The organism is Streptomyces albiaxialis, from assembly GCF_039530985.1.
In the GTDB taxonomy this organism is placed as follows: Bacteria; Actinomycetota; Actinomycetes; order Streptomycetales; family Streptomycetaceae; genus Streptomyces; species Streptomyces albiaxialis.
Genome location: NZ_BAAAPE010000019.1, coordinates 1 through 57671, shown reverse-complemented (window position 1 = coordinate 57671; position 57671 = coordinate 1). Strand labels below are relative to the sequence as shown.

43 protein-coding genes (1 of these 43 running past the window's edge) are annotated in these 57671 nt (G+C 73.9%); 18 read left to right on the top strand and 25 right to left on the bottom strand.

Going from position 1 to position 57671, the window contains the following annotated elements; all coding sequences use genetic code 11:
- Positions 1 to 3114, bottom strand: the 5' end (the start) of a protein-coding gene (locus ABD343_RS34750) for a type I polyketide synthase (RefSeq protein ID WP_425578349.1). Its footprint begins 8067 nt before the window's first position; 3114 of the gene's 11181 nt are visible here — the first part of the coding sequence; its start codon is at positions 3112 to 3114; the stop codon falls past the left edge of the window.
- A 385-nt stretch (positions 3115 to 3499) separates the two neighbouring features.
- Between ABD343_RS34750 and ABD343_RS34745 the strand changes: the two genes are divergently transcribed.
- Together ABD343_RS34745 and ABD343_RS34740 are read left to right on the top strand one after the other, a co-directional pair.
- Positions 3500 to 3874 carry a hypothetical protein gene (locus tag ABD343_RS34745; protein WP_344534129.1) on the top strand — a complete coding sequence of 125 codons (375 nt, stop codon included), beginning with the start codon at positions 3500 to 3502 and terminating at the stop codon, positions 3872 to 3874.
- Between the two features lie 2 nt (positions 3875 to 3876).
- Positions 3877 to 4833, top strand: coding sequence for an ACP S-malonyltransferase (locus ABD343_RS34740; RefSeq protein ID WP_344534128.1), 957 nt, complete (start codon positions 3877 to 3879; stop codon positions 4831 to 4833).
- 38 nt (positions 4834 to 4871) lie between these two features.
- Here ABD343_RS34740 and ABD343_RS34735 read toward each other — a convergent pair whose 3' ends face one another.
- The 4 genes from ABD343_RS34735 to ABD343_RS34720 all read right to left on the bottom strand — a co-directional run bounded on the left by ABD343_RS34735 (position 4872) and on the right by ABD343_RS34720 (position 9724).
- Positions 4872 to 5672 (bottom strand): carbon-nitrogen hydrolase family protein, encoded by an 801-nt coding sequence (locus tag ABD343_RS34735; RefSeq protein ID WP_344534127.1) that lies wholly within the window; start codon positions 5670 to 5672, stop codon positions 4872 to 4874.
- Positions 5669 to 7087, bottom strand: a complete 1419-nt coding sequence (locus ABD343_RS34730; protein WP_344534134.1) for a class I adenylate-forming enzyme family protein — start codon at positions 7085 to 7087, stop codon at positions 5669 to 5671. The genes ABD343_RS34735 and ABD343_RS34730 overlap by 4 nt, the downstream gene beginning before the upstream one ends.
- Before the next feature lie 106 nt (positions 7088 to 7193).
- Positions 7194 to 7850, bottom strand: coding sequence for a response regulator transcription factor (locus tag ABD343_RS34725; RefSeq protein WP_344534126.1), 657 nt, complete (start codon positions 7848 to 7850; stop codon positions 7194 to 7196).
- Positions 7832 to 9724 (bottom strand): sensor histidine kinase, encoded by a 1893-nt coding sequence (locus ABD343_RS34720; RefSeq protein WP_344534125.1) that lies wholly within the window; start codon positions 9722 to 9724, stop codon positions 7832 to 7834. The genes ABD343_RS34725 and ABD343_RS34720 overlap by 19 nt, the downstream gene beginning before the upstream one ends.
- A 297-nt stretch (positions 9725 to 10021) precedes the next feature.
- Between ABD343_RS34720 and ABD343_RS34715 the strand changes: the two genes are divergently transcribed.
- Complete coding sequence (locus tag ABD343_RS34715) at positions 10022 to 10918, top strand: hypothetical protein (RefSeq protein ID WP_344534124.1); 897 nt, start codon at positions 10022 to 10024, stop codon at positions 10916 to 10918.
- A gap of 119 nt (positions 10919 to 11037) precedes the next feature.
- Here the strand turns inward: ABD343_RS34715 and ABD343_RS34710 are convergent, their stop codons facing one another.
- The 3 genes from ABD343_RS34710 to ABD343_RS34700 form a co-directional block, all read right to left on the bottom strand.
- Positions 11038 to 13926, bottom strand: a complete 2889-nt coding sequence (locus tag ABD343_RS34710; RefSeq protein WP_344534123.1) for a helix-turn-helix transcriptional regulator — start codon at positions 13924 to 13926, stop codon at positions 11038 to 11040.
- 1232 nt (positions 13927 to 15158) lie between these two features.
- Positions 15159 to 16148: an aminoglycoside phosphotransferase family protein gene (locus ABD343_RS34705; RefSeq protein WP_344534122.1), complete on the bottom strand. Its 990-nt coding sequence runs from the start codon at positions 16146 to 16148 to the stop codon at positions 15159 to 15161.
- 183 nt (positions 16149 to 16331) lie between these two features.
- Positions 16332 to 17186, bottom strand: a complete 855-nt coding sequence (locus ABD343_RS34700; RefSeq protein ID WP_344534133.1) for an NmrA family NAD(P)-binding protein — start codon at positions 17184 to 17186, stop codon at positions 16332 to 16334.
- Between the two features lie 105 nt (positions 17187 to 17291).
- Here ABD343_RS34700 and ABD343_RS34695 point away from each other — a divergent pair, with 105 nt between their 5' ends.
- Positions 17292 to 17855 carry a TetR/AcrR family transcriptional regulator gene (locus tag ABD343_RS34695; protein WP_344534121.1) on the top strand — a complete coding sequence of 188 codons (564 nt, stop codon included), beginning with the start codon at positions 17292 to 17294 and terminating at the stop codon, positions 17853 to 17855.
- Between the two features lie 3 nt (positions 17856 to 17858).
- On the opposite strand, the gene ABD343_RS34690 is transcribed toward ABD343_RS34695, so the two are convergent.
- Both ABD343_RS34690 and ABD343_RS34685 read right to left on the bottom strand, forming a co-directional pair.
- Positions 17859 to 18413: a GNAT family N-acetyltransferase gene (locus ABD343_RS34690; protein ID WP_344534120.1), complete on the bottom strand. Its 555-nt coding sequence runs from the start codon at positions 18411 to 18413 to the stop codon at positions 17859 to 17861.
- A gap of 41 nt (positions 18414 to 18454) precedes the next feature.
- Positions 18455 to 19372, bottom strand: a complete 918-nt coding sequence (locus tag ABD343_RS34685) for a class I SAM-dependent methyltransferase (protein WP_344534119.1) — start codon at positions 19370 to 19372, stop codon at positions 18455 to 18457.
- Between the two features lie 147 nt (positions 19373 to 19519).
- On the opposite strand from ABD343_RS34685, the gene ABD343_RS34680 reads away from it, so the two are divergent.
- Together ABD343_RS34680 and ABD343_RS34675 are read left to right on the top strand one after the other, a co-directional pair.
- Positions 19520 to 20629 carry an ABC transporter substrate-binding protein gene (locus tag ABD343_RS34680; protein WP_344534118.1) on the top strand — a complete coding sequence of 370 codons (1110 nt, stop codon included), beginning with the start codon at positions 19520 to 19522 and terminating at the stop codon, positions 20627 to 20629.
- Positions 20630 to 20978: 349 nt separating this feature from the next.
- Positions 20979 to 21221 carry a holin gene (locus ABD343_RS34675; protein ID WP_344534117.1) on the top strand — a complete coding sequence of 81 codons (243 nt, stop codon included), beginning with the start codon at positions 20979 to 20981 and terminating at the stop codon, positions 21219 to 21221.
- Between the two features lie 14 nt (positions 21222 to 21235).
- On the opposite strand, the gene ABD343_RS34670 is transcribed toward ABD343_RS34675, so the two are convergent.
- On the bottom strand, positions 21236 to 23134 hold the full coding sequence (locus tag ABD343_RS34670) for a DUF7507 domain-containing protein (RefSeq protein ID WP_344534116.1): 1899 nt from the start codon (positions 23132 to 23134) through the stop codon (positions 21236 to 21238).
- A 171-nt stretch (positions 23135 to 23305) separates the two neighbouring features.
- Positions 23306 to 24202, bottom strand: a complete 897-nt coding sequence (locus ABD343_RS34665; protein ID WP_425578350.1) for a LysR family transcriptional regulator — start codon at positions 24200 to 24202, stop codon at positions 23306 to 23308.
- A gap of 89 nt (positions 24203 to 24291) precedes the next feature.
- On the opposite strand from ABD343_RS34665, the gene ABD343_RS34660 reads away from it, so the two are divergent.
- On the top strand, positions 24292 to 25488 hold the full coding sequence (locus ABD343_RS34660) for an aminotransferase class V-fold PLP-dependent enzyme (RefSeq protein WP_344534114.1): 1197 nt from the start codon (positions 24292 to 24294) through the stop codon (positions 25486 to 25488).
- Between the two features lie 73 nt (positions 25489 to 25561).
- Here ABD343_RS34660 and ABD343_RS34655 read toward each other — a convergent pair whose 3' ends face one another.
- A complete protein-coding gene (locus ABD343_RS34655) occupies positions 25562 to 26737 on the bottom strand; it encodes an epoxide hydrolase family protein (RefSeq protein WP_344534113.1) in 1176 nt (391 codons plus the stop codon).
- Positions 26738 to 26819: 82 nt separating this feature from the next.
- On the opposite strand from ABD343_RS34655, the gene ABD343_RS34650 reads away from it, so the two are divergent.
- Positions 26820 to 27395 carry a CGNR zinc finger domain-containing protein gene (locus tag ABD343_RS34650; RefSeq protein ID WP_344534112.1) on the top strand — a complete coding sequence of 192 codons (576 nt, stop codon included), beginning with the start codon at positions 26820 to 26822 and terminating at the stop codon, positions 27393 to 27395.
- A 35-nt stretch (positions 27396 to 27430) separates the two neighbouring features.
- On the opposite strand, the gene ABD343_RS34645 is transcribed toward ABD343_RS34650, so the two are convergent.
- Positions 27431 to 27928: an Lrp/AsnC family transcriptional regulator gene (locus ABD343_RS34645; RefSeq protein WP_344534111.1), complete on the bottom strand. Its 498-nt coding sequence runs from the start codon at positions 27926 to 27928 to the stop codon at positions 27431 to 27433.
- A 92-nt stretch (positions 27929 to 28020) separates the two neighbouring features.
- Here ABD343_RS34645 and ABD343_RS34640 point away from each other — a divergent pair, with 92 nt between their 5' ends.
- Both ABD343_RS34640 and ABD343_RS34635 read left to right on the top strand, forming a co-directional pair.
- Positions 28021 to 29010: an aldo/keto reductase gene (locus ABD343_RS34640; protein WP_344534110.1), complete on the top strand. Its 990-nt coding sequence runs from the start codon at positions 28021 to 28023 to the stop codon at positions 29008 to 29010.
- 119 nt (positions 29011 to 29129) lie between these two features.
- Positions 29130 to 29567, top strand: coding sequence for a DUF7144 family membrane protein (locus ABD343_RS34635; RefSeq protein WP_344534109.1), 438 nt, complete (start codon positions 29130 to 29132; stop codon positions 29565 to 29567).
- A 30-nt stretch (positions 29568 to 29597) separates the two neighbouring features.
- Here ABD343_RS34635 and ABD343_RS34630 read toward each other — a convergent pair whose 3' ends face one another.
- A complete protein-coding gene (locus tag ABD343_RS34630) occupies positions 29598 to 30179 on the bottom strand; it encodes a helix-turn-helix domain-containing protein (protein WP_344534108.1) in 582 nt (193 codons plus the stop codon).
- A gap of 84 nt (positions 30180 to 30263) precedes the next feature.
- On the opposite strand from ABD343_RS34630, the gene ABD343_RS34625 reads away from it, so the two are divergent.
- Positions 30264 to 31328: an alpha/beta fold hydrolase gene (locus ABD343_RS34625; protein WP_344534107.1), complete on the top strand. Its 1065-nt coding sequence runs from the start codon at positions 30264 to 30266 to the stop codon at positions 31326 to 31328.
- 85 nt (positions 31329 to 31413) lie between these two features.
- A complete protein-coding gene (locus ABD343_RS34620) occupies positions 31414 to 33651 on the top strand; it encodes an MMPL family transporter (protein ID WP_344534106.1) in 2238 nt (745 codons plus the stop codon).
- On the opposite strand, the gene ABD343_RS34615 is transcribed toward ABD343_RS34620, so the two are convergent.
- From ABD343_RS34615 to ABD343_RS34575, 9 genes are all read right to left on the bottom strand, one after another.
- Positions 33637 to 34635: a LysR substrate-binding domain-containing protein gene (locus ABD343_RS34615; RefSeq protein ID WP_344534105.1), complete on the bottom strand. Its 999-nt coding sequence runs from the start codon at positions 34633 to 34635 to the stop codon at positions 33637 to 33639. The two genes, ABD343_RS34620 and ABD343_RS34615, sit on opposite strands and share 15 nt — an antisense overlap.
- Before the next feature lie 27 nt (positions 34636 to 34662).
- Entirely contained in the window at positions 34663 to 35505 is an 843-nt protein-coding gene (locus tag ABD343_RS34610; RefSeq protein WP_344534104.1) for an HpcH/HpaI aldolase/citrate lyase family protein, read from the bottom strand.
- Positions 35502 to 36677, bottom strand: coding sequence for a CaiB/BaiF CoA transferase family protein (locus ABD343_RS34605; RefSeq protein WP_344534103.1), 1176 nt, complete (start codon positions 36675 to 36677; stop codon positions 35502 to 35504). The genes ABD343_RS34610 and ABD343_RS34605 overlap by 4 nt, the downstream gene beginning before the upstream one ends.
- A 71-nt stretch (positions 36678 to 36748) precedes the next feature.
- Entirely contained in the window at positions 36749 to 38131 is a 1383-nt protein-coding gene (locus ABD343_RS34600) for a GntP family permease (protein WP_344534102.1), read from the bottom strand.
- 138 nt (positions 38132 to 38269) lie between these two features.
- Positions 38270 to 41560 (bottom strand): thiopeptide-type bacteriocin biosynthesis protein, encoded by a 3291-nt coding sequence (locus ABD343_RS34595; RefSeq protein ID WP_344534101.1) that lies wholly within the window; start codon positions 41558 to 41560, stop codon positions 38270 to 38272.
- A complete protein-coding gene (locus ABD343_RS34590) occupies positions 41557 to 42969 on the bottom strand; it encodes a lanthionine synthetase C family protein (protein WP_344534100.1) in 1413 nt (470 codons plus the stop codon). The genes ABD343_RS34595 and ABD343_RS34590 overlap by 4 nt, the downstream gene beginning before the upstream one ends.
- 194 nt (positions 42970 to 43163) lie before the next feature.
- Positions 43164 to 43316 carry a hypothetical protein gene (locus ABD343_RS34585; protein WP_344534099.1) on the bottom strand — a complete coding sequence of 51 codons (153 nt, stop codon included), beginning with the start codon at positions 43314 to 43316 and terminating at the stop codon, positions 43164 to 43166.
- Between the two features lie 245 nt (positions 43317 to 43561).
- A complete protein-coding gene (locus ABD343_RS34580) occupies positions 43562 to 45409 on the bottom strand; it encodes an ATP-binding cassette domain-containing protein (RefSeq protein WP_344534132.1) in 1848 nt (615 codons plus the stop codon).
- A gap of 407 nt (positions 45410 to 45816) precedes the next feature.
- Positions 45817 to 46767 carry a DUF2867 domain-containing protein gene (locus tag ABD343_RS34575; RefSeq protein ID WP_344534098.1) on the bottom strand — a complete coding sequence of 317 codons (951 nt, stop codon included), beginning with the start codon at positions 46765 to 46767 and terminating at the stop codon, positions 45817 to 45819.
- 16 nt (positions 46768 to 46783) lie between these two features.
- Between ABD343_RS34575 and ABD343_RS34570 the strand changes: the two genes are divergently transcribed.
- The 6 genes from ABD343_RS34570 to ABD343_RS34545 all read left to right on the top strand — a co-directional run bounded on the left by ABD343_RS34570 (position 46784) and on the right by ABD343_RS34545 (position 56800).
- Positions 46784 to 47398 (top strand): TetR/AcrR family transcriptional regulator, encoded by a 615-nt coding sequence (locus ABD343_RS34570; protein WP_344534097.1) that lies wholly within the window; start codon positions 46784 to 46786, stop codon positions 47396 to 47398.
- A gap of 459 nt (positions 47399 to 47857) precedes the next feature.
- On the top strand, positions 47858 to 50179 hold the full coding sequence (locus ABD343_RS34565; protein WP_344534096.1) for a protein kinase domain-containing protein: 2322 nt from the start codon (positions 47858 to 47860) through the stop codon (positions 50177 to 50179).
- 71 nt (positions 50180 to 50250) lie between these two features.
- The gene (locus ABD343_RS34560) at positions 50251 to 52386 is read left to right on the top strand and encodes an outer membrane protein assembly factor BamB family protein (protein WP_344534095.1); all 2136 of its coding nucleotides are present in this window, start codon (positions 50251 to 50253) and stop codon (positions 52384 to 52386) included.
- Positions 52383 to 54677, top strand: a complete 2295-nt coding sequence (locus tag ABD343_RS34555; protein ID WP_344534094.1) for a protein kinase domain-containing protein — start codon at positions 52383 to 52385, stop codon at positions 54675 to 54677. Before ABD343_RS34560 ends, ABD343_RS34555 begins: the two co-directional genes overlap by 4 nt.
- A gap of 131 nt (positions 54678 to 54808) precedes the next feature.
- Positions 54809 to 56233, top strand: a complete 1425-nt coding sequence (locus ABD343_RS34550) for a purine-cytosine permease family protein (RefSeq protein WP_344534093.1) — start codon at positions 54809 to 54811, stop codon at positions 56231 to 56233.
- Positions 56234 to 56296: 63 nt separating this feature from the next.
- Positions 56297 to 56800, top strand: coding sequence for an SRPBCC family protein (locus ABD343_RS34545; RefSeq protein WP_344534091.1), 504 nt, complete (start codon positions 56297 to 56299; stop codon positions 56798 to 56800).
- Between the two features lie 10 nt (positions 56801 to 56810).
- Here ABD343_RS34545 and ABD343_RS34540 read toward each other — a convergent pair whose 3' ends face one another.
- Positions 56811 to 57545, bottom strand: coding sequence for an SDR family NAD(P)-dependent oxidoreductase (locus ABD343_RS34540; RefSeq protein WP_344534089.1), 735 nt, complete (start codon positions 57543 to 57545; stop codon positions 56811 to 56813).
- Between the last annotated feature and the right edge of the window lie 126 nt (positions 57546 to 57671).

Sequence of the window (57671 nt, the reverse complement as noted above, 5' to 3'; positions counted from 1 at the left end):
CGCGCAGCCCGTCAGGTCACCGGCCTGTACGGCCAGCTCGACGAGGGCGGAGCCGGGCAGTACGGCGGTGCCCAGGACGACGTGGTCGGCCAGCCAGGGGTGGGTGGCCAGGGAGAGGCGGCCGGTCAGCGCGAAGCCGTCGGTGCCGGGCAGCGGCAGCACCGCGCCGAGCAGCGGGTGGTCCCCCGCGCGGAGCCCGGCGGAGGTGACGTCCGCGTCCCCGGCGGCGCCCTCCAGCCAGTAGCGGCGGCGCTGGAAGGCGTAGGTCGGCAGCTCCACCCGGCGCCCGCCGGGCAGCAGCGCGGCGCAGTCCACGCGGACGCCCCGGGTCCACAGCCCGGTCAGCGCCCTGACCATCGCCTCAGGTTCGGCGAGCGGTGCCCGCAGGCCGGGCTGGAAGTCGACGGTGTCGTCGTCGGGCAGGCAGTCGCGTCCCATGGCGGAGAGCACGCCGCCGGGGCCGAGTTCGAGGAACGTGGTGACGCCGTCGGCGTGAGCGGCCCGTACGCCGTCGTGGAACCGTACGGCCTCGCGGACGTGCCGTACCCAGTAGGCGGGGTCGCACAGCTCCTCGGGCTCGGCGATGCGGCCCGTGACGTTCGAGACGAGAGGCAACCGCGGCTCGGCGTAGGTGAGTTGCTCGGCCACCTCGCGGAACTCGGCCAGCATCGGCTCCATCAGCGGCGAGTGGAAGGCGTGGCTGACGCGCAGCCCCTTCACCTTCCGGCCGCGGGCCTCCAGCTCGGCGGTGACCTCACGGACCGCCGCCGAGGCGCCGGAGATCACGACCGAGGCGGGCCCGTTCACGGCCGCGAGGCCGAGCTCCTCGCGGCCCTCCAGGAGCGCGCGCACCTCGTCCTCCGGGGCCGCGGCCGACACCATCACGCCGCCCCCGGGCAGGGCCTGCATCAGCCGCCCGCGCGCCGCGACAAGCTTCGCCGCGTCGGCGAGCGACCATACGCCCGCGAGGTGCGCGGCGGTGACCTCGCCGATGGAGTGGCCCAGCAGGACGTCCGGGGCCACGCCGTACGACTCGGCGAGCCGGAAGAGCGCGACCTCCAGCGCGAAGAGCGCGGCCTGCGCGTACTCGGTCCGGTGCAGCTCTTCGGGGTCGCCGCCCGGCGCGGGCCAGGCCACCTCGGTCAGCGGCCGGGGCAGCAGCCCGTCGAACTCGGCGCACACCTCGTCCCAGGCGCGCGCGAACACCGGGTACGCCGCGTGGAGTTCGCGGCCCATGCCGGGCCGCTGGGCGCCCTGTCCGGTGAAGAGGACCGCGAGACGTCCCTCGCTCACGGCACGCGCGCCGCCGGTGTCCTCGGCCAGCGCCCGGACGGCGGCGAGCAGTTCCGCGCGGCCGGTGCCGGTGACCGCCGCGCGGTAGTCCAGGGCGGCCCGGGTGGTGACGAGCGAGTGGCCGACGTCGACGGGGTCCAGGTCCGGGCGGGCCTCCACATGGGAGGCCAGCCGTCCGGCCTGCGCGGCGAGCGCCTCGCGGGAACGCGCGGACAGCACCCACGGGACGGGCCCGCCGGCCGGTGTGACGGCGCCGAGGGCCTCCCCGGTCTCCGCGCCCCGGACGCCGGCCGATTCCGCGTCCGGCCCCGCGCCCTGCTCCAGCTCCGTGGGCTCCTGACCCGGCTCCAGCTCCGTGGGCTCCTGCTCCGATTCCGTTGCCGTCGCGGGCGCCTGTTCCAGTACGACGTGCGCGTTGGTGCCGCTGATCCCGAAGGAGGACACGCCTGCCCGGCGGGGGCGGCCGGAGTCCGGCCACTCGCGGGCCTCGGTGAGCAGCTCCACCCGGCCCGCCGACCAGTCGACGTGCGGTGAGGGCTCGTCCACGTGCAGGGTCTGCGGCAGCACCCCGTGCCGCATGGCGAGGACCATCTTCATCACGCCCGCCACGCCCGCGGCGGCCTGCGTGTGCCCGAGGTTCGACTTGACCGAGCCCAGCAGGAGCGGCTGGTCCTCCTGCCGCTCCTGCCCGTACGTGGCCAGCAGCGCCTGTGCCTCGATCGGGTCGCCCAGGGTGGTGCCGGTGCCGTGGGCCTCGACGGCGTCCACGTCGCCGGTGGACAGCCCGGCGTTGTTCAGGGCCTGCCGGATGACCCGCTGCTGGGAGGGGCCGTTCGGCGCGGTGAGCCCGCTGCTCGCGCCGTCCTGGTTGACGGCGGAGCCCCGTACGACGGCGAGGACGGGGTGCCCGTTGCGCCGGGCGTCGGAGAGCCGTTCGACGAGCAGCACGCCCGCGCCCTCGCCCCAGCCGGTGCCGTCGGCCGCCGCCGCGAAGGACTTGCAGCGGCCGTCCGCCGCCAGACCGCGCTGCCGGGAGAAGTCGATGAAGGTGTCCGGGGTGAACATCACGGTCACGCCGCCGGCCAGCGCCATGCTGCACTCGCCCGCGCGCAGGGCCTGGATCGCCCAGTGCAGCGCCACCAGGGAGGAGGAGCAGGCGGTGTCGACCGTCACGGCCTGGCCCTCCAGGCCGAAGAGGTACGCCACGCGGCCGGAGACCACGCTGGAGTCGGTGCCGTTGCCCTGGAAGGCCGCGACGTCCTCGGTGACGCCCGCGACGCCGGTGCCGTAGTCGTGGTACATCACGCCGGTGAAGACGCCGGTCCTGCTGCCCCGCAGCGAGGTCGGGTCGATCCCGGCGCGTTCGCAGGCCTCCCAGGAGACCTCCAGCAGCAGCCGCTGCTGCGGGTCCATCGCCACGGCCTCGTGCGGGGAGATGCCGAAGAACCCGGGGTCGAACGCGGCGGCCTCGTGGAGGAAGCCGCCCTCCCGGGTGTACGAGGTGCCGGTGTGCTCGGGATCGGGGTGGTAGAGCGCGTCGAGGTCCCAGCCGCGGTCGACGGGGAATCCGGAGACGCAGTCGGTCCCGGTGGACACCGCGTCCCACAGCTCCTCGGGCGAGGACACGCCGCCGGGATAGCGGCACGCCATTCCCACGATGGCGATGGGCTCGGATTCTCTCCGCTCGGTCTCGGTGAGCCGGGCCCGTGTCTCCCGCAGCTCTGCCGTTGTCCGCTTGAGGTAGTCGAGCAGCTTTCCCTCGTTGTTCGCCACCGTATTCCACTCCACTGGATCGGTCGGAGGACCTTTACGCGCTGACACCGAAAAACACCGAACGCCAAGAGACCTCTACGGCGCGCACGGCGCCACGCTACGAAGTCGCCTGCGGGTACTCCAACCCCTAGCCCTCCCCTAATGGATCTCGCGAAACTCTGGGGTGAGCGCGGATGGGTGACGTGCGTCGGAGCGGGCCCCAGCGGCCGCATTCTCCTGCGGCGGGCAGAATAGGGGCGGGATCCGCGCGCCAGGTACCCCTATCCGGCTCCGTCGAACCCCCTAATTTTGCGCCATGCTCCGGCCGCCGACGGGGCCCCGCAGCCGGTCGTGTCGGTGACAGGCGAGGAACCGAGCGGATAGACTCGACGGCGCTCGGACCGTTCTCCGTAAGGGAGTTGGCGACAACAGCGCGAGACATGGGGGGATTCCTGTGCTCAGGAGGGCGGCTGTCGGCGGCCTGGCATTGACCCTGGTTCTGCTGACCGCGGGCTGCGAGGAAGAGAAGCAGAAGGATTCCGGGAAGGCGTCCGAAGTCACGGACAAGGCGGCGGCCTGTGTGAAGGCGCTCAGAATCATCGATCTGGTGCCGGACCCGAAGCGGCCGGAGGATTACGAGAAAAAGGGCAAGGAATTGCTCGATCTCGCGAAGAGCGTGCGCGACCGCGAGGTCGAGAAGGCCATCCGCCAGGTCGCCCATCAGTACGGAATGGCGCAGGTGGAGGCCGCGCAGGATTTCGGCCGCGTGGCGGTGTGGGTGAAGAGGACCGTCACCAACACCAAGGCGCTGAAAAAGGTGTGCACTTGATCATGACGCAGACTCAGGCACGGACCGCCGTGGTCTTTCCCGGAATGGGCCGGTTCGACTTCGCGGGCGCGGGCCGTTTTCTGGTCCTCGATCCGTATGCGCGCGCCCGGCTCGCGAGCGCCGACGAGGTGCTGGGCTTCTCCGTCCTGGAGCGGTTCCACGACGAGGGCGCCGACTACTCGGAATACGCCCAACTGGCCTTTCTGGTCTCCTCGCTCGCCGCGGCCGACCGGGCCGAGGACCGCTGGGGCATGCGGCCCGACGTGTGCGCCGGGGTCAGCTTCGGCCAGAAGGCGGCGGCGGCGTACACGGGCGCGCTCGACTTCCCCGACGTCGTGCGGATGACGGCGGAGCTGGCGCGCTGCGAGAAGGAGTTCTTCGCCACCGAGCACACGGACGTGGTGACCCATGCCGTCTACCGCGTCCCGGACGAGGAGTTCCGCGCCCTGCTGGAGACCATGCGGGCGCGGGGCGAGTGGTTCGAGGTCTCGGGCGAGCTGGACCGCGGCTTCTTCATGGTCTCGCTGCCCGAGCCCCGGCTCGACGCGTTCGTCCGGGCGGTGCGGGACCTGGGCGGGTACTCGATGTACACCATGCGGCCGCCGGTGCACGCCGCCGCGTTCGGCGCGCTGCGCCGCAGGGCGGAGGCCGAGGTGTTCGCGAGGTACCGGATCGGGGCGCCCCGGCTGCCGGTGGTCTCGGACGCCGACGGCTCGGTGGTGGAGACTGCCGAGGCCATGCGGACGATGCTGCTGGACACCTTCGACCGGGCGATCCGCTGGCCGGACATGGTCGCGTCGATGGTGGAGCTGGGCGTGGGCACGCTCTGCGTGACCGGCGCCGACGACATGTTCCACCGGCTCAACTGCACGGTCCGCAACTTCGACGTCCTGGCCGTCAATCCGAAGAACGCCCTGCGCCCGAAGCCCCCGGCGGTCCGCGTCCGCGCCGCCGCCTGACACCCGACGCGCGAGGTCCGACGCGCGACGTCCGACGCTCAGCCCCCGTACAGCTCCGGGCGGCGGTCCGCGAGGTACGTCGTGGTGCGGCGGGCGGAGGCCAGCGCGGCGGGGTCCACGTCGCCGAACAGCAGCTCGTCCCCGCCGTCGTCCGGCGCCGCGCCGCCGAGGCTCTCGGCGGTGCCGTCGGGGGCGGCGATCGTGGTCCGGCCGCAGAAGCGCAGGCCGCCGTGGTCACCGGTCCAGTTGGCGTACGCCACGTAGAGCTGGCTCTCGAAGGCCCGGGTGGGCACGAGCGTACGGGCGACGAAGTCCCAGGGCGTCATGAGCCCGGTGGGCACCAGCAGCAGGTCGGTGCCCGCGAGCGCGTGGGCGCGCACGGTCTCGGGGAACTCGACGTCGTAGCAGATCATCAGGCCCACCGTCAGGCCGCCCAGGGGCGCCTGCACCACTCCCGTGCCGCCGGGGGTGAACAGGGCGTGCTCGGCACGGCCGTAGAGGTGCGCCTTGCGGTAGACGGCGAGCTGCCGCCCGTCCCGGTCCACGAGCCGTACGGAGTTGTAGAGGTGGCGGCCGTCCCGTTCGGGCCAGCCGTGCGCCATCGCGATCCCGGTCTCCCGCGCGATCCGGGAGACGGCGGCGCACCACGGTCCGTCCGCTGTGCCGGCCGCCTGGGCGAGGGCGGGCACCTGCAGCGGATAGCCGCCGAGGGTCATCTCGGGGGCGAGGAGCAGCTCGGCGCCCTCGCCCGCCGCCTTCTCGGCGGCGCCCCGCAGCCTGTCGAGGGTGCGGGCGACGTCCGTCGAGCCGCAGCGGGTCTGCAGGCAGGCGATCCTCACCGCGTACGGCCGCGGTCCTGCGCGAGCTGCTCCAGCCGCCGCTTGTCGGGCTTGCCGTTGCGGTTGAGCGGGAACTGGTCGAGCACCACGACCCGGTCGGGGTGCTCGTAGGACGCCAGCAGGCCGCTGAGCCGCTCGCGCCAGTACGTCTCGTCGCGGCTCTGGTCGTCCTCCACGAAGAAGACGAGCTGGCTGCCGCGCCGTTCGTCGGGCAGGGCGACGATCCGCACGGAGCAGCCCTTGGCCGCCAGGCCGCGCTCGGTCAGTTCGGGGTAGAGGGTGTAACCCATGCGGTGCACCGCGTACTTGCGGCCGAGGACGAAGAGGTTGCCGTGGGCGTCGAGGCGGCCGAGGTCGCCGGTGCGCTGCCAGCCGCGGGGGGCGGGCTCCAGGGTGCCGTCCTCGGCCAGGTACCCCTCCAGCGCGTCGGGGGTGTCGACCTCCAGCTCGCCGTGCTCGCCCGCGGGGACCTCGCGGCCCGAGTCGTCGACGACGCGTATCCGTATCCCGTCCATGGCCTGTCCGCACGCCACCGGGTTGTCCGTGGTCGCGAAGGCGATGTTCCCCAGCTCCGTGCTGCCGTAGCTGTCGAGCAGCGGGCGTCCGAACTCGGCCCGGTACTGGTCGACCAGCGGGTCGTCGAGCGGCGCCGCGCCGACGCAGAACATCCGGGCCCGGTCCAGTCCGGGGCGCAGGCTCGGCTTGCGCGCGGCGAGGTTGAGCATGCTGCGGTAGCTGGAGGGCGCGGCGTCGATGACGGTGACGCCCGACTCCTGGGCCATCGTCAGCGCCCGGTCCAGGCGCCGGTACGGGGCGATCACCAGCGAGCAGCGCTTCAGCCAGGCGATCAGCACCATGGACAGGCCGTACTGGTGGGCGAAGGGCAGGAGGGGCAGGAGGACGTCGTCCTCGCGGTGGCCGACCTGCGCGGCGTTCCGTTCGAGGTTCTTGAGGAATTTGCGGCCCGACTTGACGACGCCCTTGGGCGTGCCGGTCGAGCCGGAGGTCCACATGATCAGGCCGTCGGGCAGCTCGTTCCAGGCCTCGACGGTCAGCCGCTCGTCGGCGACCTGCCGCCCCGCGGCGGACACGAGCAGCTCGTACAGGTGCACGGATTCCTGGTTGCTGTCGAGGGGCGCGTCCTCGTCGCGCAGGACGAGCTTCGCGCCGGTGCGCAGGATGATCTGCCGGGTGGGCTCCGCGTGTTCCTGCTGGTCGACGAGGACGATCGAGGCGCCGAGGTGCATCAGGCCGAGCAGCGTGGCCACCCAGGCGGGCGAGTTGCCGGCCTTGAGCATGACCCGGTCCCCGAGTCCGACGCCCCGCTCGCCGAGGGCCTGTGCGATCCGGAGGGCGTCGTGCTCGAATTCGGGCAGGGTCCGCACCGCGTCAGGGGCAAAGATCTTCGCGTTCACTGGTCGCACGATTCCTTCCTCGTGGCCGGGCACGTGCCTCACCTACGGCGAGTCTGGAATCGTCGGCACGGGGGTGGGAACCCTTATCCGCACCCCTAGGGTCCCTTCATTCGAGGCTGGCGCTGTTCAGATAGGCGAGGACCGCGAGCACGCGGCGGTTCTTGTCGTTGGAGTTGGCCAGGCCGAGTTTGGTGAAGACGCTGGCGATGTGCTTGCTCACCGCGCCGTCGCTGATGTGCAGGCGCTGCGAGACCGCGGCGTTCGAGCAGCCCTCGGCCATGAGCTTGAGGACCTCCCGTTCGCGCGCGGTCAGGGTGCCCAGCGGCTCCTGGTGGGCCTTGTTCTCGACCAGCTTGGAGATGACCTCCGGGTCCATGACGGTGCCGCCCTCGGAGACCCGGCGCAGCGCGTCCACGAACTGCGCGGCATTGAACACCCGGTCCTTCAGCAGGTATCCGATGGAGCCGGAGCCGTCGGCGAGGAGTTCGCGCGCGTAGAGCGTCTCGACGTGCTGGGAGAGCACCAGGACGGGCAGTCCGGGGTTCTGCCTGCGGGCCTCGTGCGCCGCCTGCAGGCCCTCGTCGGTGAACGTGGGCGGCAGCCGTACGTCCACGATCGCGAGATCGGGCCGGTGCTCCCGCACGGCCGTGAGCAGCTCGGGGCTGGTCTCGACGGCGGCGACCACCTCGAAGCCGTGCGCGGTGAGCAGATGGGTCAGGCCTTCGCGCAGCAGGTAGAGGTCCTCTACGAGGACAACACGCACGGAATCTCCAGGGTGACTGTGGTGGGACCGCCGGGTGGACTGTCGACGGCGAGCGTTCCGTCGAATGTAGCGAGCCGCCGCTGGACGCCGCGCAGGCCGCTGCCCTTCGCGGGGTCGGCTCCACCGGCCCCGTCGTCGGTGACGGCGATGCGCAGCCGCTGGGCGGCGTAGCGCACGTCGATGCGCACGCGGGCGGCGTCGGCGTGCTTGGAGACGTTGGTGAGCAGTTCGGAGACGGCGAAGTAGGCCGCCGCCTCGATGGGCCGTTCGGGGCGGCCGGGCAGGTCGATCCGCAGCCCCACGGTGTGCGGCGCGTCCAGCGCGAGGCCGCGGATGGCGTCGGCGATGCCGCGTTCGGCGAGCACCGGCGGGTTGATGCCGCGGATGAGGTGGCGCAGGTCGAGGAGCGCCTTGGCGGAGGCCTCCCTGGCGGAGCCGACCATGGACTTGGCGGCGTCGGGGTCCTGGTCGATGAGCGCCTCGATGGCGCCGAGCTTCATGCCCATGGCCACCCACTGCGCCTGCGCGCCGTCGTGCAGGTCCCGCTCGATCCGGCGCAGCTCCGAGGACATGGTCTCCCACGCCTCCATGCGGGTCTCGGTGAGCTGGTCCACCCGTCGCCCGAGGAGGGCGGAGCGGCTGGGCCCGAGGAGGTACCAGCTCCACAGGCCGTGCAGCCGCAGCAGCGGGACGGCGAGGAGGCCCCCGGCCAGGGTGCCCGCCACGCCGATCAGGGGCGCGGCGGCGAACGGGACGTGGTCGAGGAAGCCGTGGGCGAACAGCGGCAGGCCGTCGAACGTCCGGAAGTCCACGAAGAGCTGGAGCAGCGACGCCCACGCCCAGGACCAGATCAGCCCGAAGAAGCTGTACGCGGTGACCGCCACGGGGACCGCGGCGAGCAGCACGGCGACGAGGGGGTCGAGCAGCAGCCAGAGCAGGTCGCGCCAGGTTGCCAGGTCGCGGGCGTTCTGCCGGAAGCGGAGGGCCCGCAGCGCCATCTCCGGGGTGCGGTAGAGGGTGCGGCCGATCTGGTACGTCCCGTCGGGCCGGGGCGGCGGCAGGGCCGGTTCCGGCAGATAGGGCCGGTCGATGCGGATGCCGGTCCACTCCTGGATCTGGTGCCGGCGCCACGAGGTGAGCTGCCGTCCGGCGACGACCACGGTCGGCCAGGCCCAGAGGAGGACCGGCACCATGGCCAGCAGGTGCATGAGCGCGGCGGCGAGTTCGGCGACGGCGAGTCCGGCGGTCAGGGCGAGCCGCCAGGCGGCGAGCCCGCCGCGGCCGAACCAGGTCAGCACGCGCCGCGCCCCGGAGTCGGCGGCGGGGGCGAGCAGTTGGCAGGTCCAGCGGCCGTGGAGGTGGAGCAGCAGCGGCCCGAAGCCGAATCCGGCCAGCCCGGTCGCGGCGGCGACGGGGCCGGTGACCGCGGCGTGCCCCGGCCAGTACCAGGGGAAAGCGGCTCCCGCCACGACCAGCGCGAGCGGCAGCAGCGCGGTGGCGCTGCCGACGACGGGGTTGATCAGCAGCCACAGGATGTCGCGGGAGGTGGCCGGATCCTTGACGAGCCAGTCCCAGCGGCGTTCGTAGGAGAGCTTCTTGGGGGTGCTGTAGAGCCGGTTCTTGTGGCGGTACCAGCCGTCGTGCTCGGGTTCGGGCGGGGGCGGCGGCGGGCGGTAGGGCACCGGGACGTCCACGCCGCACCACCGGCTCGCGAGGCGGCGGTAGGCGTTGAGCGGGCCCCGGTACCACTGGGCGAGCGGCTGGATGCCGAAGAGCGCGCCGAGGACGACGGCGGCCAGCATCGGGCCGGCGAGGAGTCCCGTCCCGAACAGCACGAGGCCGCGCAGCGGCGCCCAGAGGTGCCGTTCGAACATCGCTCTCCCCGTGCCGTCCTCGTGCCCCCGGCGGGAGCGTGCGTCGCATGCCACGATACCGACAGAAGGCGTTCACCACTGCCTCTCATTTGGACATCAACGGTCGCCCGGTTTTACCCGTTTCGCAGTTTGTTCTCTGTTCACCCACTGGATTCGCGTGCGGCGCCGCCCTATTCGGGAATGAGTTATCGGTGGGCGGGGGTATAGATAGCTCCACCTGTCGTGTGGCCGTAGCGTGATTCACGTAATCGAGGCCCACGGCATATTTTCTCGGCAGGACTCGCCAGGAGGTATTCGATGCGGTCATCTTGCGGCGCGCCCGACACGGCGGCGCGGGTCTACGGGGTCGGGGTCTGCGCCGGTCACCGTGTGGTGCACGACCCCCTGACCGGGATGACCCACCACCGGGACCGGCTGGTCACGCTGGGGCGCACGGTGCTGCGGCCGAGCGAGGTCGCCGCGCACCCGGTCGCCGACCCCGCCGCGTTAGGCGGCTCGTGGCCCTTATTAGGGGTGCGCTGGTCCCCCGTCGTCCGGCGCCGTCCGTCCCCGGCCTGCCCCGTGAACTCCGTGCACCGCCGTACGGCCAGGGCGCTGGCCTGCGCGGGCCTGCTGGCCGTGGATCTGTACGAGGTGGAGCCGCTGCCCACCTCCGATCTCACCGACATCGCCGACCATCTGACCGACGACGGCTGCACGGTCACCCTCACCACCGAGCGCTGCCCTCCCGAGCGCCACGCGGCGGCCCTGGCCGACTGCGTCGACGCGCTGCGCATCTGCGTGGACTCGGAGGTCTCCCGCCGCCCCGGCCGGGGTCCCGCCGAGTGGGAGCGCCGCTTCAGATCCCTGGCCGAGGGCACGCGCGCCACGAGCGCCGCCGGACTTCCCACCCAGCTCTACACCCGCGTCATCCCGCCCCCGCCGGGGAACTCGGCGACGCGCTGGCTGATCGAGCTGGCCACGGCCGTGGGCGCGCACGGCGTGACGTTCGCCCGGCCCCACGGCGCGGGCCCCGCGGCCGTGCCGGACCTGGACTCCTGGGGCACCGGCGCGCCGCCGTCCTGCGGCACCCTCAAGCCGCTGGACGTCCCGCTCGGTACCAGCGTGTGCGCCCCGGCCCCGACGGCCGCGCGGACCGCGGGGGCGCCCGTGCCGCCGCGCGGCGCCGCCCCCCGGGTCACACCGGAGAGCTGACGGCGGCGGCGCACGGGCGTACGGGCGTACGGGCGTACAGACATGCGGACATGCGGGCGTACGACCGCACGGCACGAGCGGCGCGGCACGACCGTACGACCGGCGGGGCCGCGTGCCGGTCAGGCGATGTCGGCGATGTCCGCGCTGTCGACGGGGAGGCCCACCGGCAGGTCGGCGCGCCGCTTGATGTTCAGCTTCCGGTACACCCTGGTCAGGTGCTGTTCCACGGTGCTCACCGTGATGTAGAGCTTCCGGCCGATCTCGCGGTTCGTCCGCCCCAGCGCGGCGAGCGCGGCCACCCGGCGCTCGGCCTCGCTCAGTTCGGCCACACCCTCGGTGTCCTCCCACTCGCTCGGGGCCGCCTCACCGGCCAGCGGCTCCTTCCCGGCCAGGAGCTGGTTGGACAGCTCCTCGGCGTGGCAGGTCTTCGCGAGTTGCAGCGCCCGCCTGCGGATGAGCTGGGCACGGTCGAGCTTGCCGAGGATCTGCCAGACCTGGCCCAGCTCGACGAACGCCCTCGCGAGCTGGTAGCGGTCACCTCCGGCCTGGAGCAGATCGACCGTCTCGCCGAGCAGGGTCAGCCGTTCCTTGAGGTCGCTGACCGAGGCGAGGACGCCGAGCGAGATGCCGCGCAGCCGGGGCAGGTCGGGCCCGACCGAGGCGAGCTGCTCCTTGACGAGATCCCTGGCCCGGTCGGTCAGGCCGACACGGACGAGTGCCTGGGCGAGGTCGCCGCGCCAGGGCAGGGTCACATCGTGGCCGAGGTCCCACTTCACCACGGACTCGCCCACCGCCTCGAAGTCCTCCAGCGCGGCGTGCGGCCGGTCGGTGGCGAGGAGGAAGTGCCCGCGTGCCGTGCGGTACTGGAGCCCGAAGCGGGTCTCCATCATGGCCTGCGGCACCATCTGGTCGAGCAGCTCCGTGGCCTTGTCGAAGTGGCCGCGTGCCGTCGCGGCCTCCACCGCGTGCGAGAGCGGCGAGCCGATCGCCACGCCCCAGCTCCGCGCGGAGAGCGCCGTCAGGGCCCAGCGGGCGTCCCGTTCGGCGTCGGCGAGGTCGCCGAGCCGGAGGCGGACCGCGGCGCGGGTGTCCAGCACCACCGCGCGCCACGCGGCGGTGTGCTGGTCCTCGGCCTTCTGCAGCAGCTCGTTGCACCAGTGCAGCGCCCGTTCGAACCGCTCGGCGGCGAGGAGTTCGTGCAGCGCGGCGAGCACGGACGCCAGCGGCGTCTCCCTGACCCGGGCCCACTGCAGCACCCGCTCGGCGCCGTCCAGCTCCGGCGGGGCCCCGGCGTCGGACGCCGTGTCCGCCGTCCTCGGGGTACGCACGGCGGCCGGGGCCCGCACCGGGGCCGGTGCCGGGTGCGCGGCCTTCGCGGCGTCCGCGGTCCTCACGGCGTCCCCGGCGTCCGCGGTATCCCCGGCGTCCCCGGCGTCCGCGGTGCCCGCGGACGCGGCGTGCCGCTCGGCCCGGGCGAACAGCGGCGGGTACCAGCGGGAGAACCAGTGCCGGGTCAGGTCCCGTTCGGCCGTGTCCCGGCCGCCGTCCTCCGCGGACGGGGTGGTGACGCGGGCCAGCGCGCGTTCCGCGTCCTCGAACTGGCCGTGCCATGCCAGCGAACGGACGAGCCGCAGCGCCTCCCGCTCACTGAGCAGCTCCTTCTCCAGGGCCGCGCGCAGCGGCGCGTGGTGGCGGCTCGCGGCGGCCGGGCTGATCGTCCACTGCACCCAGAAGAGCTGGGCGGTGAGCATGGCGCGCTTGTGCTCGTCGTCGCAGGAGCGGCTGGCGAACTCCAGGTACTGGACGGCCTCCGCCGCCCTGCCGAGCGCCAGCGCCTGCTCCGCGTGGGCCATCGCCTCGTCGGCCGCGGCGTGCAGCACCCGTGCCGCCCAGGGCTCGTCGGCCTGCCCGGCGGCCAGGAGGTGGCCCACGACATCGGAGGGCGCCGCCCCGTCACGGTGGAGCAGTTCGGCGGCGCGGCGGCTGAGCGCGGAGCGCGATTCGGGCGTGAGTTCGTCCAGGATCGCGGACCGTGTGCCGTGGTAGCGGAACTGGGCGACGGTGGTCAGGCCCGCCATCTCCAGCGCCTCCAGCGCGCCGAACACCACCGGCGGGCTGACGTCCAGGAACTCGGCCAGCAGCGCGGGGGCCGCGAACTCGCCGAGCACCGCGACGGCCCGGGCCGTCCGCAGCAGCAGCGGTCCCCCGCGGTGCAGGATCGCCAGCACGGCACGGGTGAACGCCTGCCCGGCGACGGGCTCCGCAGTCGGTACGGGCGGCGGGTCCTGGCCCAGCGCGAGGCTGTCCTCGATCAGGGCCTGGACGAGCAGGGGGTTGCCGCCGGTGAGCGCGTAGCTGCCGGGCGCCTGGCGGAGGGCCGCCGAGGAGTCCAGGCGCTGCGCGAGGAGCTGTCCGACCCCCTCCGGGGACAGCGGGGACACCGTCAACTGCCGGGAGTAGGGCTGCCTGAGTACCTCGGCGACCAGCTCGGACGGCGGCTCGTGGCCCTGGCAGAGCACCAGCAGCGCCCGCGCCGTCCCGATGCGGTTCTGGAGATAGGTCAGCACCTGGGTCGAGGCGGGGTCGGCGAACTGGTGATCGTCCACGGTGATCACCAACGGACCCCGGCTGCTGAGGTCGAGGAGGCCGACGCACAGATCGTGCGCGGCCCGGCTCGCGGACTGCGCGGTGGGCGTCTCGTCCGCCACCTGGGGCGTGGCCAGGCTCGCCAGGTGCGTCAGCGCCGTGGTGGCTCCCGGCTCGACGGCCGCGCCGCGGAAGAACTGCTCGATCACACCGAAGCGGAGCGACTGCTCACTGGGCGCACCCGAGGCCCGCAGCAGAGTGGCGCCGGATGCCACCGCGTGCTCCTCGAACGCCCTGAGCAGTGCCGTCTTGCCGCTGGCTATTCCTCCTCGTATCACGGCCACCTTGCCGCGCCCCTTGGCGCTTTCGCGCAGTACGGAGCGCAACTCCCAAATGGCCGCGTCTCGTTCCACTAACCCCATGCAGCTCTGCCTCCCCGTTGAAGCCCCGGGCGCATTTCTTCTGCCCGTGGCAATGCGTTGCCCTGATGAAATGTGCTCGGTCGACGTGCGTCACGTGCAGCGCTGAGCGGCGCGCGCAGCGTGAGGAATCAGAAGACCGCGATATGCGGACAACCGAAATCTGACTGCCGAGTGAAATCCGGCGCACAGTGTGCGGCCGAATTGACAAGAATTTTCCGGGAGTTAATACCGCGCGGCCGGGGTCATGCGGACCGCGGCACCCGCACCGGAATCGCGCCGGCGCGCGGAGAGGCGCGGTGGACTCGGGCGACACGCCAGGTCCCAGGAATCACGCAAGGGCATCGACTTGAAGGCAACCGAAACGTGATCTGAACGCACCCCATCCTCCAGGGAAGACTTATTGCTAGATCTCGGCGGTGCAGTTGCGAATTGTGAGGCAGTCGCCTCAGTCCTGCGCAGGTGCGGCCACCGGGACGGCGGCGCACTTCTGCAGTGTAGGACGACAAGGACGTTCGTTCAGTGAACTGTTGAGGTCTGGCCGCAAAACAGAGCCCCCTTCGCTAACTGTGCAGCCGCGAGCACGCATCGCGACAAGGGGGAGAACAAGACCCGTCGGCTCCCCCGTCGCCGCCTTCTCCACCGTCAGAGGACATCCGGGGAGCAGAGAAGTCGACTCTCTCCCCAACTTCCTCACAGGTGTTGGAAGTTGGATCCTGACGCAGATCACCCGTGGCAGTCAATGACTCTTTCCGCCCGGTGCGTTGTTGACATTTCAGACACTCTGCAGGTAGGCCCGCATCCGCGGCCAAGTCGGGCCCGCTCCGTGACCCCGGTCACTCGCGCGCTTCCGACGACGGAGCCGGAGATTCCCTTCACCGCGGACCCGGCGGACGGCACGGGCCGGATGCCGCGACGCGCGGCGGAGGCGCTTCGGTCCGGCGCCCGGAAGCAGGGACGGGGATGCTCCGGGCGCCGGCCGGGCCGGGCTGGACGCACGGGGAGGCGCCAGCAGCTCCTTGACCAGGTGTCCGGCGTCGGGGAGAGCCGGTCGGTCGGGCGGAGTCCGGCGTGGTCAGCGCCGGGCATGGCAGGGGACGGCACGATCAAGGGCGGTCACCCGCGCTCTCGTGCCGTTCACCCTCCATTTTCCGGCCCGCGCCCGCGACCGGCAATCGAAGAATGCCGGGAGTCTCTGCCCGTTCGACGCCCGAATTCGATGCCGATAAACGCGACTAATCCAGACCTGTCGGACCAGAGTGACGTACTCCGCCGCCTGATTCCGCACGCTGCTTGTGGGTTTCCCGCCCGTCTGCCAGCCCGTCCGCCAGCAGGCGGTCGAGTGCCGCCCGGCCCGCGGGGCCCCATGCCGGCTTGCCGCCGGGGAGGCCCCGGTCGCCGTTCCGGCCCATGAGGAGGAGGAACAGCGCCTTGAGGGCGGCCAGTCCGCGGGCGCGCCGGACCGTCCCCTCGTCCGCCCGCGCGTACACGTCGAAGAAGCGGGACGCGGCGCCCGCCGGAAGGACGACCCACGCGGCCGCGAGGTCCCACGCCGGGTCACCGGCGAACATGTCGCCGAAGTCGATCACGCCCGAGAGCGTCCCGTCCGAGCCGACGAGGTTCGCGGGGTGCAGGTCGCCGTGCACCCACAGCGGCGGGCCCTCCCACTCGGGCGCCGCGACCGCGTCCTCCCACACCGCCCGGACGCCGTCGGCGACGTCATCCGCGAGTGCGCCGGGGACTACCGCATCGAAGAACTGGTCGAAGCCGTCCGTGCACTTCGCGGGGTGGCCGCCGCGGTCCCGGCTGACCGGCGCGTCGTGGGGCGCCTCCACGTGGAGCGCCCCGAGGAAGCCCGCCAGCACCTCCGCCGCGTGGTCGCCGCGGCTGAGGGGGGTGCGGTCCAGCGGCTCGCCGGGGACCCAGGTCATGACGGTCCAGGGCTTCGGGAAGCGCGCGGACGGTTCGCCGGTCCGTACGGGGCCGGGGACCGGAAGCGGCAGGCGCGGGGCCAGGACGGGCAGCCATCGGCGCTCCTTGAGCAGGAGTTCCGGGGCGCCGTCCGTACGCGGCATGCGCACGGCCAGCTCGTCCCCGAGGCGCCACATCTGATTGCCCCACCCGCCGTCCACCTCGCGGACGGCCAGTCCCGCGAGGTCCGGATGCTGCTCCCGCAGCAGGTCACGGACGAGGTCCGCGGTGATCTCGGGTTCGGTGTCTGTCATGCGCAGCCACCCTAGGGGGTGTTTGACACATGAGCGCGGGAGATGGAGCGGTGTCTGGTGCGTGCGATCGCAAGGCGCCGGAGCGCCCTCGTAGCGGAGCTACCAGGGCGATTCGGCAACGCCGCGAGCGTGCGTGCCGGACACCGCGACGCCGCGGGCATTGGTCAGACACCCCCTAGGGCTTCACTCCGCGGTACGGGCCGCGAGCTGGTCGGCGACGGTACGGGGCTCCCGGCCCAGGAGTTCGGCCAGCAGCGGGTCGGCCTCGGCGAAGCAGCCCCGGCGGGCCGCCTGGTACCAGGTGACGAGGAAGCGGGCCATCTGCTCCGGCACGCCGCTCGCGATCCGGTCGGCGACCCACTGTTCGTCGTCCACGACGACGCGCTCGACCAGGCGGCCGGTGAGGCCGGAGGCGATCCCGGCGATGTCGTCGAAGGTGACGGCGGCCGTCGCGGTGAGATTCACGGGGCCGTCGAAGGAACGGTCACCGGCGAGGAGGGCCGCGGTGCCCTCGGCGATGTCGTCACGGTGGGTGTACGGGACGGGGCCGTCCTCCGGCTGGGCGATCACGCCGGTCCGCTGCCACGGGCCGAGGACCTGGTCGAGCGGGCCGTAGGCGGCGTTGCGCAGCGCGGTCCAGGCGACACCGGATTCGCCGAGGACCGCCTCGGTGGCGAGGTGGATGTCCGACGGCCGGTACGGGTTGCCGGGGACGGCGCCGTGCTGGCTCGTGTAGAGGACCCGCCGGGCACCGGCCGCGACCGCGGCTTCGACGGCGTTGCGGTGCAGGGCGACCATGTCGGCGGCCGGGTCGTTGCCGGACACCACGAGGACCTGCTCGGCACCGGCGAACGAGTGACGCAGCGTGGCCGGGTCCTCGTAGGAGCCCTGCCGTACGCGCACGCCCCGGTCGGCGAGGTGCTGTGCCCTGGCGGTGTCGCGGACGCTGACGCCGATCCGCTCGGCGGGTACGCGCGTGAGGAGGTGCTCGACGGTGGCGCCGCCCAGCCCTCCGGTGGCACCGGTGACAACGATCATGTTCTTGCCCTCCGTAAATTGACTCACCTAGTCAGTTTCTCTTCCGCTTGCGACCGTAGGTAAGCTGACCCGAGGAGTCAAATTAGGGAAGAGACGGTGAGGACCATGCGCGCCGATGCCCGGCGCAATTCCGAGCAGATCCGCTCCGCCGCGATCGGCGCCTTCCAGGGGCAGGGCCTGACGGTGCCGCTGGAGAAGGTCGCCGAGGCGGCGGGGGTGAGCAAGGCCACGATCTTCAACCGGTTCGGCGGGCGGGTCGGCCTCATCGAGGCCGTCATCGAAGAGGTCGTGGCGAGCGAGCTGTTCGCCCTCATCGACCGCACGCGGACCCTCGACGACGACGGGCGGATCGCGTACTACCTCACCGCGATCCGCGACCTCCAGTACCGCCAGCCCGCCTTCAACGACGTCCTGTTGCAGACCTATCCGCACTCCGAGCAGCTCATGGAGATCTGCCGGGCCGGAAGCGCGGCGAACGAGGAGTTCGTCTCAGCGGCGCGGGCCTCCGGCGCCCTGCGGCCGGAGTTCACGGCGGACGACCTCCACGCCCTCGTCCTCGACAACGCCCTCGCCCTCAAGCACGGCGAGCGCCCTCCCCGGGACGACTACGACCGCCGCACCACGTACGTCCTGGACGGGATCCGGGGCGGGGGCCCGCGCCCCTCGTAGCCCTCAGCTCGACAGGGGTGCGGCGCCGTCGCCCTTCCAGTCGTGGGCGAGGAGGCCCAGCAGGACCTCGTCCTGGAATTCGCCCAGCACCCAGGCCGAGGAGCGCAGCACGCCCTCGCGGACGAAGCCGTTGCGCTCGGCGGAGCGGAGCATCGCGGCGTTGTCGGCCAGCGTCTCGACCTGGAGACGCCGCAGGCCGCGTACGACGAAGCCGTAGTGGCACAGGACCGCGACCGCGTCGGTGCCGTACCCCTTGCCGCGGGCGGAGGGGCGGAGGCCCAGGCCGAGGTGCGCGGAGCGGTTGTGGCTGTCGATGCGCCAGAGTTCGGCGATGCCGAGCAGCGTGTCGCCCGCCACGTCCACCACGGAGAACGCGGCGGTCCGCTCGTCCTCGTCGTCCACGACGACCAGCGACTCCTTCGAGCCGGGCGTGATCGGGCGCCACGGCCCGATCTCGGCGCGCGAGTGGTAGACCACGTCGTCGTACAACTCGGCCTGGAGGACCGGGACGTCGTCCTCGTGCTGAGCCCTGAGCGCGACCTTGCTGCCTCGTAGCATGCGAGCTTCCTACCCGACCGCGCCGACCTGCGGCAATCGGATTATGGCGCGGCCCCGGCCCCGGCCCCGGCGGCGTCGGCGCGCACCGCGTGGCCCAGATACGTCACCAGCGGCCTGCCCTCCGGCACGAGCACCATGCCGACCAGGCCCGGCAGTTGCCCGTCGGTCACCGTGCCGCGCCTGCGCCCGCGGGTGGCGCGCGCCAGGCTCCGTACGTCGCGCGGCTTGAACGCGGTGACGCCTCCCGGCGCGAGCCCCGCCCGTCCGAGGGCCTCGGCCAGCTCCGCCGGGCGGCGCAGCCGGTGCGCGGCATAACGTCCCCGGGACATGATCCGGGTGCCGGGGAACGCCTGGAACGCGCCGAGGTAGAGGAGGCGGGACACAGACGTGCGGTTCACCGTGTCGTAGACGAACGTCCCGCCCGGGCGGAGCACGCGCGCGGCCTCCGCGAGGACGGCGTCCGGCCGTTCGGTGATCTCCAGGGTGTCGGCGCAGTACACGAGGTCGAACGCACCGTCCGGCAGGCCGAGTTCCTCCGCGCGCGCCGTCACGTGGACGATGCCCCGCCCGTCGTCCGCGTCCCGCGCGAGGCCCGTCGCGGCGGGCGAGGGGTCGGCGGCCACGACGTCGAAGCCGAGCCGGGCCACGCCGCGCGCGAGCAGGCCCCGCCCACTGCCGACGACGAGCGCCCGGCCGCCGCCGCCCGCCACGGGCCCCCGGCCCGGCTCCCCGAGCACCTGCCGCAGATACTCCAGCCGTACGGACCGGTCGTGGCCTGCGACGGCTGCGGGGAGCCGCTCGCGGTGGACGGTACGACTCAACTGCCCGGCCCCGGCGGCGAGGTGGGCCCCGGCACGCGCCTGCTGGGTCCCCTGATCGCGGCCCGCCCGGACGAGGGGCCGCCTCCGGCGTAGGCACAGCCGCACGTCCGCCCGGTCGACCTGTCGGCCCGTCGGCATACGTCCGGCCCGTCGGCCGTACGTCCGACCCGTACATCCGGCCCGTACGTCCGGCCGTACGACGCCCCCGCTACTCTCGGCGCCACGACCGGCCCGACTCCCGGCCCGACGACCGGGCCGGCCCACTCCTCGGGAGAGCGCCCGCCCATGAACGCACCGCCGCCACCATCAGTGCCCGTCCACGTCCCGACTGTCCGTATCGGCGCGCTCGTTCCGCTCTCCCGGCCCGGCTGGGCCGAGGCGGGGCGGCATCTGCTCGCCGGGCTCGAACTCGGCGTCGGCGAGATCAACGGCAGCGGCGGGATCGGCGGTACGCCGCTCGAACTGGCCGTCCGCGACACCGCGGCCGATCCACGGCGCGCCGAGGCCGCCGTGGAGGAGCTGGACCGGCTGGGCGTGGCCGCCGTGGCGGGCGAGTACCACAGCGTCGTCGCGCGCGCCGCCGCGACCAGGGCCGACGCGCTCGGCGTGCCGTTCCTCTGCTCGTCGGCGGTGCTCGACACGCTCACCGACCGGCCGTCGGACCACGTCGCGCGCCTCGCGCCGCCGCAGTCCCGGGGCTGGCGGCTCTACGCGGACCACCTCCTCGACGCGGGGCACCGCCGGATCGCCGTGGCGACCCAGCCCAGCGTCTACTGGGAGTCCGGGACCCGCGTCCTGCGCGAGCACCTCGCGCCCCGCGGCGGCACCGTCCTCGATCTCGACACGCGGGCGCTCACCCCCGGCCAGGTGTGCGACGCGCTCGCCGAGCGGGGCGCGACCGCGCTGCTCCTCCTCGTCGGCCACCCGGACCCGGCGGTCCCCCTCGTCCAGGCCGTACGCCGCGACCGGCGGCTGTCCGGGGTGCTGGTGGGGGCTCCGGCCGGGCAGCCGGAGTTCGGCGAGTGGGCGGCGCTGCTGGGCGGGGACGGCGCCGGGGTGCCGTTCCTGCGCTATCTGCCCGAGCGCCTCACTTCGCTCGGCGAACGCGTGGCGAAGGCACTGCGCGAACGGCTGTCCGCCGCGCCCTCGTTCGTCGCCTTCGAGGGGTACGACACGGCCACCGTCCTCGCCGAGGTGCTGCGTGCCCGGGGCACGGAGGACAGGGCGCGGATCGCCGAGGGCTGGCCACGCGTCGAAACCGAGGGCACGCGCGGCCCGGTCCGGTTCTCCCGTACGCCGGGCACCAACCTCTGGCAGTGGGACGCCGCCCCGGTCCAGATCGTCGACCGCGATCCGGCGGACCCCGGAAGCTTCCGGGTCCTCCGCTCCGGCTGAGAACCCTCCCGCTGAGAACTCCCGTAAGCCCGGGCCCCGTCGGGCCGCCGGGCCGTACGCGGTGCCCTGCGAAGGGCCGCGGCGCACAGGGGGCAGAAGGCGCCGCGGCCCCTCCATACAGGGGGTATGCCCAACGTAGGGCCGATGCCGTGCCGTCGGGCGCGATATCGGCGGTGCGGACGGTTCAGGATCGCGCAGTGCAAGTTGATGCAGGAGGTACAGACGGGATGTTCCTGGACCGAACGGCCCAGGACGCCTCGCCTCGACACGCCCCGCCGACGGGAGTACGCCAGGGGGCAACGGGCCCGTCGGCGCGGCGTGGCCTCAAGTCCAGGCAGGAGGACCCGACATGGGCATCACCGGCTCAGCACCCGTGGAGAGGAAGGTCACCGCCTCCTCCGTCGCCGCGTTCGTCGCCAGCGCCGGACTCCTCGCCGTCCTCACCGCCGTCCAGGAGAACAACGGCCTGGTCGGCGGCCTGCCCGACGCCGTCGAGCCCGTCGTCCTCGCGCTCGTGCCGACGGCCGTCACCTTCGTCAGCGGATGGATGGCCAGGCACACCCCGCGCGCCGACGCCGACGCGGCCCGATAGCGTCCGGGGCGGGGTCACTTGCAGCCCTTGCCCTTCCCCTTGCCGCAGGTGTCGCGGGGGTTGGCGATCTTCTTGCTCAGGTGCTCGTCCTCAGCCACCGTGAAGGGGCCGGTGACGGGGTTCTCCGGCAAGCGGTACCCGTCGGGGACGGCGGTCTCCAACAGGTAGTACGTGCCGCGGGAGAGCCCGGAGAAGACGCAGAGGCCCTTGGTGTCGGTGGCGCAGCCGCTGCCCGTCCTGGTGTCGGGGTCGCTGCCGCCGGTCTGGAGCCCCGGGACGCCGTTGCTCTCGCGCCAGAGCTGGAAGACCGCGCCGGTCAGCGGCTCGCCGTTGTGGGCGTCCACCTTGCGCACCGTGACGGCCCCGCCGTCGCCCCGTACGGGCAGGGTCAGGTCGTCCTTCTCCGGGCCGACCTCCTTGCCGTCGTGTGTGGCGGTGGCCGTGGCGGTGTTGGTCACATGGCCCCGCTCGGCGTCCGCCGCGGTGACGGTCCCCGTTCCCGTACAGGTCATGTGGGCCCCGGGGGCCAGCGTGGTCTGCGGGCAGGAGATCGGGCCGAGCCGGTCGTCGACGACGGTCACGTCGTCCAGCTCCGTGTTGCCGGTGTTGGTCACCGTGTAGCTGTACGGGACGGAGTCGCCCTCGCTCAGCGGGACGGGGAGGTCGTCGGGCACGGACTTGGCGATGCTGAGCGCGGGGGCGGGCTTGCCGATGACGACGTTGCGGATGAGGTGGACGTTCGACCAGACGCCCGTGGACCCGGCGAAGCCGAACTTGTAGGTGCTCGGCACGGGCCCCGGCGCGGGCCTGCTGAGGACGGCCTGCGGGCCGTTGCCGTCGTGGAAGTCGATCCAGACGGTCATCACCGGGTCGGGCGCGGGCGAGATCTCGACCGTCACCGTCCGCTTGGACGGCTCCAGGTCCCGCTCGGCCTGGACGGGGTCGTCGGAGACCTCGGTGGTCGGCCCGTGGAGCTCGCCGGGGAGGCTGGACTCCCAGCCCGCGTCGGCGGAGTGGTTCCCGGTGTAGGTGGCGTCGAGGAAGCAGTAGCCGTCGAGCCCGTCGCCGGGCCCGCGCACGGTCACCATGTTGGGGCCCGTGCTGGAGATCGAGGGGAACACGGTGCCCGCCGGGGAACGCTGGTCCGCCGGGCAGCCGCTGCCGCGCCCCTCCCCGTCGTTGAAGTAGTTGCCGAGCACGTCGAGTCCGACCCCGAGGTAGCCCTGCTCGACGCCGGGCACGGTGCCCTCTACGGGGTCGTTCTTCTGGGCGTAGCCGAGGCTGCCGCCGAACGCGCCGGGGGTGTCGAGCGTGGCGTCGCCGTCGACGAGGAAGAACGAGATCCCGTCGGCGGCCCGCTTCTCCCCGTTGAAGACGGCCGTGGGCCCGTACTGCCACTGCTCGAAGCTGACGACCAGTCCGTCCTCGGCGGGGATGGGATGGTTGTAGAGGGCGGCGCCGCTCTGGTCGGTCCTGGCGTCGGTGAGCTGGAGATAGCCGTGCCCGTCCGCGCCGGGCGGCGGCACGGGACCGCCGGGCTCCGAGGGCGGCGGGCAGCCGCCCAGGGTGTGCGTTCCGTTCGCCGGAGGGCTCGCGGCGGCCGGTGCGCCGGTCAGGCACGCGGAGCCGTAGCCGAGGAAGTCCGGCGCGGTGGCCCGCGTGAAGTCCTCCTCGACGTAGATCGAGGGCGAGGGCTGGGCGGCGGAACCGGCGGCGGCCGCCGGGGCGGAGAGCGGGGCGAGGAGCGCGGGCAGCAGCGCGAGCCCTCCCAGGAGCCCGAGGCGGTGCGGCCCGAGGCGGTGCGGCCCGAGGCGGTGCAGCCCGGAGCCGTTGCGGGCGGGGCGCCGGCGGCGGGCCCCTCCCCCGGACGACGAGGGCGGCGGAGGGGCGGGGAGGGCGGCTCGGGCGGGCATGGTGCGCGCTCCTTCGAGGCGTGGGCGCGGCGTTCGGCGCCGGGGGAGGTCCTCGTACGCCCGTATCGTCGGACGGGCGCCGGGTCCGGTCGTATCGCCACACACACCGATCACCCGATAGGGCTGCCGCGCCCGGCGGCCGGGGAGCAATCGGACCAATGTCCGACTCCGTCACGCGCCCCGGGCGGCGGGCAGCCCGTCCAGCGCGTGCCGGACCGCCGCGAGGAACGTCCGCACGAGCGGGTGCTCCCCGGCTCCGGCCCGTACGGTCGCGAGCACCGTACGGGTGTGCCCCGCGGAGCCGTCGAGGACGAGGGCGGGGGCGCGGTCGCACCACAGCATGTCGGGGAGGAACGCCGCCGCGTGGCCCCGCTCGGCCAGGCGCGCGTGGACGAGCATGTCCGCGGAGACGTACGCGACGTCCGGCGCGAACCCGGCGGCATGGCAGACGCCCGTGGCCCAGGCACGGGCCGGAGTGCCCGGGGGCTCCATCACCCAGGGCCGGTCGGCCAGTTCGACGAGAGAGGCCACGGGCTCGCGCGTCGCCAGCCGCATGGGGTCCTCGCCCAGCAGGTGCTGCTCGAACCCGGAGGCGCGGGCCGGGCGCGCGTGGCCGGGGAACGTCTCGTCGAGCACGAGGTCGAAGTCCCGGGCGAGCAGGCCGGGCAGCGAGGTGTCGGGCTCGGCCTGCGTGGCCTCGGCGCGCACCCCGGGGTGGTGCTCCCGCAGCCAGGTCAGCGCGGCGGGCAGCAGGGCGAGCATGGCGGTCTGGAAGGCCGCCACCCGGATCGTCCCCGTCACCTCGCGCAGCGAGGCCCCGATCTCCGCCTCGGCGCGCTCCAGTTCCCGCAGGGCGTTCTCCGTGCGGGCCACGAGGATCTCCGCCTGCGGGGTCAGCCGCACCCCGCGCCCCTCGCGCTCCAGCAGCGGCGCGCCGACCTCGGACTCCAGCAGCGTGAGCTGCTGGGAGACGGCCGAGGGGCTGTAGGACAGGGCCGACGCGACGGCGGCCAGCGTGCCGCGGTGCTTCAGCTCCCGCAGCACCTCCAGACGGCGCAGGTTGTACACGCCCCTCACCTCATTCATCAGTTTTCTTGGCCGGTCTCCCCCAGAAACATTCACTTTACTGAAGGAGCGGGCTTTGGAACGGTGAGGGCATGGACATCGAAGCACTCCGGCGGGACACCCCGGGCACCGCACACCGGAACCACCTCAACAACGCGGGCGCGGGCCTCCTCTCGCAGCGGACCCTGCGGGCCATGACCTCCCACCTGGAGCTGGAGGCCACGATCGGCGGCTACGAGGCCGCGGACCGGGAGCGGGACCGTATCGACGCCACGTACGGGCACCTGGCCCGGCTGGTGGGAGGCCGGGCGAACGAGATCGCGCTGTTCGACAACTCCACCCGCGCCTGGAACGCCGCGTTCTACGCGCTGCCGTTCCGCCCCGGCGACCGCATCCTCACCGGCCGCGCCGAGTACGGGAGCAACGTCCTCGCCTATCTGCAGACGGCGCGGCGCACCGGGGCCGAGGTCGTCGTCGTGCCCAACGACGCGTCCGGGCGGCTCGACACCGCCGCGCTGGCCGAGCTGATCGACGAGCGCACCAGGCTGGTGGGCGTCACCCACGTCCCCACCAGCGGCGGCCTGGTCAACCCGGCCGCGGAGATCGGACGTGTCACGCGCGCCGCCGGTGTCCCCTTCCTCCTCGACGCGACCCAGTCCGTGGGCCAGTTCCCCGTGGACGTCGCCGAGCTGGGCTGCGACATGCTCACGGCCACGGGCCGCAAGTTCCTGCGCGGCCCGCGCGGCACGGGCTTCCTGTGGGTGCGCCCCGAGGCCCTCGCCGCGCTGGAGCCGCACGTGACCGACGTCGCGGCCGCCACCTGGGACGGCCAGCGCGGCTTCACCTGGCACGAGGGCGCCCGGCGCTTCGAGACATGGGAGGTCTCCTACGCGAACGTCCTCGGGCTCGGCGCCGCCGCCGAGCAGGCCCTGGAACTGGGCATGGATGCGATCGGCGACCGCGCCCGCGCCCTCGGCGCCCGGCTGCGCGACGGGCTCGACGCGGTGCCCGGCCTCACCACCCACGACCTCGGGCCGGACCGGTGCGCGATCGTCACCTGCGCGGTCGAGGGCACGGCCGCCGCCGAGACCGCGGCGGCGCTCGCCGCGCGCGGCATCAACGTCACGGTCACCGACCCCGCGCAGACCCAGTTCGACACCGAGGACCGGGGCGTCCACCCGCTCGTACGGCTCTCGCCGCACTACTACAACACCGAGGACGAGATCGACAGCGCCGTCGAGGCCCTCGCCGAACTGGCCGCCGCCGCCCGGGCCGCCGGACGGCCGTGACGAGGGGCGCGGGCCGGGGCGCACGTGGTCACCGCCGTCAGCGCCGTCACCACCGCCAGCGCCGGCAGCGCCGTCAGCGCGAGGCTTCGGCCAGTACGGCCGCGAGGCCTTCCCGCAGGTCCGCGACGAAGAACTCCGGGACCTCCAGCGCGGGGAAGTGGCCTCCGCTTTCGGGCAGGCTCCAGCGGACGATGCGCCGGTACCGCTCCTTCGCCCAGGGGCGCGGGCACTTCTCGACGTCGCGGGGGTACATCGTGAGCGCCGAGGGGACGTCGACCCGGAGGCCGGGGTCCAGCGAGTTGTGGCTCTCGTAGTAGATGCGGGCCGCCGACGCGCCGGTCCGCGTCAGCCAGTACAGGGTGACGTTGTCGAGGACGCGGTCCCTGGAGATCGTCTCGAACGGGCTGTCCTCGGTGTCCGACCACTCGGCGAACTTGTCGAGGATCCAGGCGAGAAGCCCGACGGGTGAGTCGACGAGCGAGTAGCCGATGGTCTGCGGCCGAGTCGCCTGCTGCTTCGCGTACGCCGCGCGGTACTGCCAGAAGTCGCGGGTCTCCTCGGCCCATGCGCGCTCGACCGCCGTCAGCCCGTCCGTCGTCATCCCGGGCGGGCCCTCCGCGAACGTCGTGTGGATGCCGAGGACGTGGGCCGGGAACCTGCCGCCGAGGACCGTGGTGATGTTCCCTCCCCAGTCGCCGCCGTGGGCCACGAACTTCTCGTAACCGAGCCGTCCCATCAGCTCCACCCACGCGGCCGCGGTCTTCTCGGTCCCCCACCCGGTGGCGGCCGGCCTGTCGCTGTAGCCGAACCCCGGGAGCGACGGGGCCACGACGTGGAACGCGGGCGCGTCCGCGTCCTCCGGGTCCGCCAGCGCGTCCACGATGTCGGCGAACCGGGCGACGCTGTCCGGCCAGCCGTGCGTCATGAGTAGCGGGGTGGCGTCCGCGCGCGCGGAGCGGCGGTGCAGGAAGTGGATTCCCAGGCCGTCGATGGTCGTACGGAACTGGCCGATCCCGTTGAGGCGGTCCTCGAACGCCCGCCAGTCGTACCCGGTGCGCCAGTACTCCACGACGTCGACGAGATCGGCCAGCGGGACGCCCTGGCTCCAGCGGCGGGGGCCTGGCGCGGAGCCGTGGACCGTCTCGGGCTCCGGGAGCCGTGCCGCGGCCAGCCGCGCGCGCAGCTCGTCGAGGTCGGCTTCCGCCGCGTGGGCTTCGAACGCGTGCACGTCACTGGTGGGAAGGGACACGAGACCTCCTGGCTCGATTGGAACCGGCTAAGACGGTTCTAGCAGCTCCCCGCACCGCGCCGCAACCGGCTAAGGTGGTTCCATGCCTGCTGAGTTCCCTGACTTCCGCCTCGGCAATGTGCTGGCGACCAGCTTCACCGGGACCCTGTCGGAGCGGCACGGCGACGCCGTGGAGCGCGTTCCCGTCCCGCACCGTCTCGTCGACTGGCTGGCGGTGAGCGGGCTGGCCGTGGACTCCTGCACCGTCGCCCAGCTCGACCGCGCCCGGGAACTGAGGGAGGCGATCCACGCCGCCGCGACGGCGGCCGCGCTCGGAGACGCGCTGCCCGCGTCCGCGGTGGACGTCATCAACGACCACAGCGCGCGGGGCCGGGCCGCCGCCGTCCTGACGCCCGGGGGCGAGCGGCGATGGCGGCTCGGCCCGGACTCCGCGCTGGAGGACGCCCTCGGCGTGATCGCCGCCGACGCGATCAGCATCCTCGCGGGCGAACGGGACGGAAGGCTGGCCCTGTGCGCCTCACCGACCTGCCGGGCCGCCTTCTTCGACACCAGTCAGAGCCGCACCCGCAAGTGGTGCGACATGAACACGTGCGGGAACCGCCAGAAGAAGGCGCGCTTCCACGCCAACCAGCGCAGAAGCGCCGGAACAGCGGAGTGAGAGGGCGCCGTTCGGGTCCCGTCGTCCCTGACGTCTCAGGCAGTCGGCAGGGGGAGCGGACGGAGCGGGACCGGGGTGGAGACCACGAGCGAGGTCGTCGTCCGGCCGAAGAGCTGGAACCTGTCGAGGATCTCCTCCATGTCCTCGATCGACGGCGCGTGGAGCTTGAGGTGGAAGCAGTCCTCGCCCGTGATCCGGTGGCACTCGACGACCTGCGGGGTATCGGCCGCCGCCCGCGCGACGTTCGGCAACTGGCCCGGGCCCGGGGCGACCCGGACGAGCGCGGTCACCGGCATGCCGAGCGCGGCGGGGTCCACGTCCATGCGGTAGCCGGTGATGACGCCGAGCCGCTCCAGGCGCTGGACGCGTTCGGTGACGGCGGGCGCCGACATCCCGACGCGGCGGGCCAGCTCCGACATCGACAGGCGCGGATCGCCGTGGAGTTCGGCGAGGAGGCGCACATTGACCGCGTCGAGGAGCCTGGTTCGCTCGCTGTAGGTCTTCCGGCCGTTCGGCCGTGATTCTCCAGGCATCCGGCACCTCTGAGCTTCGGACAGACATTCAATTCGGCTGCTGCGGCCTGCAAGATACCCCGAAAAGGACGACCGTCCGGGAGGGGAGCGGAATGGAATACACCAGGCTCGGGACGACAGGGCTGAAGGTCTCGCGGATCTGCCTCGGCATGATGAGTTACGGGGATCCGGCGCGGTGGGCGTGGATCCTGGACGAGAAGGCCGCCGAGCCCTTCGTACGGCGGGCGGCGGAGGCCGGGGTGACGTTCTTCGACACCGCCGACATGTACTCGCTGGGCGTGAGCGAGGAGGTCACCGGGCGGCTGCTCCGCGAGGTCTTCCCGCGCCGCGACGACTACGTGCTCGCCACGAAGGTCTTCTTCCCGATGGGCCCCGGGCCCAACGACGGCGGTCTGTCGCGCAAGCACATCCTCTCCGGCATCGACGCCTCGCTGCGGCGCCTCGGCGTCGACCACGTGGACCTCTACCAGATCCACCGCTGGGACCCCGCGACGCCGGTCGAGGAGACGATGGAGGCCCTGCACGACGTGGTGCGCGCGGGGAAGGCGCGCTACATCGGCGCGTCCAGCATGTACGCCTGGCAGTTCGCCAAGGCCCAGCACGTCGCGGAGAAGCACGGCTGGACGCGGTTCGTGTCGATGCAGAACCACTACAACCTGGCCTATCGCGAGGAGGAGCGCGAGATGATCCCGCTCTGCCTCGACCAGGGCGTGGGCTGCGTCCCCTGGAGCCCGCTCGCGCGCGGCCTGCTCACGGGCACCCGCGAACGCGGCGCGGGACGCGCCGAAGGCCGCACGGTGCGCGCGGAGAGCGACGAGCTGGCCGGACAGCTCTACGGGGAGGCCGACTTCGACGTCGTCGACGCGGTGCGCGAGGTCGCCGCCGAGCGGGGGCTGCCGCCCGCGCGTATCGCCCTGGCCTGGCTGCTCGGCAAGCCGGTGGTCAGCGCGCCGATCGTCGGCGCGACCAAGCTGGCCCACCTGGACGACGCCCTCGCGGCGGTCGACGTGTCCCTGACCGAGGAGGAGATCGCACACCTGGAGGCCCCGTACCGCCCCCACCCGGTACTCGGCCACTCCTGAGGGGCGGGTCCCGCCGGGGTCACCCGTTCGGCCCCCTCCGGCGCGCGGCGTGCCCGTCCCGGAGGTCCCATCGGGGGCATCGTCCGCCGACGCGGCGGCGCGAGGACGAGGAGCGGAGCATGAACGCGTCTTCAGGTACCCACGCGGGCGCGCAGGCGGCCCCCGAGGCCGCCCGGCGGGCGCCCTCCTCCGGCTGGCTCACGTTCGCCGGGATCATCATCCTCATGATCGGCTGCTCGAACGTGATCAGCGGTCTGGCCGCCCTGTTCAAGGACGACTACTACACGGTCTCCGAAGGCCGCCTGCTGGTCTTCGACTTCACGGCCTGGGGCTGGATCTGGCTGGCCCTGGGCGTCGTCCAGGCCGCGGTCGGCGTGGGCGCCGTACGCGGCAGCGAGTGGGCCCGGATGACGGGCACCGCCCTCGCCGTCGTCGTCGCCGTCTGCCAACTCGCCTTCCTGGCGGCCTTCCCCCTGTGGTCACTGCTGGTCATCGGCCTCTGCGTCCTGGTGATCTACGCCCTGGTCTCCCCGCCCCGAGGCGCGACGGGCGCCTGAGCCCGCCCGTACGGTCAGACGCCCGTACGGTCAGACGTCCGTGATGTGGACGCGTTCGCCCTGGAGGCCGTAGATGGCGAGGGTTTCCGCGGGGCGGTCGTCGTGGGCGTTGCCGATCCAGTGGGGGGTGTTGGTGTCGAACTCCGCGGCCTCGCCCGCCTTCAGCTCCGTGCCCGTGCCGCTGAGGACGAGCTGGACCGTGCCCTGGAGCACGTAGAACCACTCCCTCCCCGGGTGCATGTGGAACTTCGGGGGCGGGAGCTGGGAGGCCGGGGGATAGACGACCTTGTACGCCTGGAGGCCGCCCGTCTTCATGCCCAGCGGCACGAAGGTCAGGCCGTGCTTGCGGAAGGGGCGCAGGTGGACGCGGGGGTCGCCGGTGGTCGGGGCCGCGACCAGTTCGTCGAGCGGCACCGCGTAGGCCCGGGCGAGCGGGAGGAGCTGCTCCAGGGTGGGCCGGATGTGGCCGCGTTCGAGCCGGGAGAGGGTGCTCGGCGTGAGCCCCGTACGTTCCGCCAGGTCGGCGAGGGTCACGCCGAGGGCCTTGCGGAATCCCCGCAGCCTCGGGCCGACGTTCTGCAGGACCGCCTCGTCGTCCGTCACGTCCGCCACCGAGCGGCTCCTTCCTCGGGCCAGTGATTTGCAATCCTGCAAATATTCGTACGGTTCCGCAACCCCGCGCCCGACGATGGCCGCATGACAGCGACTCGCCACCAGAACCCCGCCCCCTCCCCCGTCTCCCGCCGCCGCGTCCTCCTCGGGGGCGGCGCCGTGGCCCTCTCCCTCACCGCGGGCGCCGCCGCCGCGACCGCCGTGCCGGGCGGCACCTCGAAGCCCGACTCGTCCGACGCGTCCGCCACGCCCGCCATGCCCGCCGCGCCCGCCGGGTTCCGCCACGAGTTCGCCGACGTGCGCGGCGTACGGATGCACTACGTCACCGGCGGCAGGGGCCCGGCGCTGGTGCTGCTGCACGGCTGGCCGCAGACCTGGTACGAGTGGCGCAAGATCATGCCGCGGCTCGCCCGCCACCACACCGTCCACGCCCTCGACCTCCCGGGCCTCGGCGACAGCGAGGGAAGCCCGGCGAGCTTCGACAAGAAGACGCTGGCGCGGTACGTCCACGGCCTGCTGGACGAGCGGCTCGGGCTCGGCCGCTTCGACCTGGTCGCCCACGACCTCGGCGCGGGGGTCGGGTTCCAGTACGTGTCGCGGTTCCCGGAGCGCGTCAAGTCGTACGTACACATGGACTATCCGCTGCCCGGCCCCGCGCTGCCCGCGGCGCAGTACCGGACGTTCTCCTGGCACATGGCCTTCAACAGCCAGAAAGGGCTCCCCGAGAAGCTCATCGACGAGCCCGGCGAAGTGCGGGCGTATCTCACGGAGTTCGCGACGCAGGTGGCGTACGGCGGGGCGGCGTTCGGCGGCACGCGCACGCGGCCCCCGTTCTCCCGCGAGGAGATCGACGAGTACGTGCGGACGTACAGCCGGCCCGAGGTCCTGCACGCGGGGTTCGAGCTGTACCGGAACCTGGACGAGGACGAGCGCGACAACCGCGCCGCCGCCCGGGTGGACACCCCGTCGCTGCTGCTCACCGCGACCGGCTCCCTCGCCTCCACCCGGCCGACCGTGACGCCGCTGCTGCGCGGGCTCGTGCGCGCGGCCGAGATCCCCAAGTCGGGGCACTGGCTGGCCGAGGAGAACCCGGGGGCGGTGGTGCGCGAGATCCTCGCGTTCACCGCCGGGAAGCACCGCACCGAGTGACATAAATCTGACACTGCTAAATCCTTCCGCACACCGCTAACTTCAGTGGCGTCCTTCTCGGGGCGCATACCAAAGGAGAAAGCGCGTGTTCGAACGTATAGCCGAGCTGGCGATCCGCCGGTCACGGCTGGTACTGATCGTCACCGTCGTGGCCGTGGCCCTCATGGGCGTGCTCGGCGCCGGCGCGTTCGCGAAGCTGCAGGCGGGCGGGTTCGACGATCCGTCCTCGGAGTCCTCCCGGGCCAGGGACCTCGTCGACGAGAAGTTCGGCGGGGAGACGAACCTCGTGCTCCTCGTCCGTTCCTCCGACGGCCGCGTCGACGCGCCGGACGCCGAACGCACGGGCAGGGCCCTGGTGTCCGACCTCAAGAAGGAGAGCGACCTCGACAACGTGGTCTCCTTCTGGGACACCGGCAGCCCCGATCTGCGCTCCAAGGACGGCCGCGAGGCCATGGTGCTCGCCCGCGTGAAGGGGCACGACGCGGAGCAGCAGGAGAACGCCAAGGGCGTCATCGACGACTACAAGGGCTCGTACAAGGGCGCGCTCACCGTCAAGGCCGGGGGCAGCGCGGGCGTGAGCTACGAGATGGGGCCGCAGACCGGCGAGGACCTCGTCCTGGCCGAGAGCATCGCCGTGCCCCTGGTCCTCCTGCTGCTCCTGGTCGTCTTCGGCACGGTCGTCTCCGCGCTGCTGCCGCTGGTCATCGCGCTGGTCGCCATCGTGGGGGTGTTCGCGCAGCTCTCCCTCATCGGCAGCGTCACCGACGTCTCCATCTTCGCCATCAATCTGACCACGGCCCTCGGACTCGGACTCGGCGTCGACTACGCGCTGTTGATGATCAGCCGGTTCCGGGAGCAGCTCGCGGCGGGCGCGACCGTCGAGGACGCCGTGCGCAGGACGATGAGCACGGCGGGCCGTACGGTCGCGTTCTCGGCCGCGACGGTGGCGGCGGCGCTCGCGGCGCTCATGGTGTTCCCGCAGTACTTCCTCCGCTCGTTCGGCTACTCCGGCGTCGGCGTCGTCGTCATCGCGGCCCTCGCGACCCTCTTCGTGATGCCCGCGCTGCTGAACGTCCTGGGGCACCGGGTCAACAAGGGGCGGATGCCGTGGGCGAAGCCGGAGCGCTCCGGGTCCGGCTCGTCCGGGTGGGGACGCCTGGCCCGTACGGTCATGCGGCGGCCCGCGCTCACCGCGCTGCCGGTGCTCGCGGTGCTCGTGGCGGCGGCGAGCCCGCTGCTGGGCATCACCTTCGGCACGGCGGACGAACGGGTGCTGTCCGAGAGCGCCGAGAGCCGTCAGGTCGCCACCTCGCTGCGGGAGAACTTCAACGGCAACGACGCCGCCGCCCTCCACGTCGTCATCGACAAGGCCGTGGACAAGGAGCAGTTGACGGCGTACGCGACGCGGCTGTCCTCCCTCGACGGCGTCGCCCGCGTCGAGTCCAGCGCCGGGGTCCACGCCGACGGGAAGCCCCGGGCGACCGGCCCCGGCAACCCGGCGCTCGGGCGCCCCGGCGCGCAGCAGCTCAACGTGGTCAGCGCGCTGACGCCGAAGTCGGACGAGGCCAAGGCCCTCGTCGACGACGTCAGGGAGGCGACACCGCCCTCCGGGACCGACCCGCTGGTCGGCGGGGCCGACGCGGAACTGGTCGACTCCAACAGCTCCATCGGCGCCCAGCTCCCCCTCGCGGCGGGCCTGATCATCGTCACGACCTTCGTCCTGCTCTTCCTCTTCACCGGCAGCGTCGTGCAGCCGCTGCGCGCGCTGGTCCTCAACATCATCAGCCTGGGCGCGACCATCGGCGTCATGACCTGGATCTTCCAGGACGGCAACCTCTCCGGCCTGCTCGGCTTCACCGCGCAGCCGATGGAGACGTCGATGACGGTGCTGATGTTCTGCGTCGCCTTCGGACTGTCCATGGACTACGAGGTCTTCGTCACCAGCCGCATCAAGGAGCTGCACGAGCTGGGCGCGGACAACGAATCCGCCGTCGCCGACGGCCTCGGGCACACCGGCCGCATCGTCAGCGCGGCGGCGGTCCTGCTCGCGGTGAGCTTCTTCGCCTTCGGCGTCGCCGAGATCAGCTTCATGAAGCTCTTCGGCCTCGGCAGCGGACTGGCCATCCTCATCGACGCCCTGGCGGTGCGCGGTGTCCTCGTCCCGGCCGCGATGCGCCTCCTGGGCCGCAGCGCCTGGTACGCGCCGGGTCCGCTGCGCGCCTTCCACAACCGCTTCGGCCTCAGCGAATCGGCACCGGCCCCGGCCCCCGCGCCCGAGTCCGTACGGGACGCCCCGCACGAGAAGGACTCAGCGGGCGTCTGAGCCCCGCTCCCCCGCCGCGGCGCCCCGCCCCTCCGGGTGGGGCGCCGCGGCGCGTGCACTGAGACGGATGCCCTGCCAGTTGCCCTCGGCGGCCAGCCGCCGGGTGACCTCGACGATGCCCTGGCGGACGGCGGCGACGGCGGCGCGGGGTTCGTAGCGGTCGGTGCCGGTGCGGACGGCGATGTGGCGCTGGAGCGCGGGGTCCACGATCCTGCGGACGCCCAGGGCGCGGGGGTCCGGGTGCCCGGTGACGGCCGAGGGCGGGAGGATCGTGCAGGCCTCGCCGCGTTCGGCGATGCGCAGGAGCGTGCCGAGGGACTCGACGTCGCCGACGATGGTCGGGTTCAGGCCCTGGGCCGCGAACGCGCGGTCCACGAGGGTACGGAGGTTGCTGCGCTCGCCGGGGGTCACCAGCGGCACCTTCCGCAGCTCGGCGAGGGAGACCTCGTCGTCGGCGCGCGGTGCCGGGCGGGGCTGCCCGATGAGGTACAGCTCCTCGGAGTAGAGCGGGACCTCCGCCGGGCGCGGGGCGTCGTCCTCGCGGTGGACGGCGGCCACGTCGAGGCGCCCGGCGAGCAGCAGTTCGTGGATGTAGCCGCTCATCGACTCGAAGAGCTGGAGGTGGATGCCGGGGTACGTCGCCGTCGTCCACGAGAACAGCGCGGGCGCGAGGCGGGCGGCGACCGTGGTCGGCAGGCCGACCGCGACCGGGCCGTGGACGTGGTCGCGCCCGTCGGTGACGTCCCGCGCGAGCCGGTCGAACTGGCGGACAAGCTGCTGGGCGTCCCGGTAGAGGGCCTGGCCCGGGGCCGTCGGCCGTACGCCCCGGGGGCCGCGTTCCAGGAGCTGGACACCGAGCGCGGTCTCAAGCTGGGCCATGCGGTGGCTGACCGCGGGCTGGGAGACGTGCAGCGCCAGGGCGGCCCGCGACAGGCTGCCGGAGTCGACGACGGCGATGAATTCGCGCAGGTGGGCGATGTCCACGATGGTGCCTCTGAAGTGCTGTTCCCGTCACCGCCCGGCCCGCGCGGCCCGCTCGGTCTGCCCGACCCGCTCGGCCTCCCGGACGATGCGCCGGGCGCGTTCCACGACCGGGCGGTCGATCATCTCACCGTCCGCGACGGCCGCGCCATCCTGGCCGACGGCCAGGACGCGCCGGGCCCAGCGGACCTCGTCCTCGCCGGGCGCGAACGCCGCGTGGACGGGCGGGATCTGGGCGGGGTGGACGCACAGCTTGCCACCGAACCCCCAGCCCTTCGCGCGTGCCGCCTCGCGGGTGACGGCCGCCGTGTCGCGCAGCGCCGTGCTGACGCCGTCGACCGGCGCCGGGAGCCCGGCCGCCGCCGACCAGCGCACCAGGTCGGCGCGGGAGGCGTCGAGGGCCGCGTCGTCGCTCACGCCCAGGTCGAGCGCGAGATCGACGCCGCCGAAGAGCAGACGTACGCACGAGGGCCCGGCGGTGATCTCCGCGAGGCGCACCAGGCCCCGGGCCGACTCGATCAGGGGCAGTACGGGCACGCCGGACGCCTCGGCCGCCGCGCGCACCTGCTCCGCGGACTCGGCCTTGGGCAGCACCACGGCGGCCGGGGCGAGCGCCCGGCACGCGGCGAGGTCGGCGGTGTGCTCCGGGGTCCGCGCGCCGTTGACGCGCACCACCACGGGCACCCCGGCGGCGCCGGGCCAGGCGTCCCGCAGGGCGGCCCTGGCCCGCGCCTTGCCGTCGCCGTCCGGGCTCACGGCGTCCTCCAGGTCGATGACGACGGCCTGTGCGCCGCTGCCGACGGCCTTCGCGAACCGCTCGGGCCGCGAGGCCGGGACGAAGAGCCAGCTCACGGCCGTACGCAACGCGCTCACGCCACGCCCTCCGCCACCAGGGTGTCGATCTCGCCGTCCGCGAGGCCCAGTTCGCCGAGGATCGCCCGGGTGTGCTCGCCGAGCGCCGGTACGGGGTCCATCCGGGGCGCGTCGGCGACCATGCCCGGCGGGGCCGGCGACGGTACGGGGCCCGCCGGGGTGCCGACCTCGTGCCAGCGGCCGCGCGCGGCGAGCTGGGGGTGGTGCCAGACCTCGTCGAGCGTGTTGACCCGGGCGTTGGCGACGGGCACGGCGGCGAGCAGCTCGATGGCCTCGGCGCTGGTCAGCTCGGCGAAGCGGGCGGAGACGAGCTCGCCGAGGGGCCCGCGGTGGGCGTTGCGGGCCGCGTTGTCCGCGTAGTCCGGGTGGGCGGCCAGTTCGGGCCGGCCGAGGAAGCGCTCGCAGAACGCCGCCCACTCGCGCTCGTTCTGGATGCTCATCATGACGACCTTGCCGTCCCCGGCGACGAACGGGCCGTACGGGTAGATCGTCGCGTGCGCGGCACCGGCGCGGGGCGGGGGCTCGGCGCCGTCGATGGCGTAGTAGAGGGGGAAGCCCATCCACTCGACGGTGGACTCCAGCATCGACACATCGACATGGCTGCCCTTGCCCGTCCTGCCGCGTTCGAGGAGCGCGGCGAGGATCCCGCTGTAGGCGTGGACGCCCGCGGCGATGTCGGAGACGGAGATGCCCACCTTCGCCATCTCCTCCGCCGTGCCGGTGACCGACAGCAGGCCGGACTCGCTCTGGACCATGAGGTCGTAGGCCTTCTTGGCGGCGTACGGGCCGTCGGCGCCGTAGCCGGAAATGTCGCAGACGATCAGGCCCGGGTGCTCCTCGCGGAGCGACGCGAAGCCGAGTCCGGCGCGGGCGGCCGATCCGGGGGCCAGGTTCTGCACGAAGACGTCGGCGCCGGAGAGGAGTCCGCGCAGCGCGGCCATGCCGCGCGGGTCCTTGATGTCGAGCGTGAGGGACTCCTTGTTGCGGTTGACCCAGACGAAGTGGGAGCTGAGGCCCTTCACGCGGGTGTCGTAGGAGCGGGCGAAGTCGCCGGTGCCGGGCCGCTCGACCTTGATGACGCGGGCGCCGAGGTCGGCGAGCTGCCGGGTGGCGTAGGGCGCGGCGATGGCCTGTTCGAGAGAGACGACGGTGAGGCCGCTGAGGGGTCGCATGTCCTTCATTCCTTGGGGCTGTGCTGCGATGGGCTGTGCTGCGGCCGGTTCTTCCGGCCCTGCGGCGGGGGTCACGTCACGAGGCTCACGCCGAGGACCAGGACGAGCGAGACGACCGACGCGAGCGCCGTCACGAACGTCAGCGCCTTGAGGGCGCCCCGGGTGGTGACCCCGAGCAGCGTCTGGAACATCCAGAAGAAGTTGCTGTTGACCTGGAGCGCGAAGAGCGAGCCCGAGCCGATGGCCAGCGCGAGCACCTCGGCGGGGACGTCGAGGCTGCCCATGATGGGGGCGACGATCCCGGCGGCGGCGATGGCGGCGACCGCGATCGAGCCGATGGCGAGGTGCAGCAGGGCGGCGACCAGCCAGACGAGCAGCACGGTCACCACGACCGGCATCCCGGCGTCGGCGGAGAAGACGCCCGCGAGGGTGTCGTCGAGCCCGGACTTGCCGATGACCGCGCCGAGCGAGCCGCCGACGCCGGTGACGAGGAGGATCTGCCCGGTGCTGTTGAAGCCCTGCGTCATGGACTCGCCGAGCTGCTCGCCGGTGAGGGCGCGCTTGGCGAGGGCGTAGCCGCCGAGCAGGCCGACGAAGAGGGCGAACGCGGGGTCGCCGAGGAACGTCAGCACATCGGACTCGACCCCGGCTGCCTCGGCGATGGCGCCGGTGGCGATCAGGAGGAGCGGCACGACGATCGGCAGCAGCGACACGGTCAGCGGCGGGGTGCGGCGCTCCGTCCGGCCCTCGGTCTCCCCGCCGTCGGCGGCTTCCCCGGCCGCGTCCGTCTCCCGTACGGCCTCGTCCCTATCCCCTACGGCCTCGTCCCGCTCCTTGTTCCAGAAACCGCGCTTGAGCAGGCGGTGGTAGAGGAAGACGGTCAGCAGCGCGGTGACGGGCCCGAGCACGAATCCGTAGATCAGCATCGTGCCGAGCGGAACGTCCAGGAGCCCGGCGACCGCGAGGGTGCCCAGGCCCGGCACGACGAAGACGTAGCCGACGAGGATGCCCGCGCTCAGCGCGCCGCCCATCAGCGCGAGCCCGTCACGCCCCATGCGCGGCGCGGCGGAGCGGGCCAGCGGCGCGGCGAGGACGAGTTGGACGTCGACGTAGATCGAGGGGAAGACCGCGGTGAGCGCGGCGGCCAGCGCGTAGGAGAGTTTCCCGGGGCCGAGGGCGCGGAGCAGTTTCTCCACGAGTTTCTGCAGGGCGCCCATCGAATTGAGCAGCGAGCCGAGAAGAACTCCGAATCCGATGAGCAGCCCGACCTCGGCCATGATGTCGCCGAATCCGTCGACGATCGTCTTCATGGTGTCGTCGAATCCGAGCCCGGAGGCGAGACCGAGGTAGATCGAGCCGATGACCAGCGCGATCACGGGCTCGACGCGCGGCACCAGAATGAGCAGGACGACCGCGGCAATGGCGATCCCGGCGTGCAGCGCAATCAATGTCATGGATCCTCTCGCGTGAGTTCATGCGAGGGAACCATGACCGGTACACGTCCGGTAGGGAGGAATTCCCGATGGAGGTATAACCTCCCTCGATAGCTCGCCCCGTGGGCCCTCGGGCCCACGGGCCCACGGGCCCACGGCTCAGCGGGAGGCGTGTGCCGCGCGGTCCAGGAGGCGGCGCCACACGCCGTGGCCCTGCGCCTCGTCGGCGTTGCGCAGGCCCATCCGGTTGCAGTGCATGTGCAGCAGGCTGAGGACGATGTTGTCGCGCTCCGCCCGGAGTTCGCCGCTCCGCTCCAGCTCCGCCATGCGCCGCGAGAGCCGTTCGGCGGCCGGGTCCCAGACGGCGGCGGCCCGGTCGAGCAGCGCGCGGACCGGTCCGTCCTCGGTGCGGGCCGTCCACAGGGCGCGCCCGGCGGTGCGGTAGAGCCCGCCTCCGGCGTTCTTGACCGCGGCGACGCGCACGAGCGCGTGGCGCCGCTCCTCGTCGGGGACGAGGGAGGCGCAGAGCCGGTCGAGGGTGAGGGTGACGAGCGCGGCGCGCTCCTGGGCCGCGTCCAGGCCCAGGTCCGGCAGGCCGGTCCCGGCCTCGCGCAGGTGCCGGAGCAGGAGGACGACGGCCGCGCTGTCCTGCCCGAACCACTCCTCGACGGCACCGATCATCCCGGGCCCGCCGTACCGCTCGACCTCGCGGGGGTAGCTGACGAAGGTGTGGTCGGCGATGTGTCCCCCCTGCGCGAGGTCGTACGCCCAGTCGGTGACCTCGCGCAGGACGTCCGGGCGCGTGGCCTCGTCGGGGGCGTGGAACCGTACGCGCAGATGGGGGGCCGGGTCGCCGTAGCGCAGGAAGAACGGCGCGGGTGTGCCGTACCGCTCGGCCAGGCGCCCGGCGATGCCCGCCAGTCCCGCGCCGAGCAGCGTGTCGTGAGCGTCGGGTTCGGCGTAGAGCTTCACGGCCAGCCAGTCGCTGCCGACGCGCTTGACGCGCGCGCCGGGGTCCCCGGGGTCCTCGGCGGTGGCGCGGGCGGGGCGGGGCGTGATGTGCCGGGCCACGCGGCCGGGGTCCTCGCCGGTGCGCACGAGGGGCACCACGATCTCGGAGACGTACGGTTCTCCGGCGGCGTCCCGCAGGAAGCTCTCCTCGGGCGCGGGCAGCACCTCCTCCAGGACGATGCCGTCCTCCGGGGCCTGTTCCAGGCTGTCGCGCAGCTCGCGCAGGGAGGGGGCGCTGGTGAGGTCGAGCAGCAGGGTGTTGTCGTTGTGGGCGAGGTGGACCAGGCGGGGCACCATCCACGTCCGGGCCCAGGCGCCGACGGCCTCGGCGAACGCGGCGATCCCGTCCCCGGAATCCTTGTGCTGCCCCAACTCGCCCTGCCGCAGCCGCCAGCGTGCCCGGCGCAGCACCAGATCGCCCCGTTCGACGCGGGGCAGGAACGGCATGGTCCAGCCCAGGCCGTCCCAGGCGAACGCCGAGACCGGGGCCGAGAGGGCGTGGGAGACCTCCAGCACGAACCGGCAGGGGTCGGGGGCTCCCGCCCTGTTGAGCATCGAGCGCTCGGTGACGTAGAGCCGCCTGCCCTGTGTGCGGCTGCGCAGATAGAGCTTGCCGTCGGCCACGCCGACGAGGATGTCGTCCAGCCGGATCACGTGCCCCTCGTCCCGGCCGGGCGTCACGTTGACCGGCAGCTCCCATGTGTGCGCGGTGGGGCGGATGAGGACGTTGATGGACCGGGACTCCTGGGGCAGGAAGGAGAGTTCGGCGCAGACGGCGTCGCCCTGGCAGCGCTCCTCGGCGGCGGCCAGCTCGCGCAGCGACGCCCGGGTCCCCTCGTCGAAGAGGTCGTGGAAACGGGAGAACGTCCGGCCGCCCATCACCACCCCCGAGGTGCCGCAGATTCCGCGCCAGCGGTCCCGCCCCGGGCCGGGTGCCAGCAGGCCGAGGTACAGGTCGAGGACGGGCAGCGGCGGGCGGGCGTCGTCCTCGGCGGCCGACGCCCCGGCCAGCTCGTCGAGCAGCCGGTCGTCGAGCTGGACGCTCACCTCGCGGCGGGCCAGGGCCCCGGTGATCATCCGGTGCAGCACGGCCTCCCGCGACGACCCGTCCTTCGCCTCCGAGGGGTCCGCGGGCGCCGGGACGACGCCGGGCAGCGGGTACGCGGGCCCCGGGGAGGTGTAGCCGCGCGGCGGGCCGAGGCCGGTCTCCGGGGTCAGCGCCTCCAGCAGGGGGACCTCGGAGTGGTGGCCGTACCGTTCGGAGAAGGCGTCGGCGTACTCCTTGAGATGCGGCGGGTAGGGGTCCTCGGCGCCGACGCGCTGGAACACACGGGCGGCCTCCTCGGCCAGCGCGGCCACGGGCCGGGGAAGGACCGGGGGCGCGTCCGGGGCCAGCGCCGAGTCGATCTGGAGGGTCGGGCCCGAGTGGCCCGCGACGGCGTCGGGCAGCGGCGCGCTCGCGGTGGCGAGCAGGTCCGCGACCGGGATCTCCCCCCGGTTGAACGCGCTGATCGCCGCCTCCACGTCGTCGATCGCGCGCGCGACGGCGGGGTCGGTGACGGGCGGCAGCATCGCGCGCAGCAGCGAACCGTCCCGGTCCGTAGGGCCGTTCGGCGGTACGAGCAGCCGGGGGCGCTCGGCGGTGATGAGGACGTCGCTGTCGAGGAGCCCGTCGAGGAGGGCCGCGATCCGCCCGGCACCGGCGGCCGGGTAGGCCTCGGTGAGCACGGCGGTGAGGTCGCCGAGCGTCGTGGGCGTCCGCGTGTGGTCGAGCACGGACCGCACCGGCGCGGTGAGCCGCACGCTGACGGAGCGCCGGCCCATGGCGGCACCGCGCCCGTCGTCGCCCGCGCGCGCTTCGGGCCTGTTGTCCTGGCCGTAGCCCTCGGCGGTGGACAGCCACACCCGGCCGCGCGCCACGTGCAGCAGGTCGTTGCGCCGCACCCGCAGGTCGCGGGGGCGCCCGGCGCCGAAGGCGAGTCGCTGCACCAGGTGCATGACCCACCCGGAGTCGGCGCGTGCCCGGGCCGAGCCGAGGGCGGTGGGGCCGAGCCGGGTGTGCTGCTCCTCGCCGAACACGCCGGAGGTCACGCCCGCGAAGAGGCCGAACGGCGTCGGGCGGAAGCTCATCCGGTTCAGGTAGCGGCCGAGGCCGCGGACGGCCTTCCGCCGGTTCTTGCCGGTGAGGCCGTCGAACCGCTCGACGGCGTCCGCCAGATGGGGCGAGGCGGCCCGCACCGCGTCCGGCACGCCCGGGGTCGCCCACAGCTTGCGGAGCTGGTCCGCGTACGCGTCCTGCCAGTCGTCCGTGAGCGCCGCGTCGCCGTCCGCCGCGGGCAGCGACCTGAGCAGTTCGAGCATCGGGCGTGCGGGCAGGGCCGGGGCCCTGAGCATGAAGAACCCGCAGGCCCGGTACGTGTCGGCGGTCTTGTCGCTCACTTCTCCCCCATGTCTCGGCCCCGCCTGGGGGTCAGGAACAGCACCTCGTCCCACTCGGCCGCCGTCTCGGACACGGTGCCGAGGAGCGCGAGCAGGACCCCGGCCGCGCCGTTCAACAGGCCGGGGTTGTCGTCCGGTTCCCCCCACGGGTCGTAGTCCGGGAAGAGGTAGGGGTGCTCCGGGTCCGCGTACGCGCACAGCCGCGCGCGGAAGTCGTCGTGCATGCGCCACAGGTCCGGGTGGCCGGTCTGCGCGGCGGCGCGGCCGTAGAGGGCCACCAGTCCCGCCAGACCGTGGCACAGGGTGGGCGAGTTGAGGCGCTGCAGCTCGGCGGGGGTGCGTTCGACGCCGAGGAGCGCGGCCACCCCGAGGTCGGTCGGCCCCGGGTCGCCGCAGGCCGCCGAGGCCGGGAGGAGGGACGCGGCGAGACCGGGCGCGCCGTAGCACCACGCGCTCCTGGCGGGTTCCTGCGGGGAGCCGGTGTCGGGGCGCCGGGTGTCCGGGTGGGGCAGCAGGAGGTTGGCCCAGGCCGGGTAGCCGAGGCCGTCGATGCGCAGCTCTTCGAGCATACGGGCGAGGGCGCGGACGCCTTCTCGTACGCGGCGGGAGCGCGCGTCCCCGGCCGCTCCCCCGCCCGCGTCCCCTGCCGTCTCCCTGTCCGCGCCCCCGCCCGCCCGGGCGGCGTCGGGGCGGGAGAGGGCGGCGAGGATGCCGCCGGGGCCGTGGGCGAAGCCCAGGTTGTACACGCCGTCGGGGAAGTTCTTCACGTACCCCGGGAGGGGCGTCGGCTCCCCGTCGGGGCCCGGGATGCTGGGGAAGTGGGAGGGCGCGCAGAACCAGCGCAGCGGGCCGCCGTCGTCCCGGGTCAGCTCCGCCAGATAGTCGACGAGGCGCTCCGTGGCCTCGCCGACCGCGTCCGTCGGGGGCCCGCCGAGGACGTCCGTGGCCTTGAGGAGCGCGGTGAGCCAGCCCGCCGCGCCGCCGACGACGTCGTACTCGTGCGCGGCGACGCCGCCCGCCTCGGTGGGCAGCGGGATCGCCAGCGTCTGGTGGGCGAGCTGGTCGGTCATCGTGGCGAGCGTCGGGAGATAGCGCGGCTCCGGGCGGGCGTACACGGTCACCGCCCAGACGACTCCCGCGGTGCCGAGGAACAGGCCGGGCGCGCGCACGGGTTCGGCGGCGCTCGCCTGGGCGGTGCGCCGCAGGAGGAGGCGGCCCGCCTTGAAGTAGCGGTCGTCGTCGAAGACTTCGGAGGCGTACCGGAGGGCGACCGCGATGCCGGGGGCGCCGTCGGCGAGGTCCGCCTTCCCCGCGGCGTCGCCGGGGGATTCCATGAGCCGGTCGGCCACCTCGCGGGCCAGCCGCAGCACCTCGTCGTCGGTCACTCCGCCCGCGGAACGGGACTCCATCGTTGCGCCGTTTCCCTCTCTCAGCCGTGCCGATTCCACCGGTGCCGATTCCACCCGTTCCGGTCCACCCGTTCCGGAAGGCCCCGGCCTTTCCGGCGAACGACCATACGGAGGGCTCGCGGGTCCCCTGTGCGCGGACCGCGGGGCCCTCCGCGTGGCTCGCTACGGACGTGCGTCACCTCGCACGCGAGGTGTCAGCAGCACCCGCTGAGCGTGTCGGTGCACAGCGACGTGCGCGAGGTCTCGCAGCCGCCGTTGTTCGTCGCGGCGGCGGAGCTGGTCGAGCCCTCCGCGTAACCGACGCGCAGGTCGAGGGAGAATTCGTCTTCCAGCAGGTCTTCGCTCATTATTGTTCCCTCCGTTTAAGGGGCCGCACGGGATTCTCCGGGGCGACGCCGATTGTGAACGCCGGATTTCCCGGAGGTTCTTGGAACGTAGTGGAGCCCCTCGATAACCGTCAACTACCCCGCCTCGCTCACTTCTTGGAGAACGCGGAGGGGAGGCAGGAATACACGGGAAAGCTGCCCCGTGTGCATATCTGCCTTGTCCGGAATCAGAGTGATTGGTGCGGGAAATTGCCAACGAACGGGGATCAGGAGGTCCCGGACGCCGCCGGGCGCGAGCCCAGCCCGTACTGCGCGGCCTGCGCCTCGAACATGCCTCGGTACAGCCCGTCGCCGCGCTCCATGAGCCGCTCGTGGGCCCCGTGTTCGGCGACGTGGCCGCGGTCCAGGACGTAGATGTGGTCGGCGGAGGCGGTCGCGGCGAGCCGGTGGGTGACCAGCACGACCGCGACGCCGCTGTCGGCCAGGGTCCGCAGCCGGTCGAACGCCTCGATCTCGGCGTGCGGATCGAGCGCCGAGGTCGGCTCGTCGACCAGCAGGAACGGCGCGCCCCGGTAGAGGCTGCGCGCCGTGCCCAGCTTCTGCCACTGGCCGCCGGAGAGCTGGACGCCGCGCTCGTACCCCTTGAGGACGATGGAGTTCCAGCCGTGCGGCAGCCCTTCGATGAGCGCCGCCACGTCGGCGCCGCGGGCCGCCTCCTCGACGCGGGCCATGTCGCGCGGGCGGTCGCCCGCGCCGACGGCGATGTTCGCCGCCGCCGTCATCTGCCAGTTCGGGAAGTCCTGCGTCAGCATCCCGACGGAACGGAACACGTCGGCGCGCACGGCCTCCCGCACCTCTACGCGTTCTCCATCCGCCCCCACCCACCACACGCCGCCGCCGCCGGGCAGCAGCAGCCCGCCGAGGATCTTGGCCAGGGTGGACTTCCCGGAGCCGTTCGCCCCGACGAGCGCGGTCACCTCGCCCCGCCGTACGGTCACGTCCACGCGGTGCAGCGCGGGCACCGTCGCGCCCGGGTAGGTGAACGAGACGTCCCGCACCTGGATCTCCCGTACGGGCGAGGGCAGCGGCTCGCCGGTGCGCGGGATGGCGTGCCGGGCCGCCAGCCGGGTGGCCACCTCGGTGTCGTTGAGCTGGAGCATCTCCTCGTACATGCGGTTGACCTGCTGCACCAGCGAGGTGAGGCGCCCGGTGGAGGTGCGGATGGCGACGACGGCCGTGCCGCCCACCGCCATCGGGAGGCCGCCGCTGGTCAGCAGCCACCACAGCACCCCGTAACAGCCCAGCGAGGCCAGGCCGGAGAACGCGCCGGCGACCAGGTCGGTACGGGCCTGGGCGCGGGCCAGGCGTCGCTGCTCGGTCTCCATCAGACCGGACATCTCCTCGTACCCGCGCAGCAGCAGCGAGCCCGCCGCGTGCGCCCGTATCTCGCCCGCGGCGTGCGGCATCGTCAGGTACTGGAGCAGGGTGGCGACGGCCCGGCGGTGGTCCACCCAGTGCCGCCGCGAGATGTACTCGCGGCGTGCCGAGCGCACCGCGCCCCACCCCTTGGGCAGCGCGATGGCCAGCAGCATCGGCAGCAGCGACCAGTGCAGCGAGGCCAGCACGAGGGCCGCGGCGACCATGCCGATCACGACGTTGGCGACGCCCACGGAGAGGGTGAGCATGCGCCGCGCCGAGTCCGTGCCGAACCTGCCCGCCTCCAGGTGGCGTTGGATGTCGGGCCGCTCGGTCGCCGCCAGCTCCACGCCGGTGACCGCGCGGTAGTAGCGCAACGAGACGGCCCGTTCGACCTGGGGCTCCAGCCGCCCGGACATCGCCGTCGACCAGGCCATCAGCAGGGCCGTACCGACGGCGACGACGGCGAGCAGGACGAGCGCGGGGAGGGAGTCCCGCAGCTTGTCGCCGGTCGGGCCGTTCGCGAACAGGCTCGCGAGCACGCCGTTGACCGCCACGAGCCCGAACGCGGCCGTCAGCCCCTGGCCGATCTGCGCCAGGACGACGCCGGTCAGCGCGCGGGGGTCGGTCTCCCAGCCGGCCCGCATGACGACGCCGACCATGCGGGGCAGCGCGGCGGCCATCTGCGTGAAGCGCATCCGCGCCACCGCGCCCTCGTGCTCGACGAACGCGTCGTCCCAGCGCAGCCGCCCGCCGAACAGCTCCCGCTCCACGGCCGAGACGCCGTCCGCGTCCGGGGCGTCGGGGGCATCCGGGGTGTCGGACGGGCCGGACTGGCCGGACTGGCCGGACGGGCCTACGGCCTTCTCGCGGGCACGACGTGGGGTCACAGAGGCCTCCGGTTCGGTGCGTCAGGGGAGCCGCTCGGGCGAGGGATCACCGTACTCACGCACCGGGAACCGGAGAGGGCGGGGGCCTCGGGAACCGCCCTGAATTACGTCGCGAGCCATGAATGCGAGGCCTTGACCGGAGGTTGCGAATTCCCGCAGTGCAGAAACATGAAGCAGAATCCGGGCATGCGCGTCAAGAATGCCGGGGAGCGCGCTCACCCGGAATAGTCGCGGGCCCTCGCGGAATACGCGCGTTCCCCCGCGCTCGGCGCCGCGTTCGCGAGACGGCGGTGCGTACGGCGCAGCATCAGCCGGACCATGAGGGGGTGGAAGCGCCGCACCAGCGCGAAGTAGAGCCTGCCGCCCACATGGTGCGTACGGACGACCGTGCCGAGGGTGACATGGCCGTCCGCGACCAGGATCGAGGCGCGGAAGTCGAGATGGGGGGCGTCCTTGCCGAGCAGGATCTCGCCGCCCTCGCGGCCGAGGACGGGGAACGCACCGCGCAGCACGCCCTGCCACGCCTCCGGACTCTCCGGCATGCCCGGCAGGATCTCCATGCGCCAGGCGTCCTGGAAGTCGGTGTGCGCGAAGGCGGCACGGGCGAGGCGTGCCCCGGCGGGGAGTTCGACGGCGCGGGCCCGGGGCCAGGTCAGCCGGTTGGCCAGCCGCACGCGGAACGGCTCGCGCACGGGAGTGCCGGAGACGGCGCCGGTGGCCGCCCGCTCGATGTTGTCGAACAGCTCCTCGACGACCGCGCCGTGCACCGTCTTGACGAGCGTTTCCCAGAGCAGCCGTTCGGCGGCGCCGAACCGCTGCTCCAGCACGTGCTCCACCTCGCACCGCTCCGGGCCCAGCTCCCGTACCCGTATCTCGTGATAGCCGCTCGGGCCCGGCTCGAAGTCGAAGCGGATGCGGCGGCCCGGCTCGTAGGCGCTCACGCGGTAGCGCACCGGGCCGTGGCCGCCGTCCGCGCCCACGCCCAGCGGGCGGTCGAAGCGCATCGGGGACCACCGCGGGGTGGGGAAGAGGGGATCGTCGTCGCCGCCGAGCCGGTCGATCAGGGCTCCGACCGTGTCGAGGGGAGCCCGGACGACGCGGGTGTGGACATCACGAACCTGACCCTTGGCCATGGAGACCTCCATACGGGTGCGTATGTTTTCCATACGGTACCGTATGGTCATGGCATCCGGCTCCTCCCCCTCCCCCCGCCCCTTCCCCCGTCGCTCCCCCTCCGCGCGCCGGCGGCTGACCGCGCGGGACTGGGCCGCCGAGGCCCTGAAGGCCCTGGGCGAGGGAGGCGGCCTCGCGGCCCTGTCCGTCGAGGCGCTGGCCACCCGCCTGGGCGCCACGAAGGGCAGCTTCTACTGGCACTTCGCCAACCGCGACGCCCTGATCGAGGCCGCCCTCGTCCGCTGGGAACAGCTCGGCACCGAGGCCGTGATCGCCGACCTGGAGACGGAGCCGGACCCGGAGAAGCGGCTCCGCACCCTGCTGCTGCGGGCCACCGAAGCGGCCGCCGAGGACTCCCTGGAGCTGTCCCTGCTCGCGCACGCGGACCACCCCGCCGTGGCCGCCGTCCTCGCCCGGGTGACCGAGCGCCGCGTCGGCTACGTCACCGCGCTCTTCGCGGAGCTGGGCTTCACCGCCCCCGAGGCGGAACGCCGGGGCCTCCTCTCCTACTCGGCCTTCCTCGGCCACGCCCAACTGGGCCACGCGGTCCCCACGTCCCTGCCGACCGGCCCCGCGCGCGCCCGCTATCTCGACGCGGTGATCGACACGATGCTCAAGCGGTAGCGAGCGCGGCGGCCCGCCGGTTACCGGGGCCCGCCGGTTACCGGGGCGCGGCGCGTGGCGCGGGCGCGGCGCGGGCGCGCAGGGCCCCGTCGCCGCGCCGCGAGGGCGCGCGATCCCCGACGCCCGGGAGGGCACACGCGCCACCGTGCCGCGGCGCGGCACGGAGCTGAACGGCGCCTCCACGGGGGTGTTTCGGGCAGCGCCGAAACACCTGGAGGCGGTGGCCGGGGGCGGCGAGCATGGCGCCGGCGGTGACGCGTGCCTCCGGGGGGGAAGGCTCGTGCGCCGCCCGGGTGGGGGCGACCGGAGGGGGACGCATGCGGCGGATGCGGCGGACGCGGGCGGTTCAGGGGGAACGCGGGGTGCGTACGGCGGCGACCAGGGGGCGTCGCCGCACGCATCTCACGGGCCCGTGGCCGACGGGGACGGGCCTCCCCGGGAGTTGACACGGTGTCGGACGTGTCGGATGTGTCGGAGCGGGCGGGAGCGGTGGGGGCCATGGAGGCCACGGATGCCGCGGGGCCCCCGGGGGCCCGGCCACGGGTGATCGGGCCGTATCTGATCGTCGGCCCGCTCGGCGAAGGCGGCATGGGCGCGGTCCATCTCGGCCGGGACGCACGAGGGCGGGCCGCCGCCGTGAAGGTGCTGCGGCCGGGGCTCGTAGGGGACCCGGAGATGCTGCGCCGCTTCCGGCGGGAGGCGGACACGGCGTCGGCCGTACGCGGACCCGGCGTCGCGGCCGTACTGGAGCACCGGCTCGACGGCGCGACGCCCTGGATCGCCACGGAGTATCTCGCGGGGCCCACCCTGCACGCCGCGCTGCGGGTCACGGGCCCGTTCGCCGAGCCCGCGCTGCGCGCGCTCGGCGCCGCGCTCGCCACCGGCCTGACGACCGTCCACGCGGCGGGGCTCGTCCACCGCGACCTCAAGCCCGGCAACATCGTGCTGACCCGCGAAGGGCCGCGCATCATCGACTTCGGGATCGCCCGGCCCGAGTACGGGCTGACGCTCACCGCGCCCGGCAGCGTCGCCGCGACCCCCGGCTACGCCCCGCCCGAGCAGGTACGGGGCCGGCGCACCGGCCCCGCGGGCGACGTCTTCGCGCTCGGCGCCGTCCTCGCGTTCGCCGCCACGGGACGCCCGCTGTACGGCGGGGGCCACCCGGCGTCCGTCCACTACCGGGTCGTCTACGAGGAGCCCCGGCTGGAGGGCGTGCCCGGCCCGTTGAGGGACCTCGTACGGGCCTGCCTCGCCCATGAACCGGCGGCGCGGCCACGCCCGGCCGCGCTCGTCGAGGCCTGGGCGGAGGGGGACGGGCCCGGGTTCGCGGTGCCGCCCTGGCACACGGGCGCGCTGGCGGCGGAGATCGCACGCCAGGAGAGCGACGCCGCCGGACGGCTGGCCGCCGCGGAGCCGTTGCCGCCCGCCGACACCGGAGCCGGGACCGGGACCGGGACCGGAGCCGACACCGGAACCGGCGTTGGCCTTGACGGTGGGCCCCGGTCCACGCGCCGTCAGGTGCTCGCGGTGTCCGGCGCGGCGGGTGCCGTCGCCGCGCTCGCGGGCGCGGGCTGGGGCGCCTGGCGGCTGCTGGGCGGCGCGGGCGGCGGCGGTGGCGGTCAGGAGGTCTCCGCCGCGGGCGTGCCCGTCGCCCCGCCGGTGCGCCGACAGGCGGACGGCGCGGCCCCGTCCCCGCTCTGGCAGACCGACGGCCTGCGCGGCGACGGCCCCGGGCCGGTCGTCGTCGGCCGCGTGGTCGCCGCCGCGACCCGGCGCGGCCTGGCCGCCTGGCGGCAGCACACCGGCGAACGGGCCTGGCTCTGGCGCTGGCCCGACGGCGAGGCCCCCGAGGGGCCGGAGAGACCGGACGACGGCGACGCCGAAGCCGTTCCCCCGGCCCTCCTCGGCGCGCCGCCACCCGACGGACCGGCCGGCGCGCCGCTGCTCTGCGCGACCGGCGGCGGGCGCCTCACCGCCCTCGACGCGCGGACGGGCGCGCGCCGTTGGAGCACCGGCGCGGCGGACGCGCGCGAGGTGCTCGCGGTGGGCACGCGGCGCGCGTACGTCCTCGACGGCGAACGCCGCGTCCGCGCGGTCCGGTTGGCGGACGGCAGTCCGCGCTGGCGCGCCGCCCGGCCCGTGGAGGGCGAGGGACGGGTGGCGGCGGCGCTCGCGGGCGGCACCCTCCTCGCCGTCGGCGCGGAGGGCGAGGCCGTGGCGCTGGACACCGGGGACGGGAGGACGCGCTGGCGGCGACGGCTGTGGAACACCGCGGAAGCCCGCCGCGCGGGCCTCCCCCGGGCCGGAACGCTCGCGCCGGCGGCGCTCGACGGCGCGTTCTGCGTGGGCGGCCGCGCGCTCGCCGTGCTCGACGCGCGGGACGGCACCGCGCGGTGGACCAGGCCCGCGCAGGACGTGCTGTGGGGCACGCCCACGGTCGCGGCGGGCCGCGTCCACGTCTCCGGCGGCGACCAGCTCACCTGCTGGGACGCGCGGTCGGGACGCCAGCGCTGGACCGCCGGGCTGCGGCACAACGCCCTCTCCCAGCAGCCCGCCGTCGTCCTCGGACACGCGCTCTACGAGGCGCTGGGCGCGGTGCCCGTCGCGGGCGACGACGAGCGGTTCTCCGACGCGGGCGTCGCCACGGTCGACACCCGCGACGGCTCCCGCGCCTGGACCCTCTCCGACGACCGGCCCGAACCGGGCTGGCACCTGACGGGCGCCGCGGGCCGGGTCTTCGTACGCCGCCGGGGGGTGCTGCGCGCGATGCCGGTGCTGTGACCCTCCGGGGGCGGGAGGCGGGGGCCGCGGCGGCTCAGCAAGCGGTCAGGGAACACAGGGGGGATCGGGCCATGACGACAGGGTTCACGGAAGCGGCACCGGACGAGCGCGGGCCCGGCGTCGCCCACTACCGGCCGCTCGGGCCGCTGACGTCCACCGGCGGTGAGCCGCGCTTCCTGGCCCGCGATCCCGGCACCGGCACCCTGGTCGAGGTGACGCGGGTCGCGGAGGACGGCGGCGGCGCGGCCCTCGCGCGGTCCGTCGAGGCGCTGCGCCGGGCGGCCGGGCCGGGGCTGCCGAGGGTCCTGGACACCGTACGGAGCGGGGAGCAGTGGTGGCTGGTCTGCCCGTACGTGCCCGCGCTCACCTGCGCGGAGGCGGGCGCGCTCATGTACGGCGGGCTGCCCGTGCCGACCGTACGCGCTCTCGGCGGCGTGCTCGACGCGGCGCTCGCCCGGCTGCACGAGTCCGGTACGGCGCACGGCGCGCTGACCGACGACGGCGTGCTGCTGCGCGGCGACGGGCCCTGCCTCACCCGGCCGCGCCCCGAACGCGGCGGCACGCGCGAGGACGACCGTGCCGAACTGGAGCGGCTGCTGGGCCGGTTGGCCTCCGGTCCGCTGGACGGCGCGGCGTCCGTGGCCGGTTCACCCGACCCCTCACCCGTCGCCCTGCCCGCGCGGCTCGTCGGCACGCTCGCCCAGCAGGCCGAACGGGCCCTCGCGCTGGAGGAGGACACCTCACGTCCCGCCCCCGACACCGGGGCAGGGACAGGGACAGGGGCAGGGGCCGAGGGCGGAGCCGGGGCCGGGACCGGGTCCGACGACGGCACCCCCGTCACCGCCGACCACCACCCCGCCCGTAGGTCCGCGCGCAGGCCCGCCCGTACGCCCGCCCGGCGCGCGTTCCTCGCCGGAGCGGTCGGCGTGCTCGCCGGGGCGGGCGGCGTCTCCGGGTGGAGCGCCGCGCGCGGCGGGGAGGGGGGCGGCGGGGCGCGACGGCGCGTGCCGCCCGGCGCCCCTCCCCCGGCCCTGTGGCGGTACGACGGTCCCGCGCCCGGCACCGCGCACCGTCAGGACCAGGTGCTGACCGACGTCGCCGCCGACCGCGTCTATCTCGTCGAACCGCCGTACGTCACCGCGCTGCGGCTCTCCGACGGCCGCCGGATGTGGCGGCGCGACGACACCGGCATCCAGACAGGAGGCCTGCGGCCGCTCGACGGGGACACGCTCGTCGCCGTACGGCGCGGGCGGCTGCTCGGACTCTCGGCGGACAGCGGGCGGCAACTGTGGGACCACCGGCCGAAACTCCCGCCCGGCTGGGGCGAATTGCGGCTCCTCGGGACCGACCGGGACTCGGGCGTCGTCCATCTGATGGCCGACGACCTGGCCCAGGGCCGCGCGGAACCGCCGCCCACCGGGCTGAAGATGCGCGTACTCGCGTACGACACCCGCCGCACCGACGTCCGCTGGGAGCACGGCTTCACCGCGCCCCTGAGGGGGAACGTCGGCTTCGGGCCGCTCGGCGGCGACGGGCTCCTGCTGAGCGTCGGACGGGGCAGCGGGGGCATCGAGCTGACAGGGCTCGCCGCCTCGGACGGCGCACGCACCTGGCGGCACACCCACCGGTGGACGGCCGCCCGGCTCCGCACCCGGGACGCCAACGCCTGGGCCGACGCCGCCTCCCGCCGCCTCTTCTGCTCCGCCGACGGCCACCTCTACGGCACGTCCTTCACCGGCACTGCGGGCCCCCGCTGGAAGACGGACCTGCGGAACGACAAGGAGCACCCGGGCCCGGCGCCGCTGCACATCGCGGGCACCCGCACGCTGCGCGGCGGGCGGCGCGCGCTGGTGGTGACGGACCCGTACCAGACGGTCTACGCGGTCGATCCGCGCGACGGGCGCGAGCTGTGGCGGCATCTGCTGGAGCACGACCGGACGTTCCCGCCCCGCAAGGACGCGCGGGCGCCGGACACGGCGACCAGCTCCGCGTGGCCGGACCGGCCGCTCCTCGTCGGGGGCCGCGAGGGCGTCACGGCGCTGGACTCGCGTACGGGCGCCGCGCTGTGGCGGTTCCGTGCGGCGGAGGAGACCACGGTCTGCTCCACGTTCCCGGCCGGGCCCCTCGTCCTCGTCGCCGCCTCCGGGTCCGTCTACGCGCTGGACGTCCGGCAAGGCCGCGGCCGCGAGGGGGGAGGCGCCCGATGACCGGGGACGCGCGGGCGTACCTGCCGGGCCCGCTGCTCGCGGGGGACCCGGAGAACATCGCGGGGCACGTGCTGCTCGGCCGCCTCGGGGCAGGGGGCAACGGCACCGTGTACCTCGCGCGGACCCCGGGCGGCCGCCTGGTCGCCCTCAAGTCCCCGCACCCGGCCCGGGCGGAGGACCCGTCCGCCTCGGCCCGGTTCCGGCGGGAGACGGAGGCGGTACGCGCCCTCGGAGCCCTGCCCTGCTTCCCGGAGGCCGTGGCGGCGGGCACCGAGGAGGACGGCCCGGGCCCGCCCCGCCCCTGGCTGGCGACGGCCTTCGTACTCGGCCCGTCGCTGGCCGCGGCCGTCCGCGCGCACGGCCCGTGGCCCGAGGAGGCGGTACGCACGCTGGGGCGCCACCTGGCGACCGCGCTGGCGACACTGCACGGCACGGGCCTGGTGCACCGCGACGTGAAACCGTCGAACATCCTCCTGACGCCCGCCGCGCCGCAGATCATCGACGTGGGCGTGGCGGCCCTCGCCGGGGACACCGGGGACACCGGCGGCGTCGAGGGCGCCGGGACCGGGCGGAACGACCACCCCGGCACGCCCGCCTACATGGCCCCGGAGCAGACGGGACCGGGCGGACTCGGCGAAGTCGGCCCCGCGACCGATGTGTTCGCGCTGGGCGCCGTGGTGACGTACGCGGCGACGGGCCGTCCGCCGTACGGCGAGGGCGATCCCGGCGAGGTGCTGTACCGGCTGGCCCACGAGCAGCCCGAGCTGGCCGGGGTGCCCGAGGCGCTGCGGCCCCTCGTCGCCGCCTGCCTCGCACGGGATCCCGCGCGGCGCCCGGCACCCGAGGCGCTGGCCGAACGGCTCGGGGGCGCCGCCTGGTTCGGCGGCGGCCTCCCCGCGCCGGTGCTGGCCGACCTCCAGGCGTCCACGGCACGCGCGGGCACCCTGGGCGTACGCCGTACGGCCGACGGCGAGGGCACGGGCACGGGCCCCGCCACCACCGGCTCCGCCCCCGGGCGCCGCATCGGCCGGCGGCGCGCGCTCGCGGGCGCGGGGGCACTGGCGGTGGGCGGCGCGGCGGGTGCCGCCTGGCTGCTGCGCCCCGCAGGCGCGACCGGCGAGCCCGGCGCCCCCGGTGGCCGCCCGCCGTCCCCGGGCGGCGGCGCGCCCCGCCCCCTGTGGGCGCGGAAGGTCGAACTCTCGCCGTCGGCGGGCCCGTTCGCCGTGCTCGGCGACACCCTCGTGGTGTCCGGCGGCGACGACGCGCTGATCGGGCTGGACGCCCGCCGGGGCACCGTGCGCTGGCGCCGCGCGGTGGGCGCGGGCGGCCAGGCCGTGGCGGGACGGGTCGTACGCGCGGTGCCCTCGCCGGTGACGCGGCTGGCCGTCGTGGAGGCGGCGGACGGCCGCACCTGGTATACGGAGGACCTGGGCGCCGACTTCTCCTGGATGGACGAGGCGGTGTGCGCGGCGGACGGCGACACCGTGTACGCCGTGGGCCACGACTGGGTCGAGCGCCGCGAGCGCGCCCGTGAGCACCCCGTCGAGAAGCTGGACCGCTTCCTCGTCGCGTACGACGTCCGCGCGCGCCGCCGCCGCTGGCGCGTCCGGCTCGGCCCGAGCGACAGCGGCACGGCCGTCGCGGCGGCGGGCTCCGGGGTGCTGGTCCTCCTGGAGGCGGACGCCGTCACCGCCTTCCGGGCCCGCGACGGCTCCCGGGCGTGGCGCCGCGAACTCAGCACGGAGGCGGTCGAGAAGGACGCCGTCTTCAAGGACACCGACCGCGCCGTGACGGTCGCGGACGGCACCGTGGTCGTGACGGGCCGCGGCGTCCTCGTCCTGGAACCGCGCGACGGCCGCACCATATGGAGCCTCGACCCGGAGGAGACCGGCAAGGAGATGCCGGGCAAGCCGCTGTACGGGCGCGCGGCGGTGCACGACGGGTCGGTCCACGTCGTCATCCTCGGCCGCGAGATGTTCGTCACCGAGCGCGACCGGCGCAAGATGCGCTGGCGCTGGCGCACGTCCGAACCGCTCCAGCAGCCGCCGGGCCAGGCACCGTTGGTCACGGAACGCTACGTCTTCCCGCCCACGGACGGCGACACGGCGGTCATCGCCGTCGACCGCCGCACCCACAGGACGGCCTGGACCCTCCCCGCCTCGGGCCCGGGCCTCGACGGCACCCGCCTGACGACGGACACGACGGCCCCTGCCCACATGCTGTACGTCGCCGACACGGAGTCCGTACGGGCACTGCCGCTGGGCGCTCAGGGCTCCGGCGGCGGGTCGTAGAGCAGCACGAGGGCGTACCCCGGCCGCGCCCAGTCGATCGCGTCCCGCCGATGTATTGACCTTCATTCACTCACTCCTCAAGCTGAATGGATCCATGCAACATGGGGGGGCGAGGAAAGGCGGGTCCAGGTATGGCCGATGTGGTGGAGCGGCGTTCGATCGATGTCGTGCCCGACTCCGAGCGCTACGGCACGGCCTTCAGTCAGTTCACGCTCTGGCTGAGCGCCAATCTCCAGATCACCGCCGTCGTCACGGGCGCCCTCGCCGTCGTCTTCGGCGCCGACGTGTTCTGGGGCGTCATCGGGCTCCTGATCGGCAACGTGCTGGGCGGCGCCGTGATGGCCCTGCACTCGGCGCAGGGGCCGCGGCTCGGACTGCCGCAGATGATCTCCAGCCGCGCCCAGTTCGGGGTGCGGGGCGCCGCGGTGCCGCTCGCGCTCGTCATCGTGATGTACATCGGCTTCTTCGCCAGCGGCAGCGTGCTCGCCGGACAGGCCGTCGGCGAGCTGACCCACCTCGGCGACACTCCGGGGATCATCCTCTTCGCCCTGGTCACGGCGGTCGCCGCGGCCGTCGGATATCGCGTGATCCATGCCCTCGGGCGGGTCGCCGGGCTCGTGTGCGCGGTCGCGTTCGTCTATCTGGGCGCCCGGCTGCTGGAGCGCGCCGACGTGTCCGCGCTCCTCGCCGACCGCGCGTTCTCGCTGCCGGTCTTCCTGCTGGCGGTCTCCCTCTCCGCGTCCTGGCAGCTCGCCTTCGGCCCGTACGTCGCGGACTACTCCCGCTATCTGCCGCGCTCGACCTCGGCGCGGGCCACGTTCTGGTGGACGCTGAGCGGTTCGGCGCTCGGCTCGCAGTGGTCCATGACCTTCGGCGCGCTGGCCGCCGCCACGGCGGGACCGGCGTTCACGGGCCACGAGGTGAGCTACGTCGTGGGGCTGGGCGGCGCCGGGGCCATGGCCTCGTTCCTCTACTTCGTGATCGCGCTCGGCAAGCTGACCATCAACGTCCTGAACACGTACGGCGGCTTCATGTCGATGGTCACCGGCGTCAGCGGCTTCCGGGGGCAGCGCGTGCTGGGGCCGCGTGCCCGCGCCGCCTACATCGCCGGGATCATGGTCGCCGGTACGGCGGTCGCGCTGATCGGCAAGGACAGCTTCCTGACCTCGTTCAAGGACTTCCTGCTCTTCCTGCTGACCGCCTTCACCCCGTGGTCGGCCATCAACCTGGTCGACTACTACCTCATCGCCAGGGAGCGCTACGACCTGCCCGCGCTCAGCGACCCGAACGGCCGCTACGGCGCCTGGCGCTGGAAGGCCCTCACCGTCTACGCCGTCGGCCTCGCCGCGCAACTCCCCTTCCTCGCCACCCACTTCTACACCGGGCCCCTGGTCGAGCCGCTCGGCGGCGCGGACGTCTCCTGGCTCGTCGGCCTGGCCGTACCCGCGCTCCTGTACTGGCTCCTGGCCCGCGGCGACGACACCGCGCCGGAACGCACGGTGCTCGTCCCGGGCCAGGTGACGGCCGCCCGCACCGCACCGCGGGAGACCGCCTGATCACGCCGAGGTGCGTGCGTACCGGGGCGTGGTTACGTTTGACCCGGAAGGAGCGTGGTCGGCGTGGCACGGAACCGTCGTCTCATCCTGAGCCCGCCGGACGAGGTCTGGGCGCTGCTGGCCGACGGCCACCGGTACCGGGAGTGGGTGACGGGGACCCGGAGCATCCTGGCCGCCGATCCGCACTGGCCGGAGGTCGGCGCCCGGCTGCGCGTCCGGGTCGGTGCGGGGCCCCTCACGCTCGACGACACCTGCGTCGTCCGCATCTGCGAGCCGGAGCACCGCCTGGAACTGGAGGCGAAGGCGGACCCGTTCGGCGCGGCCCGTATCGCCATGAACCTGGTCCCCTGGGGCGAGGACAGCACCCTCTTCCTGCTCGAATGGCACCCCCTGCGCGGCCCCGGCACCCGGATGCACGGGCTGCCGGTGGACTACCTGATGGCGGTGCGCAACGGCATGATGCTGACCAAGCTCGCCCGGATCGCGGTACGCGAGCACAGCGCCCACCGCGCACGCGGGACACAAGGGGCACCCGGGGCAGCCGGGGCGCACGGGGCACGCGACTGAGCGGCGCTCGCTACGCGGCGGCCCCCGGAGCCAGCGCCTCGGGGTGGAACTGCTCGACGCGGTCGCGCCGGGTGTACATGTCCCAGTAGTGCTCCGCGAGGTCGTCCGGGTCGGCGACCGGGAACCTCGGGCCGTCGGCCGACTCGAAGGCGGCCTGGGCCGCGGCGGACACCTCGCTGCGGGCGATCAGGGACGCGATGGTCAGGGCGCCCGCGTAGACACCCTTGTCCGCCAGCTCGGCGTGGAGGGAATACAGGTAATTCCGGGTGGCGGACATCACCGGGCCCAGGCCGCTGAGGTGGGGCATGGGATGCGCCGCCGAGTACCCCTGGGCCAGCAGGAAGGCGCCGTCACCGCGCTCGGTCCACTCCGGCAGCACGGCCCGGACCACCTCGACCGGGGTGAACAGCAGCAGCGGCGTCAGGGCCTCCAGCGTGGCCGCGTCCAGTTCGGCGGCCGGGGTGAAGCCCTGGTCGCCGCTGATCGGCCCGTACGCGACCACGTCGATCCGGCCGAGGCGGTCGCGGATCGCCTCGACGAGGGCGGGAACCCCGGCGGGCTCGGAAAGATCGGCGGGGAACGCGGCCGCCTCGATGCCCTCACCGGCGAGCACCTCCGCGAGGGCGTCCAGCCGGTCCTTGCGGCGGGCCACCAGCGCGACCCGGAACCCTTCGCGCCCGAAGCGGCGGGCCACGGACACCCCCAGACCGGTACCGGCACCGAAAACAGCGATCACTTTGGACACAGGGCGCACTCCTTGCCGCGTCAGCTTTCCTGACCCTCGGGTCAACTTACGCCCGGACGGTAGCATGCGACTTGACCCGGTGGTCAAGTTAATCTGGTGGGGTGCGGCCATGGGGGCCGCAGATCC

Coding starts and splice junctions, on each gene's coding strand:
- ABD343_RS34740 (WP_344534128.1), top strand. CDS start 3,877: ATGACGCAGACTCAGGCACGGACCGCCGTGGTCTTTCCCGGAATGGGC.
- ABD343_RS34720 (WP_344534125.1), bottom strand. CDS start 9,724: ATGTTCGAACGGCACCTCTGGGCGCCGCTGCGCGGCCTCGTGCTGTTC.
- ABD343_RS34715 (WP_344534124.1), top strand. CDS start 10,022: ATGCGGTCATCTTGCGGCGCGCCCGACACGGCGGCGCGGGTCTACGGG.
- ABD343_RS34710 (WP_344534123.1), bottom strand. CDS start 13,926: ATGGGGTTAGTGGAACGAGACGCGGCCATTTGGGAGTTGCGCTCCGTA.
- ABD343_RS34705 (WP_344534122.1), bottom strand. CDS start 16,148: ATGACAGACACCGAACCCGAGATCACCGCGGACCTCGTCCGTGACCTG.
- ABD343_RS34700 (WP_344534133.1), bottom strand. CDS start 17,186: ATGATCGTTGTCACCGGTGCCACCGGAGGGCTGGGCGGCGCCACCGTC.
- ABD343_RS34695 (WP_344534121.1), top strand. CDS start 17,292: ATGCGCGCCGATGCCCGGCGCAATTCCGAGCAGATCCGCTCCGCCGCG.
- ABD343_RS34690 (WP_344534120.1), bottom strand. CDS start 18,413: ATGCTACGAGGCAGCAAGGTCGCGCTCAGGGCTCAGCACGAGGACGAC.
- ABD343_RS34685 (WP_344534119.1), bottom strand. CDS start 19,372: ATGCCGACGGGCCGACAGGTCGACCGGGCGGACGTGCGGCTGTGCCTA.
- ABD343_RS34680 (WP_344534118.1), top strand. CDS start 19,520: ATGAACGCACCGCCGCCACCATCAGTGCCCGTCCACGTCCCGACTGTC.
- ABD343_RS34675 (WP_344534117.1), top strand. CDS start 20,979: ATGGGCATCACCGGCTCAGCACCCGTGGAGAGGAAGGTCACCGCCTCC.
- ABD343_RS34670 (WP_344534116.1), bottom strand. CDS start 23,134: ATGCCCGCCCGAGCCGCCCTCCCCGCCCCTCCGCCGCCCTCGTCGTCC.
- ABD343_RS34660 (WP_344534114.1), top strand. CDS start 24,292: ATGGACATCGAAGCACTCCGGCGGGACACCCCGGGCACCGCACACCGG.
- ABD343_RS34650 (WP_344534112.1), top strand. CDS start 26,820: ATGCCTGCTGAGTTCCCTGACTTCCGCCTCGGCAATGTGCTGGCGACC.
- ABD343_RS34645 (WP_344534111.1), bottom strand. CDS start 27,928: ATGCCTGGAGAATCACGGCCGAACGGCCGGAAGACCTACAGCGAGCGA.
- ABD343_RS34640 (WP_344534110.1), top strand. CDS start 28,021: ATGGAATACACCAGGCTCGGGACGACAGGGCTGAAGGTCTCGCGGATC.
- ABD343_RS34635 (WP_344534109.1), top strand. CDS start 29,130: ATGAACGCGTCTTCAGGTACCCACGCGGGCGCGCAGGCGGCCCCCGAG.
- ABD343_RS34625 (WP_344534107.1), top strand. CDS start 30,264: ATGACAGCGACTCGCCACCAGAACCCCGCCCCCTCCCCCGTCTCCCGC.
- ABD343_RS34605 (WP_344534103.1), bottom strand. CDS start 36,677: ATGCGACCCCTCAGCGGCCTCACCGTCGTCTCTCTCGAACAGGCCATC.
- ABD343_RS34600 (WP_344534102.1), bottom strand. CDS start 38,131: ATGACATTGATTGCGCTGCACGCCGGGATCGCCATTGCCGCGGTCGTC.
- ABD343_RS34590 (WP_344534100.1), bottom strand. CDS start 42,969: ATGGAGTCCCGTTCCGCGGGCGGAGTGACCGACGACGAGGTGCTGCGG.
- ABD343_RS34585 (WP_344534099.1), bottom strand. CDS start 43,316: ATGAGCGAAGACCTGCTGGAAGACGAATTCTCCCTCGACCTGCGCGTC.
- ABD343_RS34580 (WP_344534132.1), bottom strand. CDS start 45,409: ATGCGCTTCACGCAGATGGCCGCCGCGCTGCCCCGCATGGTCGGCGTC.
- ABD343_RS34575 (WP_344534098.1), bottom strand. CDS start 46,767: ATGGAAAACATACGCACCCGTATGGAGGTCTCCATGGCCAAGGGTCAG.
- ABD343_RS34570 (WP_344534097.1), top strand. CDS start 46,784: ATGGCATCCGGCTCCTCCCCCTCCCCCCGCCCCTTCCCCCGTCGCTCC.
- ABD343_RS34560 (WP_344534095.1), top strand. CDS start 50,251: ATGACGACAGGGTTCACGGAAGCGGCACCGGACGAGCGCGGGCCCGGC.
- ABD343_RS34555 (WP_344534094.1), top strand. CDS start 52,383: ATGACCGGGGACGCGCGGGCGTACCTGCCGGGCCCGCTGCTCGCGGGG.
- ABD343_RS34550 (WP_344534093.1), top strand. CDS start 54,809: ATGGCCGATGTGGTGGAGCGGCGTTCGATCGATGTCGTGCCCGACTCC.